Annotated in this window: 48 protein-coding genes and 1 other RNA gene (1 of these 49 cut by a window edge); 22 read left to right on the top strand and 27 right to left on the bottom strand. The window is 68.1% G+C overall.

The features are described from left to right. Positions 1-143 precede the first annotated feature (143 nt). The 4 genes from EGT29_RS19145 to ffs all read right to left on the bottom strand — a co-directional run bounded on the left by EGT29_RS19145 (position 144) and on the right by ffs (position 2,971). Positions 144-410 (bottom strand): type B 50S ribosomal protein L31, encoded by a 267-nt coding sequence (locus EGT29_RS19145; RefSeq protein WP_124690467.1) that lies wholly within the window; start codon positions 408-410, stop codon positions 144-146. 363 nt (positions 411-773) lie between these two features. Further along, positions 774-2,030 carry a transcription termination factor Rho gene (gene rho / locus EGT29_RS19140; protein ID WP_124690466.1) on the bottom strand — a complete coding sequence of 419 codons (1,257 nt, stop codon included), beginning with the start codon at positions 2,028-2,030 and terminating at the stop codon, positions 774-776. A gap of 195 nt (positions 2,031-2,225) precedes the next feature. Further along, positions 2,226-2,552: a thioredoxin TrxA gene (trxA, locus tag EGT29_RS19135; protein ID WP_124690465.1), complete on the bottom strand. Its 327-nt coding sequence runs from the start codon at positions 2,550-2,552 to the stop codon at positions 2,226-2,228. A 321-nt stretch (positions 2,553-2,873) separates the two neighbouring features. Beyond that, positions 2,874-2,971, bottom strand: an RNA gene (gene ffs, locus EGT29_RS19130) — signal recognition particle sRNA small type. A gap of 274 nt (positions 2,972-3,245) precedes the next feature. On the opposite strand from ffs, the gene EGT29_RS19125 reads away from it, so the two are divergent. From EGT29_RS19125 to recR, 3 genes are read left to right on the top strand one after another with little or no spacing between them, the layout of a single operon-like run. Continuing rightward, complete coding sequence (locus EGT29_RS19125) at positions 3,246-5,309, top strand: DNA polymerase III subunit gamma/tau (RefSeq protein WP_124690464.1); 2,064 nt, start codon at positions 3,246-3,248, stop codon at positions 5,307-5,309. Next, positions 5,306-5,632 (top strand): YbaB/EbfC family nucleoid-associated protein, encoded by a 327-nt coding sequence (locus EGT29_RS19120; protein ID WP_124690463.1) that lies wholly within the window; start codon positions 5,306-5,308, stop codon positions 5,630-5,632. Before EGT29_RS19125 ends, EGT29_RS19120 begins: the two co-directional genes overlap by 4 nt. 11 nt (positions 5,633-5,643) lie before the next feature. Further along, positions 5,644-6,255: a recombination mediator RecR gene (recR, locus tag EGT29_RS19115; protein WP_124690462.1), complete on the top strand. Its 612-nt coding sequence runs from the start codon at positions 5,644-5,646 to the stop codon at positions 6,253-6,255. Between the two features lie 15 nt (positions 6,256-6,270). On the opposite strand, the gene EGT29_RS19110 is transcribed toward recR, so the two are convergent. The 3 genes from EGT29_RS19110 to EGT29_RS19100 are packed head-to-tail and all read right to left on the bottom strand — an operon-like array spanning position 6,271 to position 8,687. Further along, positions 6,271-6,483, bottom strand: a complete 213-nt coding sequence (locus tag EGT29_RS19110; RefSeq protein ID WP_124690461.1) for a SlyX family protein — start codon at positions 6,481-6,483, stop codon at positions 6,271-6,273. A gap of 12 nt (positions 6,484-6,495) precedes the next feature. Further along, positions 6,496-7,887 carry an undecaprenyl-phosphate glucose phosphotransferase gene (locus EGT29_RS19105; RefSeq protein WP_124690460.1) on the bottom strand — a complete coding sequence of 464 codons (1,392 nt, stop codon included), beginning with the start codon at positions 7,885-7,887 and terminating at the stop codon, positions 6,496-6,498. A gap of 11 nt (positions 7,888-7,898) precedes the next feature. Continuing rightward, complete coding sequence (locus EGT29_RS19100) at positions 7,899-8,687, bottom strand: WecB/TagA/CpsF family glycosyltransferase (protein WP_124690459.1); 789 nt, start codon at positions 8,685-8,687, stop codon at positions 7,899-7,901. 247 nt (positions 8,688-8,934) lie between these two features. Here EGT29_RS19100 and EGT29_RS19095 point away from each other — a divergent pair, with 247 nt between their 5' ends. Genes EGT29_RS19095 through EGT29_RS19075 form a run of 5 tightly spaced genes read left to right on the top strand, consistent with a single transcriptional unit; the run spans position 8,935 to position 14,958 of the window. Continuing rightward, the gene (locus EGT29_RS19095; protein WP_161567877.1) at positions 8,935-9,786 is read left to right on the top strand and encodes an SLBB domain-containing protein; all 852 of its coding nucleotides are present in this window, start codon (positions 8,935-8,937) and stop codon (positions 9,784-9,786) included. A gap of 11 nt (positions 9,787-9,797) precedes the next feature. Next, the gene (locus EGT29_RS19090; protein ID WP_124690457.1) at positions 9,798-11,264 is read left to right on the top strand and encodes a hypothetical protein; all 1,467 of its coding nucleotides are present in this window, start codon (positions 9,798-9,800) and stop codon (positions 11,262-11,264) included. 25 nt (positions 11,265-11,289) lie between these two features. Beyond that, on the top strand, positions 11,290-12,975 hold the full coding sequence (locus EGT29_RS19085) for an FAD-dependent oxidoreductase (RefSeq protein ID WP_124690456.1): 1,686 nt from the start codon (positions 11,290-11,292) through the stop codon (positions 12,973-12,975). Continuing rightward, positions 12,972-13,943 carry an NAD(P)-dependent oxidoreductase gene (locus tag EGT29_RS19080; RefSeq protein ID WP_124690455.1) on the top strand — a complete coding sequence of 324 codons (972 nt, stop codon included), beginning with the start codon at positions 12,972-12,974 and terminating at the stop codon, positions 13,941-13,943. The genes EGT29_RS19085 and EGT29_RS19080 overlap by 4 nt, the downstream gene beginning before the upstream one ends. A 1-nt stretch (position 13,944) precedes the next feature. Then, positions 13,945-14,958, top strand: a complete 1,014-nt coding sequence (locus EGT29_RS19075; protein ID WP_124690454.1) for a capsular biosynthesis protein — start codon at positions 13,945-13,947, stop codon at positions 14,956-14,958. On the opposite strand, the gene EGT29_RS19070 is transcribed toward EGT29_RS19075, so the two are convergent. The 12 genes from EGT29_RS19070 to tal all read right to left on the bottom strand — a co-directional run bounded on the left by EGT29_RS19070 (position 14,945) and on the right by tal (position 29,247). Next, on the bottom strand, positions 14,945-15,985 hold the full coding sequence (locus EGT29_RS19070) for an acyltransferase (RefSeq protein WP_124690453.1): 1,041 nt from the start codon (positions 15,983-15,985) through the stop codon (positions 14,945-14,947). The genes EGT29_RS19075 and EGT29_RS19070 overlap by 14 nt on opposite strands. Positions 15,986-15,987: 2 nt before the next feature. Continuing rightward, a complete protein-coding gene (locus tag EGT29_RS19065) occupies positions 15,988-17,061 on the bottom strand; it encodes an acyltransferase family protein (protein ID WP_124690452.1) in 1,074 nt (357 codons plus the stop codon). Beyond that, positions 17,054-17,821 (bottom strand): polysaccharide deacetylase family protein, encoded by a 768-nt coding sequence (locus EGT29_RS19060; RefSeq protein ID WP_370282474.1) that lies wholly within the window; start codon positions 17,819-17,821, stop codon positions 17,054-17,056. Before EGT29_RS19060 ends, EGT29_RS19065 begins: the two co-directional genes overlap by 8 nt. Next, the gene (locus EGT29_RS19055) at positions 17,818-19,104 is read right to left on the bottom strand and encodes a lipopolysaccharide biosynthesis protein (RefSeq protein WP_124690451.1); all 1,287 of its coding nucleotides are present in this window, start codon (positions 19,102-19,104) and stop codon (positions 17,818-17,820) included. The genes EGT29_RS19060 and EGT29_RS19055 overlap by 4 nt, the downstream gene beginning before the upstream one ends. Further along, entirely contained in the window at positions 19,101-20,282 is a 1,182-nt protein-coding gene (locus EGT29_RS19050) for a glycosyltransferase family 2 protein (RefSeq protein WP_238160103.1), read from the bottom strand. Before EGT29_RS19050 ends, EGT29_RS19055 begins: the two co-directional genes overlap by 4 nt. Positions 20,283-20,292: 10 nt before the next feature. Further along, positions 20,293-21,216 (bottom strand): glycosyltransferase family 2 protein, encoded by a 924-nt coding sequence (locus EGT29_RS19045; RefSeq protein ID WP_124690449.1) that lies wholly within the window; start codon positions 21,214-21,216, stop codon positions 20,293-20,295. Beyond that, a complete protein-coding gene (locus tag EGT29_RS19040; protein ID WP_161567876.1) occupies positions 21,209-22,252 on the bottom strand; it encodes an acyltransferase family protein in 1,044 nt (347 codons plus the stop codon). The genes EGT29_RS19045 and EGT29_RS19040 overlap by 8 nt, the downstream gene beginning before the upstream one ends. Further along, entirely contained in the window at positions 22,249-24,591 is a 2,343-nt protein-coding gene (locus EGT29_RS19035; RefSeq protein WP_238160101.1) for a cellulase family glycosylhydrolase, read from the bottom strand. The genes EGT29_RS19040 and EGT29_RS19035 overlap by 4 nt, the downstream gene beginning before the upstream one ends. Then, positions 24,588-25,883 (bottom strand): O-antigen ligase, encoded by a 1,296-nt coding sequence (locus EGT29_RS19030; protein ID WP_124690447.1) that lies wholly within the window; start codon positions 25,881-25,883, stop codon positions 24,588-24,590. The genes EGT29_RS19035 and EGT29_RS19030 overlap by 4 nt, the downstream gene beginning before the upstream one ends. Before the next feature lies 1 nt (position 25,884). Beyond that, positions 25,885-26,787 (bottom strand): polysaccharide biosynthesis tyrosine autokinase, encoded by a 903-nt coding sequence (locus EGT29_RS19025; RefSeq protein ID WP_124690446.1) that lies wholly within the window; start codon positions 26,785-26,787, stop codon positions 25,885-25,887. Beyond that, positions 26,784-28,172 (bottom strand): GumC family protein, encoded by a 1,389-nt coding sequence (locus tag EGT29_RS19020; protein WP_161567875.1) that lies wholly within the window; start codon positions 28,170-28,172, stop codon positions 26,784-26,786. The genes EGT29_RS19025 and EGT29_RS19020 overlap by 4 nt, the downstream gene beginning before the upstream one ends. A 130-nt stretch (positions 28,173-28,302) precedes the next feature. Beyond that, the gene (gene tal / locus EGT29_RS19015; RefSeq protein ID WP_124690444.1) at positions 28,303-29,247 is read right to left on the bottom strand and encodes a transaldolase; all 945 of its coding nucleotides are present in this window, start codon (positions 29,245-29,247) and stop codon (positions 28,303-28,305) included. Between the two features lie 347 nt (positions 29,248-29,594). On the opposite strand from tal, the gene carA reads away from it, so the two are divergent. Together carA and carB are read left to right on the top strand one after the other, a co-directional pair. Continuing rightward, positions 29,595-30,740: a glutamine-hydrolyzing carbamoyl-phosphate synthase small subunit gene (gene carA, locus EGT29_RS19010; protein WP_124690443.1), complete on the top strand. Its 1,146-nt coding sequence runs from the start codon at positions 29,595-29,597 to the stop codon at positions 30,738-30,740. Between the two features lie 148 nt (positions 30,741-30,888). Next, a complete protein-coding gene (carB, locus tag EGT29_RS19005) occupies positions 30,889-34,125 on the top strand; it encodes a carbamoyl-phosphate synthase large subunit (protein WP_124690442.1) in 3,237 nt (1,078 codons plus the stop codon). Positions 34,126-34,150: 25 nt separating this feature from the next. On the opposite strand, the gene EGT29_RS19000 is transcribed toward carB, so the two are convergent. Further along, positions 34,151-35,404: a mechanosensitive ion channel gene (locus EGT29_RS19000; protein WP_202865550.1), complete on the bottom strand. Its 1,254-nt coding sequence runs from the start codon at positions 35,402-35,404 to the stop codon at positions 34,151-34,153. A 301-nt stretch (positions 35,405-35,705) separates the two neighbouring features. Between EGT29_RS19000 and greA the strand changes: the two genes are divergently transcribed. Continuing rightward, positions 35,706-36,182 carry a transcription elongation factor GreA gene (greA, locus tag EGT29_RS18995; RefSeq protein ID WP_124690441.1) on the top strand — a complete coding sequence of 159 codons (477 nt, stop codon included), beginning with the start codon at positions 35,706-35,708 and terminating at the stop codon, positions 36,180-36,182. A gap of 177 nt (positions 36,183-36,359) precedes the next feature. Further along, on the top strand, positions 36,360-36,785 hold the full coding sequence (locus tag EGT29_RS18990) for a DUF4149 domain-containing protein (protein ID WP_124690440.1): 426 nt from the start codon (positions 36,360-36,362) through the stop codon (positions 36,783-36,785). Here EGT29_RS18990 and EGT29_RS18985 read toward each other — a convergent pair. Next, positions 36,734-37,483 carry a YhbY family RNA-binding protein gene (locus tag EGT29_RS18985; protein WP_124690439.1) on the bottom strand — a complete coding sequence of 250 codons (750 nt, stop codon included), beginning with the start codon at positions 37,481-37,483 and terminating at the stop codon, positions 36,734-36,736. The two genes, EGT29_RS18990 and EGT29_RS18985, sit on opposite strands and share 52 nt — an antisense overlap. Positions 37,484-37,616: 133 nt before the next feature. On the opposite strand from EGT29_RS18985, the gene EGT29_RS18980 reads away from it, so the two are divergent. The 6 genes from EGT29_RS18980 (at position 37,617) to EGT29_RS18955 (ending at position 44,379) form a co-directional block, all read left to right on the top strand. Next, complete coding sequence (locus EGT29_RS18980) at positions 37,617-38,267, top strand: RlmE family RNA methyltransferase (RefSeq protein WP_124690438.1); 651 nt, start codon at positions 37,617-37,619, stop codon at positions 38,265-38,267. Between the two features lie 79 nt (positions 38,268-38,346). Further along, a complete protein-coding gene (ftsH, locus tag EGT29_RS18975; RefSeq protein WP_124690437.1) occupies positions 38,347-40,233 on the top strand; it encodes an ATP-dependent zinc metalloprotease FtsH in 1,887 nt (628 codons plus the stop codon). Between the two features lie 145 nt (positions 40,234-40,378). Further along, a complete protein-coding gene (gene folP / locus EGT29_RS18970; RefSeq protein WP_124690436.1) occupies positions 40,379-41,239 on the top strand; it encodes a dihydropteroate synthase in 861 nt (286 codons plus the stop codon). 52 nt (positions 41,240-41,291) lie between these two features. Continuing rightward, positions 41,292-42,632, top strand: a complete 1,341-nt coding sequence (glmM, locus tag EGT29_RS18965) for a phosphoglucosamine mutase (RefSeq protein WP_124690435.1) — start codon at positions 41,292-41,294, stop codon at positions 42,630-42,632. A gap of 88 nt (positions 42,633-42,720) precedes the next feature. Continuing rightward, on the top strand, positions 42,721-43,173 hold the full coding sequence (locus EGT29_RS18960) for a histidine phosphatase family protein (protein WP_124692434.1): 453 nt from the start codon (positions 42,721-42,723) through the stop codon (positions 43,171-43,173). Between the two features lie 402 nt (positions 43,174-43,575). Next, a complete protein-coding gene (locus EGT29_RS18955; protein WP_124690434.1) occupies positions 43,576-44,379 on the top strand; it encodes a GNAT family N-acetyltransferase in 804 nt (267 codons plus the stop codon). Between the two features lie 140 nt (positions 44,380-44,519). On the opposite strand, the gene ppx is transcribed toward EGT29_RS18955, so the two are convergent. Next, entirely contained in the window at positions 44,520-46,010 is a 1,491-nt protein-coding gene (ppx, locus tag EGT29_RS18950) for an exopolyphosphatase (protein ID WP_124690433.1), read from the bottom strand. 135 nt (positions 46,011-46,145) lie between these two features. Here ppx and ppk1 point away from each other — a divergent pair, with 135 nt between their 5' ends. Then, positions 46,146-48,239, top strand: coding sequence for a polyphosphate kinase 1 (gene ppk1 / locus EGT29_RS18945; RefSeq protein ID WP_124690432.1), 2,094 nt, complete (start codon positions 46,146-46,148; stop codon positions 48,237-48,239). Here ppk1 and EGT29_RS18940 read toward each other — a convergent pair. The 5 genes from EGT29_RS18940 to EGT29_RS18920 all read right to left on the bottom strand — a co-directional run bounded on the left by EGT29_RS18940 (position 48,236) and on the right by EGT29_RS18920 (position 54,709). Then, complete coding sequence (locus tag EGT29_RS18940; RefSeq protein ID WP_370283053.1) at positions 48,236-49,417, bottom strand: RhtX/FptX family siderophore transporter; 1,182 nt, start codon at positions 49,415-49,417, stop codon at positions 48,236-48,238. The two genes, ppk1 and EGT29_RS18940, sit on opposite strands and share 4 nt — an antisense overlap. A gap of 61 nt (positions 49,418-49,478) precedes the next feature. After that, complete coding sequence (locus tag EGT29_RS18935; RefSeq protein WP_124690430.1) at positions 49,479-49,919, bottom strand: cupin domain-containing protein; 441 nt, start codon at positions 49,917-49,919, stop codon at positions 49,479-49,481. After that, positions 49,916-51,595 (bottom strand): PepSY domain-containing protein, encoded by a 1,680-nt coding sequence (locus tag EGT29_RS18930; protein WP_124690429.1) that lies wholly within the window; start codon positions 51,593-51,595, stop codon positions 49,916-49,918. Before EGT29_RS18930 ends, EGT29_RS18935 begins: the two co-directional genes overlap by 4 nt. A gap of 1 nt (position 51,596) precedes the next feature. Continuing rightward, complete coding sequence (locus tag EGT29_RS18925) at positions 51,597-53,732, bottom strand: TonB-dependent siderophore receptor (protein WP_238160099.1); 2,136 nt, start codon at positions 53,730-53,732, stop codon at positions 51,597-51,599. A gap of 116 nt (positions 53,733-53,848) precedes the next feature. Further along, positions 53,849-54,709 carry an AraC family transcriptional regulator gene (locus EGT29_RS18920; protein WP_161567874.1) on the bottom strand — a complete coding sequence of 287 codons (861 nt, stop codon included), beginning with the start codon at positions 54,707-54,709 and terminating at the stop codon, positions 53,849-53,851. Positions 54,710-54,862: 153 nt separating this feature from the next. On the opposite strand from EGT29_RS18920, the gene pstS reads away from it, so the two are divergent. From pstS to pstA, 3 genes are all read left to right on the top strand, one after another. Further along, complete coding sequence (gene pstS / locus EGT29_RS18915; protein ID WP_124690427.1) at positions 54,863-55,903, top strand: phosphate ABC transporter substrate-binding protein PstS; 1,041 nt, start codon at positions 54,863-54,865, stop codon at positions 55,901-55,903. A 110-nt stretch (positions 55,904-56,013) separates the two neighbouring features. Next, positions 56,014-57,039 (top strand): phosphate ABC transporter permease subunit PstC, encoded by a 1,026-nt coding sequence (gene pstC, locus EGT29_RS18910; RefSeq protein ID WP_124690426.1) that lies wholly within the window; start codon positions 56,014-56,016, stop codon positions 57,037-57,039. A 9-nt stretch (positions 57,040-57,048) separates the two neighbouring features. Beyond that, on the top strand, positions 57,049-57,671 hold the 5' portion of the coding sequence (pstA, locus tag EGT29_RS18905; RefSeq protein WP_238160097.1) for a phosphate ABC transporter permease PstA. 235 nt of this gene lie beyond the right edge of the window; 623 of the gene's 858 nt are visible here — the first part of the coding sequence; it begins with the start codon at positions 57,049-57,051; the stop codon falls past the right edge of the window.

Raw genomic sequence — 57,671 nt, 5'->3', positions numbered from 1 at the left:
AAAAAGGCGGAATGCGAGGCCGGATTGCAAGCAATTGCAGCGAAGGGGCGGATTTCCGCGAGCCCCGGCCAGGCGGGCGGGAAGGTCGACCACAGAAAAAAGGCAGCCCGCAGGCTGCCTTTTTCGTGGCGCGGACGGTGCGGTCAGGCGGACGTCTTGCCGGCGCCGGTGGTGCGGGCGAAACGGGCGCGGAACTTCTCGACGCGGCCGGTTTCGACGATGCGGGTTTGCGCGCCGGTGTAGAAGGGGTGCGATTCGGAGGTCACGTCGCACTTGAACAGGGGGTAGGTCTTGCCATCGAGTTCGATGGTTTCACGCGAGTTCAGGGTCGAGCGGGTAACGAACTTGTTGCCGGTCTGCAGATCCTGGAACACGACGTCGCGGTATTCGGGGTGGATGCCTTCTTTCATGGTCTTCCTTGGGGGTATGCGGGTCGCCAGCCGGGACGAAGGTTCGCGCCTTGGGGGCGCTTTTCCTTAGGGCGGCTTCCGTGGTGACTTGCTAGGCGGAGCGCCGGTCCGACAACGTGCCCAATTTCTAGAGCTAAGCCTTGAATTATCGCGGGATTCTCGGGTTTGTGCAATCGGCACGATGTTTTTGGCGTATTTCGCGCTTCAAAGACATCGCTTGGCAGAGCGACCGAGACAAGATAACGGCACGAAAGAACACCATTTCCCGCCAGCCCGGTAGTTGCCAGGATGCGGTGGATCCGGCTCCGCCGGTCCACCCGCATCGCCCCCCGGGGGGGCGCGCGTAAGCGCGTAGGGGGGGGGCTATTTCTTCATCATGTCGAAGAATTCGCCGTTGTTCTTCGTCGAACGCATCTTGTCCAGGATAAATTCCATGGACTGGATCTCGTCCATGTCGAAGATGAACTTGCGCAGCACCCACACCTTCTGCAGCACGTCCGGCTTGATCAGCAGCTCTTCGCGGCGCGTGCCGGACTTGTTCAGGTTGATGGCGGGGTAGACGCGCTTCTCGGCCAGGCGGCGCTCCAGGTGGACTTCGCTGTTGCCGGTGCCCTTGAATTCTTCGTAGATCACGTCATCCATGCGGCTGCCCGTTTCGATCAGGGCGGTGCCGATGATGGTGAGCGAGCCGCCTTCCTCGATGTTGCGGGCCGCGCCGAAGAAGCGCTTGGGCCGCTGCAGGGCGTTGGCGTCGACGCCGCCGGTCAGGACCTTGCCGGAGGCGGGCACCACGGTGTTGTAGGCGCGGGCCAGGCGGGTGATGGAGTCGAGCAGGATGACGACGTCGTGCTTGAGTTCGACCAGGCGCTTGGCCTTCTCGATGACCATCTCGGCCACTTGCACGTGGCGGGTGGCCGGTTCGTCGAAGGTTGAGGCGACCACTTCGCCGCGCACCGAGCGCTGCATTTCGGTCACTTCTTCCGGACGTTCGTCGATCATCAGGACGATCATCGTGACGTCGGGGTGGTTGGCGGTGATGGCATGCGCGATGTGCTGCATCATCACCGTTTTGCCGGATTTCGGGCTTGCCACCAGCAGGCCGCGCTGGCCCTTGCCGATGGGGGCGAAGATGTCCATGATCCGGCCGGTCAGGTTTTCTTCGCTCTTGATGTCGCGTTCGAGGCGCAGCGGCTTGTTCGGGTGCAGCGGCGTCAGGTTCTCGAACATGATGCGATGCTTCATGCTCTCGGGCGCCTGGCCGTTGACCTTGTCCACCTTCACCAGGGCGAAGTAGCGCTCGCCGTCCTTGGGGGTGCGGACCTCGCCCTCGATGGAGTCACCGGTATGCAGGTTGAAGCGCCGGATCTGGGAAGGCGAAATGTAGATGTCGTCGGTGCTGGCGAGGTAGGACGTTTCGGGCGAACGCAGGAAGCCGAAACCGTCGGGCAGCACTTCCAGCACGCCATCGCCGAAGATCGGCTCGCCCTGCTTGGCGCGCCGCTTCATGATGGCAAACATCAGCTCCTGCTTACGCAGGCGGCTGGCATTCTCGATCTCGAGCGTGGCGGCCATTTCCAGCAGTTGCGAAACGTGCAGCGCCTTCAGTTCATTGAGATGCATCTCGGATAAAGCTCCGGGGGGAGTTCTTGGTGGTGACACGTCCTCGTGGGAGGATTTTGCGCGGAGAGTCTGGTGCTCTTGAGGCGGAGGGCTGGATCCCGAGGCCGGGGCGCGCCGCCGGTGCGCAAGGAGAGGGCGTGGTAAAGGTTGATCGGAAAGGACCGGCTCTGGGCCGGTCCGTGTCTTGCTACCTGTTTACAGCGAACTGTCCAGGAAGGCGGTGAGCTGCGACTTGGACAGCGCGCCGACCTTGGTGGCCACGACCTGGCCGTTCTTGAACAGCATCAGGGTCGGAATGCCGCGGATGCCGTACTTGGCGGCCGTGGCGTTGTTGTCGTCGACGTTCAGCTTGGCAACCGTCAGCTTGCCCTTGTACTGGGTGGCAGCCTCTTCCAGGATGGGGGCGATCATCTTGCAGGGACCGCACCATTCTGCCCAGTAATCGACCAGGACAGGCTCATTGGCTTGAAGTACGTCGGCATCGAAGCTGGAGTCGCTCACGTGCTTGATCGCGTCGCTCATGGTTTTCCTTCTGGAGGTGTGCGCAAAGCGCAGGAAGAGTGGTGCAGTGCGCGGTAAACGGATATGTGATTCGTTAGATATATGTGGGCGCGTGTGCTTGGATTCCAGACCCCTGAGGGGAATTTTTTTATATGCGCGGATCCTGACGGGAGTACCCCTGGGCGATGCGTGGGAAGCGCGAAACGCGAGGGGAGCGGGGCAGGTAGGCGCCGGAATCGGTCGGCGTAGAGCCCGAGATGAACCAATGGTAACCGCAATAAAGCGGTTTTTCCAAGTGCCGGCCCGGCTAGTGTGGTTTTTATAGCCCCGGCAAGGGAATTGGGTGGCGAGCCTGACTTCGGCACTGACGGTTTACAGCTATGGCTGCTTCGTTCCCGACCTGACCAGGTTCACCGCTCCGCCATGCGAAGGGGCCCGCCAATGCCAGTATAGCACCCCCCCTACGCGCTTACGCGCGCCCCCCCAGGGGGGCGATGCGGGTGGACCGGCAAAGCCGGATCCACCGCATCCTGGGTCTAGTGCGGTTTTCTTGGTTTATGGCACCCGTGCTTCGCTGGCTGCCAGCGGTAGCAACAGTGGCACAAACCAAGAAAACCGCACTAGACCCAGGGCACCGCGGATCCGGCTTTGCCGGTCCGCCAGTGCCGCCCCCTGGGGGGCGCCCGAAGGGCGTAGGGGGGTACAATATCCCCTATGACATATCTGGTGCTGGCTCGTAAATGGCGGCCGCGTTCATTCGATACGCTGGTCGGACAAGAACACGTGGTGCGTGCGTTGACGCACGCGCTTTCCACGCAGCGCCTGCATCATGCCTGGTTGTTCACCGGCACGCGCGGAGTGGGCAAGACCACGCTGTCGCGCATCCTGGCGAAATCGCTCAATTGCGAGACCGGCATCACGGCCACGCCGTGCGGCCAGTGCCGGGCGTGCACCGAGATCGACGCCGGCCGCTTCGTCGACTACCTCGAACTCGACGCCGCGTCGAACCGGGGCGTGGACGAGATGACGCAACTGCTCGAGCAGGCGGTCTATTCGCCCACTTCCGGCCGCTTCAAGGTCTACATGATCGACGAAGTGCACATGCTGACCGGGCATGCGTTCAACGCCATGCTCAAGACGCTGGAAGAGCCGCCGCCCCACGTCAAGTTCATCCTGGCCACCACCGATCCGCAGAAGATACCGGTCACGGTGCTGAGCCGCTGCCTGCAGTTCAACCTCAAGCAGATGCCGCCGGAGTCCATCGTCGGCCACCTCGAGCATGTGCTGGCGGATGAACAACTGCCGTTCGAGATCCCGGCCCTGCGCCTGATCGGCCAGGCGGCGCGCGGCTCCATGCGGGACGCGCTGTCGCTGACCGACCAGGCCATCGCCTACAGCGCCGGCAACCTGTCGGAAGAGGCCGTGCGCGGCATGCTGGGCACGATCGACCAACGCCACCTGGTGCGGCTGCTGGACGCGATCCGGGCGGCCGACGGCGCCGGCGTGGTGGGCGTGGCCGACGAGCTGGCGGCGCGCAGCCTGTCGTATGCCGGGGCGCTGGCCGACCTGGCGGTGATGCTGTCGCGCATGGGCATGGCCCAGCGCGTGCCGGGCGCGGTGTCCGAAGAGGATCCGCTGGCGGCGGACATCCAGCGGCTGGCCACGGAATTCTCCGCCGACGAGATCCAGCTGTTCTATTCGATTGCCGTGCACAGCCGCGCCGAACTGGCGCTGGCGCCCGACGAATACGCCGGTTTCGTGATGGCCTGCCTGCGCATGCTGGCGTTCACCGCCGAACCGCAGGGGGTATCCCAGGAAGCCCCCGCGCCGGCCCCGCGATCCGCGGCCTTGAAGGCGGCGCCGGCGGTGGCCGCGTCGATGCCGGCTCCGGCTCCTGCCCCGGTGCCGCCGGCCGCGCGTGCGCCTGCGCCCGCGCCTGCCGCGCCGGCCCGTGCGTCGGCGGCGGCCGAAGCGCTGGCCGCCGCCCGCAACATGTCGATGGCCGGCAACAAGCGTGCGCCCGCATCGGCGCCCGCCCGGCCCGCCGGCAACACGGCGCGGACCGCGCCGGCACCGGCGCCGGCCTCGCCCCCGGACGGGGCGGGTGCCGACGAAGACGGGCCGCCTGCCTGGCACTCGGAGATCGAAGCCGGGCTGCAGGACGGGCCGTCACCGTCGTTCGAGCCCGACGACGCGGGTCCCCCGGACACGATGCCGGTGGCCGCTCGTCCCGCGCCGGCCGTCCGGCCGCCGGCCCAGGCCGCCAAGCCGCCCGTGGTACGGGAAGCGCCCGCCGTGCCGGCCCCACCCGTGGTCCAGGCGGCGCCCCCCCGTGGCGGCGAAGGCGCTGCCGGAGCGGGCGGCAGTCCCATCGCATTGAACGAGCCCTGGCCCGTGCTGGCGGCGCGGCTGCCCATCAAGGGCATCGCCGCCCAGCTCGCGCAGCAAAGCGAGTGGGTGGGCGTCGAAGGCGGCACCGTGGTGCTGAAGGTCGCGACCCGCGGGCTGGCCGAAGGCGCGGGGGTCGAGCGCCTACGCGTCGTGCTCGAGCAGCATTTCGGCGTGCCCGTGCGGCTGCGCTTCGAGATCGGCCAGACCGGCGACGCCACTGCCTTCGCGGTGGCCGAGTCCGAGCGCCAGGCGCGCCAGGCCGAGGCCGAGCGCGCGATCATGGCCGACCCCTTCGTACGTGAATTGCTCGACAATTTCGGCGGCCAGATCGTGCCCGATTCGATCCGCCCGGTATCTTCCGAATCCCAACAAGGAACCCAGCCATGATGAAAGGACAGCTTGCCGGCCTGATGCGCCAGGCGCAGCAGATGCAGGAAAACATGAAGAAGGCGCAGGAAGCGCTGGCCGACATGCTCGTCGAAGGCGTCTCCGGCGGCGGACTGGTCAAGGTGACCATGTCCTGCCGCAACGACGTCAAGCGCGTCGCCATCGATCCCAGCCTGCTGGCCGACGACAAGGACATGCTGGAGGATCTCGTGGCGGCCGCGCTCAACGACGCGCTGCGCAAGGCCGAAGCCACGAGCCAGGAGAAGATGTCCGCGCTGACCGCCGGCCTGCCCCTGCCTCCGGGCATGAAGCTGCCTTTCTGAGCGGGACGGTCATGGCAGGCGATCGATTCGTCGGACCGGCGCCGCTGTCGGTACTGGTCGATGCCCTCAAGCGCTTGCCGGGGGTAGGCGCCAAGTCGGCGCAGCGCATGGCCTATCACCTGCTGCAGCACGACCCGCACGGCGCCCGCATGCTGGGCCAGGCCCTGGGCGACGCCGTCGACCGGCTGCGCCATTGCGTGCGCTGCAATACCTTCACCGAGTCCGAGATCTGCGAAACCTGCGCCAGCCCGCGCCGCGACGCCAGCCTGCTGTGCGTGGTCGAGACGCCGGCCGACCAGAACATGATCGAGGCCAGCCACAGCTACAACGGGCTGTATTTCGTCCTGATGGGCCGGCTGTCCCCGCTCGAGGGCGTGGGGCCGCACGAGATCGGTTTCGACCGCCTGCTCGAGCGTGCCACCGACGGCCAGGTCAGGGAAGTCATCCTGGCCACCAATTTCACGACCGAAGGCGAGACCACCGCCCACTATCTGGCCGAGCTGCTGCGCGCGCAGGGCCTGGGCGTGACCCGGCTGGCGCGCGGGGTGCCCGCCGGCAGCGAGCTGGAATACGTCGATGCCGGCACCATCGCCTGGGCGCTGATGGACCGCCGCGCGCCGTAGGCGCGCTTTTCCGTTTCAGTAGTGCGGAGGGATCTCGTCGCGCAGTGATGCCGGCGCGGCCGGTCCCTGCGTGCTCTGTTCCCGGACCCGGGCCAGCTCGCGCGCCAGCGCATCGATCTGTTGCTGCTGCCGGTAGACCAGTTCGTTCAATTGCTCGACCAGGTCTTCCATGAAGGCGAGCTTGATCTCGACTTCCATCAGTCGCTGGGGGGCGGGCGTGTCGGGCATGTAAGGCTGTCGTCAATAGGCCTTGCTGTCGTGGACAACCAGACGCAAGGTCATGAAAAGAATGCGGATGTCCAGCCAGGGCGACCAGTGCTGGATGTAGTAGCGATCGTACTCCACCCGCTTCATCATCTTGTCCAGCGTGTCGGTTTCGCCGCGCAGCCCGTTGACCTGAGCCCAGCCGGTAATGCCCGGCTTGACCGTGTGGCGCAGCATGTAGCCGCGTATCTGCTGCCGGTAGAACTCGTTGTGTTCCGCGGCATGGGGGCGCGGGCCGACCAGGCTCATGCTGCCGTTGAAGACGTTGAACAGCTGGGGCAGTTCGTCCAGCGAGGTGCGGCGCAGGATCCGGCCCACGGGCGTGATGCGTGGGTCGCCCCGGGTAGCCTGGTGGATCTTGCCGGGGTCCGGCTGGTGCGTGTACATGGACCGGAACTTCATGACCTGTATCGGCTCGCCGTCCAGGCCATAGCGGGTCTGGCGGAACAGGACAGCGCCGGGCGAGCTCAGCCGCACCAGCGCCGCGATCACCAGCATGGGGATGCCCGCCGCGAGCAGCATCAGGCCGGCGAACAGCAGGTCCATGCAGCGCTTGATGCCTCGCGCGATGCCCAGGATCTGGGTGTCGTGCAGGCGCAGCAGGGGCACGCCCGCCATGTTGCTGACGCTGACCTCGAAATCGCCCAGCGCGGGCGATTCCGGGATCAGGTAGATGGCCGACGTCGAATCGCCCAACTGATTCAGGATGGGCTGGGCGTAGGGGGTCTTCATCAGCGTCATGCTGATGAAGGCGACGTTGGATTTCTGTTCCTTCAGGTGTTCGACGGCCTGGGGCAGGTCGCCCAGGTAGGGCAGCGAGTCCAGCGGCTCCTGCCGCGGGGTGTCGTCGAAGTAGCCGTCCACCAGGATGCCCATGGCCGGCGAGCGGCGCAGCCGGATGGCCAGGGTCTGGGCCTGGAAGCCGGGCATGATGAAGATGGCCCGGCGGACGTACTGGCTGGCGCCGTACAGGTGTTGCGCGCTGAGCCGCATCAGCGCCAGGCCCGGCAGCAGCGCCACGGGTGTCAGGAAGGCCCAGGCCTGCAGGATTTCCCGGCCCAGATTGCGGTGCTCGATGGGCAGCAGAATGAAGGCGAGCAGCGTCACCATGACCACCTGCGACCAGGTCAGGATGGCGCGCCACAGCATGAAGGCCATGGTCCGCGTGCTGAGCAGCTGTTCGAAACGGTAGTAGGCGATGCCGGTGGCCAGCGCGATGACGAGCAGCAGCGCCCCGTCCTCGTTCGAGGGCTGGCGCCCGAAATAGACGCTGGTGGCGGCATGGCAGAGCAGCGCGATCACGGCTGCTCCGATGGCGGCCATGCTGTAGAACATGCGCTGGTGGGAGGGGAGGCGGCTGGTGGCCATGGGGTTTCCTGTCAGCGTCCGCGCACGCTGGAGCGATATTCCCGCCAGCAGATGGCGAAGAACCGGGGGTCTTCCTTCAGATAGCGCCGCCACAGCCTGCCGGGATTGCTGAGCAGGCGCCAGAGCCACTCCATGCCCACGCGCTGGACCAGCCGCGGCGCGCGCCGTTGCAGGCCGATGGCGAATTCCATGGCCGCTCCTACGCACAGCACCAGCCCGTGGGGCAGCGTGGCGGCATAGCGGCCGGCCCAGGTTTCCTGCTTGGGCATGCCCAGGCAGACGAAGACGAGGTCGGGCGCCAGGGCGCGGATGCGGTCCGCGGCTTCGCGCCCTTCGTCGCCCAGCGGGTCGAACCGCATCGACGGCGTCATCACGGTGACGTCGATGCCGGGATAGGTGGCGGCGAAGCGGCTTTCCAGCATGGGGCCGTCGCCGGGCATGCCGCCCAGGATCGCGATCTTCCAGCCGTGCGCGACCGCCTGCTGGCAGAGCGCCACGAACAGGTCCGAGCCCGTCACGCGCTCGGGCAGCGGACGGCCCAGCAGGCGGCTGGCCCAGACGATAGGCATGCCGTCGGCGAACAGGTATTCGGCCTGGCGGTAGATGGGCTGGAGATCGGGCTGCTTGTCCAGGCGCACCACGTGGTCGACGTTGGGGGTCGACACGATGCCCGCCGGCCCGCGCCGGCTGGCGACGGCGTCGGTCAGGATCGCGACGGCCTCGGGAAAGGTCGCCGCGATGATGTCCAGGTCGAAAAGCCGCATCCGGACGATATCGGGCTGGGCAGAGTGTGTAGGCATGTCGAAATGGAGGACGGGCGTGGTAAGCGCGGGGCAGGAGGAACGCCGGAAGAATGCTACAAAAAATTGCGCCTGTTATTTCCCGGCTTGGAGTTGTTTGCTGTTCCTTTGCCAGGCTGTTCTGCGAGAATGTCGCACCTGCGGTCCGTCCCTGATCCCCCTCTATAATCGGCGTGATGATTTTAGCGGGCGTTTCCGCGACTTCAATGGAGTAGTTTTGAGGCAATTACGCATATGTCTGCCCAGGATGCTGGCGGCGCTGGTGGCCTGGCTGGCGCTTGGTACCGCCTACGCCGCCGATGAGATGCCTCATCCCGGACGCCTGGCGCCGGCAACCGTCGTGCCCTCCGAAGTCGAAGGGGGCGCCGTCGCCACGGTGGGGCCGGGCGACACGCTGTATCTCACAGTCTACGGCCAGCCCGAACTGGCCGCCCAGGTCACCCTGGACGTCCGGGGGCACATCGTGGTGCCCTTCCTGGGCGACATGGCCGTCGGGGGCGAGGCCCCCTCGGCCATCGCCAAGCGAATCGCCGACGGACTGCGCCAGCGCGGTTACCTGAACGATCCCCAGGTGGCGATCGAGGTGCTGCGGGTCCGCAGCCGCATGGCGTCCATCCTCGGCAGCGTCGCCAAGCCCGGCCGTTATCCCATCGAGGGCAGTCTGACGCTGCTGGAATTGCTGGCCCAGGCCGGCGGCCTGAAGGACAACGCCGACGACGTCGCCGTCGTCCTGCGCAAGGACGGCCAGGCCGAAAGCGGCCAGCGCCGCATGGAGTTGCTGATCGGCAACAAGAGCCTGCCAGAGCGTCCCGTCGAAGACCTGCAACTGCAGGCCGGCGACGTCGTCTATGTGCCGCAGGCCAAGGTTTTCTACATCTACGGCGAAGTCACGCGGGCGGGCGCCTATCCCATGGAGCGGGGCCTGAACGTGATGCGCGCGCTGTCGCTGGCCGGGGGGCTCACGCAGCGGGCTTCCGAGCGCCGCATCAGCATCAGCCGGCCGGATCCCGGCACGGGCGAGCAACGCAAGCAGCGCGTCAACCTGGACGATCCGGTTGCCGCCGGCGACGTCATCTACGTCGACGAACGCTTTTTCTAGCCGGGGCGGGCGTGCGCGCGCACCAGCATTCCTCTGTCTGGCCGCCGGCGATACCGCTGGCAGCCGCCGTGTTGATGTGCGCCGCCTCGTCCGTGGCCTCCGCCCAGTCCGATGCCGGCGCGGACGCGATGATCGAGGCGGTCATCGCCAAGACCGTCGGCGTCGTGGCGCCGAAGCCGCCCGAACCCGCCGGGCCGGCACCTTCCCCTGAGCCGGACGCCGGGCGGGCGCCATTGACCCGCCGCGGCCTGGGCGCGGGCTCGCCGGTCTTTCCCGAGGGCATCGAATATTCGGTCCAGATCTCCCGCGTGATCCAGCAGGTCAGCAACCCCTACCGCCTGCCGGATACGGTGGGGGACCGGCGCCGCAGCGATCTTGCCGTGGGCGACGAGGTGCGTGCGGCCGCGATCATTCCCCTGGCGTCCGAGCGCACGCGGCTGCTGACCTCGGCGGCCTTCGGCAATGTCGATTACCGGCACCAGGGGCAGCTCGACCACCATCCCCACGCGCTCAAGACAACCTTGCAGTGGCACGCCGGCGATCTGCTCCAGGGCAGCGCCTCGATATCCGACCGGGTCCGGCTCAACCGCTACATGGCCTCCAGCTGGCCCGAGCGCGACCTGCTCAAGCAGCGGGTGTTCAACGCCGACATCGGACTGCGCGTGACCGAGTCGCTGACGCTGCCGATCCTGGGTGTTTCGCGCACGTCCTCCCGCAACGAGTTCGCGCTGAACCAGCAGCTGTACAACCGGGACGACAGCCAGATACAGCTTGCCGGCCGCCTCATGGGCCGGGACAACTCCTATGTGATGGCCGGCGTGTCGCGGGTGCGCAGCAGCTATCCGGACCGCACGCCGCTGCAGGTACAGCAACTGGACCGGGCTTACACCGACACGGAGTTCTTCCTGAACAGCATCTGGCACTACAGCGCCAGGACGGCCCTCGAAGGCTACGCGGGATGGCGCCAGCGCCGGTACGCGACACTGACCGACCGCAACGTGGATTTCGTCACCGCCGAGCTGCGCGCGTACTGGGATTATTCGGTGAAGACCGCGTTCCACGTCCACCTGTGGCACCGGCCGTTCGGCAACGAGGAAGACCCTTCCACGCTGTACTCGACGTTGACCGGCGGCCGGGTGAGCATGCGCTGGCAGGCGGGGGAGAAGACCTGGCTGTCGTTGAACGTCGTGCGGGAACGGCAGAAGAACTATCGCATCGGCGCGGGCGGCACGTCCGAGACGATGAGCTGGCGCGTGGGCCCGCGCCTGGAATGGCAGATGAATCCCCGCGTGCTGCTGACCCTGGACGGCTGGCGCGAGCGCGTCAGCGGGGCCGGGTATCCGGGCTACGGCGGCACGGTGGTCCGCGCCGGGGTCACCCTGATGTATGACAATGGCTCGCCGCGTCCGTCGCGCCTGTACATGCGCGAGGAGTGCGACGCGCCGCGCTACCTGGATACCCGGATGTGCGACCAATGACGATTTTCTTTTCCTGAGGCCCACCATGTTGCTCGACGCCAACACGCTGCCGCAGGACGCCCGGCTGCACGCCGACATCTGTATCGTGGGAGCCGGCGCGGCCGGCATCGCCATGGCGCTCTCGCTGGCCGATTCCGGCCTGGACGTGATCGTGCTGGAGGCGGGCGGCCAGGAGCCCGAGCCGCGCACGCAGGCCTTGTACGAAGGCACGGTCGAGGACGCCGCGCTGCACAGTCCGCTCGATCGCTACCGCCAGCGCGAACTGGGCGGTTCGACCACGATCTGGGGCGGACGCTGCATGCCCCTGGATCCCATCGATTTCGAGGCCCGCCCGTATATCGCCGGCAGCGGCTGGCCCATCGGCGCCGAGGACCTGGCTCCCTACTATCCGGCGGCCAATGCCTGGTGCGAGGCCGGCGACTATGCCTACACGATGGCCGAAGCATTCGCGGGGCCGCGCCGGCCCATGCTGGACGGTTTCGACGAAAGCCACTTCTCCACCCATACGCTGGAGCGCTTCAGCTGTCCCACGAATTTCGGCGGACGCTACCTCCAGCGTTTGCGGACGGCGCCGGACCTGCGAGTCGTCCTGCACGCGAACGTGACCCGGCTGGAGCTGGACGAGGCCGGCGAGGCGATCCGTCGCGTGGAATTCAAGACGCTCGATGGCAAGACCTTCGCCGTGTCGGCGGACAGCGTGGTGCTGGCCGCGGGCGGCCTGGAGGTGGTCCGGCTGCTGCTGAACAGTCCCGGCCGCACGGGACGGGGCCTGGGCAACGCGCACGACGTCGTGGGCCGCTACTACATGTGCCACCTGGCCGGGACCATAGGCAACCTCGTGCTGGCGCCGCCCCATCGCGCCTGGCACGGCTACGACGTCGCCGACGACGGCACGTATTGCCGGCGGCGGCTGGCGCTGCGGCCCGGCGTCCAGCGCGAGCAGGGCATCGGCAATTTCGTGGCCCGGCTGCATCACCCCAGGATCACCGATCCCGCGCACGGAACCGCCATCCTGTCGCTGCTGTTCCTGGCCCGGGCGTTCGTGCCCTACGAGTACGCCAAGCGCCTGCACGGCGACGAGCGGGTCACCGTGGGGGCCTGGCTGCGGCACGGCGTGAACGTGCTGCGGGGCGCGCCGTCGGTGGTGGGCTTCCTGTGGCACTGGCTGCGCGACAGGACCTTGGCCGCACGCAAATTTCCTTCCATCATCGTCTACCCCCGGACCGAGCGCTACAGCCTGGATTTCCATGCCGAGCAGGAACCCAATCGGGAAAGCCGGGTAAGCCTGGGGGCGTCCGTCGATGAACTCGGCATGCGGCGGCTGCACGTCGACTGGCGCTACACGCGCCAGGACGTGGCGACGGTGCAGAAATCCCTGGCCTTGCTGGCGGCCGACGTCCGGGATTCGGGCATCGGCGAATTCGATTACGATCCTGGCGTGGTCGAGCGGGAGATGACGCGCTACGGCGCCTACGGCGGCCACCACATCGGCACGGCGCGCATGGGCGACGATCCGCGCACCAGCGTGGTCGACAGGAACTGCCGCGTCCACGAGGTGCGGAACCTGTACGTGGCCGGGGCGGCGGTGTTCCCGACGTCCAGCCAGGCCAATCCCACCTTGACCCTCGTCGCGCTGGCGCTGCGCCTGGCGCGGCACCTGCAGGTCCGGCATGCCGGCGGTGAGCCGGCCGACCCTGGGAGTCCCGCATGAAGACCCGTGTCCTGATCCTGGGTGCCACCGGCTACGTCGGCCGCCGGCTTGCCGCCGCGCTGCATGCCTCCGATTGGGCCGAGCCCGTGGCCGCGACGCGGCGCAAGCCGGTCGCCGGTGGTGATATCGAGACCGTCTTCTGCGAGGCCACCGATACATCGTCCCTGACCCAGGCCGCGGCCGGCGTGGACGCCTTGGTCAATTGCGTGGCGGGCAGCGCCGAGGCCATGGTGGCCACGGCACGCGCGATGGCCGAGGTCCAGGCCTCGCGCTCGCGGCCGCTGCGCATCGTGCATTTCAGTTCCATGGCTGTCTATGGCGACGCTGTCGGCAGGGTGGACGAGGACCACCCCTTCGCCAGCCTGCCGGCCCAGTCCTATGGCGGTGCCAAGATCCAGGCGGAGGCGCTGCTGGCGGATGTGCCCCAGGTCGGCATCCTGCGGCCCGGCTGCATCTACGGCGCGGGCAGTCCGCAGTGGACCGAGCGCATCGTGCGCCTGCTGCGGGCCCGTCGCCTGGGCGATCTCGGGCCGGCGGGCGACGGATGCAGCAACCTCGTCCATGTCGACGACGTCGTGGCCGCGGCCGCCGCGGTGCTGCAACGGGGCGCGGACGGCGCGTTCAACCTCGCGATGGCCGGCGCCCCCAGCTGGAATGTCTATTTCATGCGCCTGGCGCGCGCCATGGGCGCGGTGCCGGTGCGGCGCGTGACCGCCCGGCGGCTCAAGCTGGAAGGCAAGGTGCTGGCGCCGCCCCTGAAAATTCTGGAGATCGCCGGCGGCAAGGCCGGTCTGCGCGGCCTGCCGCCCGTGATCTCGCCCGCGCTGCTGCGGCTGTGGCAACAGGACATCCGCCTGGACGTGCGGCGCGCGGAGCAGGTGCTCGGCATGCAATGGACAACCCTCGAGACCGGCCTGGCGGAATCCCTGGCCAGCCGGCCCGGGCAATCGGAAGAAACGAGGAACTGACGTGGCCTATCCCTACCGCGTGGCGGTGCAGATCAGCATGTACCCGATGGACGTGCGCCACGCCAGGCACCTGCTGGCCCACCAACTGAGGGTGTGGGGGCCGATGGTCGACCGCTTCGTCGTCACCATCGACGTGCACCGCAGCCGCGCGGGACGGTATCGCGGCGCCGGTTTCGACGAGAACCTGGCGGCCCTGCGCGCCATCGTCGACGAACTGCGGACCCAGGATCCTCGGGTATCCTGGCACGAGGTCGACTATCGCCCGGAAGCCCGCCGGGAAGTGGCCAACACCTATTTCGGCCGGGACGACATTCCGGTCAAGGCCTGGGACGGAGGACCGTTCTACGCCTATTTCCACGGCCTGCTGGAGGCGCGGGCGCGGTACGTGGTCCATTTCGACGGCGACATGCTGTTCGGTGGCGCGAGCCGGCAGTGGGTCGAAGAAGCGGTGCGCCTGCTCGACGGCGATGCCGACGTGCTGCTCGCGGGCCCGCTGCCGGGGCCGCCCAGGGAGGACGGGCGGATCTTCGGCCACGGGGAAGGTGCCGAACGCCTGGACCGGCCGGAGCTGGGGCTTGCCTACCGGTTCCAGCACGCCAGCACCCGCGTGTTCGTGATGGACCAGCAGAAGCTGCGCGAGAAGGTCGGGGTCCTGCCGCTGACGCCGCCGGTGCTGGCCAGCCGGATCAAGTCGCATCTGCTGGGCAATCCGCCCATCGCGCGCGAGGCCGAGGTCATCCTGGGCGAAGTGCTGCGCGAGCACGGCCTGTACCGGGTGGATTTCCTGGGGACGGCGCCGGGCATGTGGTCGCTGCATCCTCCCTACCGCAGCGACGAGTTCTATCGGCGGTTGCCGGAGCTGATCGCCGCGGTGGAGTCGGGCGACGTGCCCGAGGCTCAGCGCGGCGACTACGACATGAACGACAGCATGATCGACTGGAGCGCGCAGCGCCAGGCCAACCTCCGTTCCCGCCGCCTGTGGCGGCTGCTGAAAGACCGCCTCAACCTGTCGTAGCGCGGGTGGCCGGCAGCCGCCGGCGCGCGAACCGCTGCCCCAGCGGCCGTTCGACCAGCCGGTGGCAGGCGAGCCCGGCCAGGGTGGAGACGGCGATCGCGACCAGGCAGAAGGCCGCCATGCCCCCCGTCGTGCCGCCCAGGCCGGCCTTGCGCCAAGCCTGCGACAGGGCCGACAGCACCAGCGGGTGGATCAGGTACAGCGAATACGAGGCGTCGCCCACCCGATGCAGCAGCGGCCATGCCGGGGTGCCGCGAGCACGTTCGATCGTCAGGGCCCCGGCCACGATCAGGATCGAGGGCAGGCCCGCCTGCAACAGGCGCGACGTGCCGGCGGGCCAGGCGCCCGATCCGGCCAGCAGCGCGAGACCGGCCAGTACCAGCAGCCAACCCGCCGCGTTGCGCGACGGCCACCGGCCGCGGGCATAGACCTGGCCCAGCATCATGCCGGCCAGGAATTCCAGCATGATGTCCGACGTATAGAAGCCCGCCGCGGGCGAGGCGGGCCGCAGCCACCAGCCCACCGCCGCGAGCGCCGCCAGCACGAGGCCCGTGGCGGCCAGCCGGCGCCGTTCGGGCAGCAGCAGGGCGAGGCCGAACAGCAGATAGAAGAACATCTCGTAGTTCAGCGTCCAGCCCGGGACGAGCACGGGCTCCACATGGCCCGCCGGCGATGGCCAGGCGATGAAGGCATACGAGGCCAGCACGTGTGGCAGGTCGAAGCGTGCGGACTGCAGCAGATGCGGCGCCGCCAGCATGATCGCTACGACGACGGAGGTGATCAGCCAGTACAGCGGCACGATGCGGACGATGCGCCGGCGGTAGAAGTCCAGGGGCGTGACCGGGCGGCCCGTGGTCGTGGTCCACATGATGAAGCCGCTGATCACGAAAAAGATGTCCACGCCGTTGGACAGCCAGTCGGGCCAGGCGCCCTCGTAGCCCATGCGGGCCAGCTGCGGATGCAGGTGGAAGACGACGACCATCAGCGCCGCGATCGCCCGCAAGTGCTGGATGGAGCGGATTTCCATGTTCAGTTCCTTCTTGCGTCCGGCCCGGCGGCGCGCGGCGCGGGCAGCAGCAGGGCGCGCAGCGGCGCGACGCGGCCGGCCGCGGCGAAAAACAGGGTGGGTAGCGCCAGTCCGGCCAGCCAGGCCAGCAGGGCCGCGCCGGCGGTGCCCAGAGCGGGATGAAGTGCCTGCCAGGCCGCGGTCTGCACGGGCTGGTGGAAGATCAGGATGAACAGCGAGGCCTTGCCCAGGTAGCCGAGCATCGGGCCCAGCCCGCGCGCCGGGGCCAGGGCGCGGGCCACGGCCAGCGCGCCGGCGATGCCGATCAGTGCTGCCACCGTGGACAGCAGCGGATCGTCGTAGCGTCGCAGGTTCAGGTCGAGCGAGGCGGGCACCAGGGCATGCCAGGCCAGGAACGCGATGGGGGCTGCCCAGCACGCGATGCGCGTCGCCCGGCCGGTATCGGCCAGCACGTGGCGGCGCAAGGCGTAGCCCAGCAGCATGAAGAAGCAGCCTATGGGCAGCAGGTCGACGCTGAAGGGCAGGCCGCGCACGACGATCTGCTGGCCGAACAGCGAGACGGGCAGGTCCCAGGCCAGCGGGACGGCCAGCGCGCCGCCCCAGGCCAGCGCCAGCAGCAGCGCCGTGTGTACCGCCGCGCGCTCGGCCACCGCGCGCCGCTGGATCAGCCAGTAGGTCGCCAGCATGACCAGCCACGCATAGGGCAGGAACCACATCGGAATCCAGGTCAGCGTCTCGCCGTTGCCGTAGAGCATGGCGGCGGCACGGTCGATGAAGCGCTGGCCGCGCAGCGCCACCGCCGCCACGGCCAGCACCAGCAGCACCGTGAAATACGGCTTGAGCAGGGCCTGGGCCCGGCCCGCCGCGAACGCCGGCCACGAGCGCTCGGGGTGCAGCAGGACGCCGGACAGGAACAGGAAGATGGGCAAGTGGAAGGAGGTGATGACGTCGAGCAGCCGGGGCCGCGAATCGAACAGCCACCAGCCGTGGCCCAGGACCACCAGCGCGATGCCTATCCCCTTGGCGACGTCGATGTGCGCGTGGCGCGGCAGCTGGGGCACGGTCGGGTCAGCCATGCCGATGGGGCCTTGCCCGCTTGAACCGTTGCCAGCCCGCGCGCCAGTCCTCGTAGGGCGTCAGCAGTTGCGCCAGGAAAGCTGCCAAACCGGCCGTGCCGTCCACCGTGATCCGGGGCAACTGCCAGGCGTCGTCCCCCGCCCTGGCGCGCCCGCGCTGGATGGTGGTCGCGGTGCGATAGCCAGCCTCGCGCGCCAGTTCGGCGTGCCGTTCGTCGTAGCGTCCATAGGGGAAGCAGAAGGCATCCACGGGCTGGCCCGTCAGGGCCTGCAGCCGCTGGCGGGAGCCGGCGATCTGCGCCCGCGCCTGTTCGGGCTCCTGCCGGGTCAGGTCCACGTGGTCGGTCGTATGCGAACCGATCTCCTGGCCCGCCTCGGCCCATTGCCGCAGCTCGTCGGCCGACATCAGGGGCACCTGCCGGATGCCGTGCGCGGCGTCCCAGTCGTTCGTTCCGCCCACGCGGTTGGCCACCACGTAGTTGGTCGCGCTGAACCCTACGTCGCGCAGCACGGGCAGCGCGTGGCGCAGCACGTTCAGATAGCCGTCGTCGAAGGTGATCCCGAACACTTGGCCCCGCCGTTCGCCCGACAGATAGGGTTGCAGGTCCCGCATCGACAGGCCGCGATAGCCCAGCCTGTGCATCCAGCGCATCTGCGCGGCGAACGCGGCCGGCGTGACCGTCAGATGCCGGAACGGCGTGCCCGCGGGCGGCATCGCGTCGATCTGGTGGTACATCAGGATGGGGATGGCCCGGGTCACGGCAAGGCCTCCCGCGTGCCGGCCGCCGTCTCGGCGCGGCGCATCTCGGCGCGCGTGCAGACCAGGACGGCGGTGATGTAGAACAGTTCGCCGCATAGAACGCCGAACGGCGCGCCGGTCGCGCCCCAGCGCAGCATCGCCGCATAGCAGATGGCCAGCGACAGCAGCGCCGATCCCAGCGTGATGGCGGTCAGCAGGCGCAGCCGCTGCCGCAGCAACAGCAGAAGCATCAGCGGGTCCCGCAGCGACATGACCAGGAAGACGGCGGCCCACAGCTGGAACAGGACGTCACGCTGCGCGAAATCCTTGCGCATCAGGTCGATGAAGATCCAGTCGCGCAGCAGCCAGGCGATGCCCAGGTAGGCCAGCGTCATCGTCCCCAGGATGGCGGAGAACAGCGCGAGGCGCCGTGCGGTTGCGCGCGGCCCGAGCTCGTGCAGCCAGCCCGAGGCGATGGGCGTCAATTGCTTCTGCACGCCGGCCGTCACCAGGTTCACGGGCATCATGACGAGCCGGGACGCGGCCAGGGCGGCCACGGCAGTCAGGTCCAGCGTGGCCGCGGCCAGGAAGCTGTAGCCCTGGTTGAACAGCCAGTAGATGACGCCGCCCGAGGCCGCCCAGAAGCCGACGTGGGCGATCTCGCGCATGCGGCCCGGCGGGGCGCCGGCATCCATGTCGTCGCGCAGTGCGCGGCGCAGCAGCCTGCCGCAGGCCAGCGCGGACAGCGCGGCACCGCCCAGCGCGATCGTGGCGGCGATGGGCTGGTTCATGGCCAGCAGGCCCCCGGCGATCAGGCCCGCCACGTAGACCGTGTCGGCGGCCAGGACCGCGTGCGGCCGCTGGTAGACGAGCAGGATGCCGCGGAAATATTCCCGGTAGGTCGCGGCGGCCAGCAGGGCGACCGCCGCGATGCAGACGGGCAGGGCGTCGGGCTGCAGCGCGTCCATCGCCCAGGCCAGCCCGATGGCGGTCAGCGCCACGGCGCTGCCGGCCAGGGTCCAGCGCCGCTGGTCCCGCCACAGGCCGCCGATCCACGACCGGCGTGCGTCGGCGTCCAGGCCGGGCAGGCGTATCACCAGCGGCGTCGAGATGAAGGTGCCTTGCAGCGTGGTGGCGAGCATCATGCCGTTGAAGGCCAGCACGTAGTACCCGTACTGGGTCTCGCTGGCATAACGGATCAGGATGAGCCCGACCAGGAAGTTGGCGCCGGACAGCAGCGCCTGGTCGACGATCGAGCTGCCGAACAGCCGTACCAGCCGGGAAGAGAATGGCGAGCCTGTCATTGCCCGTCGCGCCGGGTCTTGACCCAGCCCTGTTCCCCGCGCCGCCGCAGGAGAGCATGGAGTTTCCACAGCACGAAGAACGGCGCGCGCGCCAGGTCGAGCAGCGCTCGCGGGCCCAGCGGCCCCAGTTGCCAGCCACGCAGGATGTGCGCGCCCAGGATGATGCCCATCAGGACCGCCCAGCCCACCCAGGCCCAGGCAGCGGGCGTGACCAGCGCGGCCAGCAGCGCGAGCACCAGCAGGGCGCCGATTTCCAGCGCGACGTAGCCGATGGGCAGGGTCAGCAGGTCCAGCGCGAGATCCATGCAGATGCGGTCCGGCCGAGTCAGTCCGGCGCGCAGCAGCCTGCCGGTGTAGATCCGGATGACAGCGAAGCGGCCGCCTTCCCAGCGCTGGCGCTGCGAGACGGAGGCCGATCCCGAGGCTACCAGCTCGGCGTCGGCGTGGGCCTCGTCCACGTACCAGACGCGGATGCCCTCCAGGCCCAGGACGATCCCCTGTTCCAGGTCCTCGGTCAGCGAGACCGAGCGGAACGGGTGGTCGCGCAGCAGCGCATGGGTGAAACCCATGCCGTTGCCGCGCAGGCCGCAGGAAACGCGCAGCCGTTCCCGGGCACGCCCACGGACCGCATGGAAGGCGCCGTAGGCGATGGTGATGATGCGCGTGCGCCAGGAGTCGTCGGGATTCAGCACGCCGTAGTTGGCTTGCAGGGCCTGTGCGCCTTGCTCGATGCGCGCGGCGAAGGCCGACAGGAAATTGGGCGAGACCACCGTATCGGCATCGACCACGGCGATGGCGTCCGCCCATCGTCCCGCGGCGCTGTGGGCGATGCCATGGGCCAGCGCATAGCCCTTGCCGCGCAGCGTCTCGTCGCGGCGCTCGATGACCGTGGCACCCGCGGCCGCGGCCAGTTGCGCGGTGTCGTCGGCGCAGTTGTCGGCGATCACGACGACGCGCATGCAGTCGGTGGGCCAGTCGATCTGCCGCAGGCTGGCGACCGTGCGTTCGATCACGGCGGCCTCGTTGTGGGCGGGGACCAGGATGTCGAAGCGCAGCGAGCGCGACGCCGGCTGCGGCGTGGGCGCGCGCCATGACAACAGCGTCATCAGGCCCAGGTAGAGGCAGGAAATGGTGGCGGGAACGGCCGCCAGGCAAAGCAGGAAATAGATCAGTCCCACGAATGGATCCTCAGGCATATTCGCGATAATGCCAGCCCGCGAGCACGGACAGTTTGCCGGCATTCGCACAGGCGCGCGCGAGCCAGTGCGCGCTGCGGTGCAGGCCGGTGGGCAGCGTGACCAGGGCCAGCAGCAGCGCGGCCAGCGCCTGCGCCAGGGCGCGGGCAAAGAACAGCAGCTTGTGCGTGAGTCCCGAGCCGCCAAGCTTGCCTTCCAGGAAGTGGCGGGCATAGTCCTGGCCCCCGCGCAAGGCGCGCGCCAGGATCCATTTCAGGCGCAGGCGGGACGGCACCACGTCCTCGGTGGCCACCGCCTCGTCGCTCCAGACGATCCGGGCGCCCTGGCCGACCAGCCGCATCAGCAGGTCGCCGTCCTCGCCGCCGGTCAGCCCGAACGAGGGATCGAACGGCCCCGCCGCCTCCTGGCCGGCCAGCCACCGCGCCGCGATCAGGGCGTTGCCGATGCGCATGACGTTCAGCGGCACGAGCGAGCCCGTCGCCATCCGGGGGCCGTCGTAGAACCCGCCACGCCGGATCCAGGCCGGCGCGTCCGCGGGCACGACCGGCACCACGGGGGCCAGCACGCCATCGGCGGCATGGTCCAGGGCGGCGGCGTACAGCGCCTGCAGCCACGTCGAGCCCACGCGCTCGTCGTCGTCGACGAAGGCCAGCCAGTCCGCGCGCGCATGGGCCACGCAGCGGTTGCGCGTCAGCGAGATGTTCTTTTCCGGCTGGATGTCGTAGACCAGGGGCGCCGGAAACGTCGCCCGGCGAGCCTCGACCACGGCGCGCGCGCTGCCGGCCGGATCGTTGTCCACCACGACCACCTGGCCCGGCCCGAGCGTCTGTCCGGCAAGATCGCCCAGCAGCGCGTCCAGGCGCTCGGCGCGCCGGTAGGTGGCGATGCAGACCGCGATGCGGGGCGGCTCATTCATGCTGGACTCCGGTGCGGCGGGCGGAGCCGCCGCGGACATAGGCCTTGCCCAGGAACAGCAGCCGCGTGATGCCCCAGCGGTCGAACACGATCTCCAGCAGGATGGGCAGCAGGATGCCGGAGGCCAGGCCGCAGACGAACAGCACCACCGGTTCGTGCACGTTCAAGTGGGTGAGCAGGATGCGGCTGCCGGCGGTGCCGAACACATGGAACAGGTAGATGGAATAGGAGTAGCCGCCTATGCGCACCAGCGGCTTCCATTGCCAGGCGATCGAATACAGGAACGCAATGCTGACGGCGGAGTACAACTGCCCCGACAGGGCGTCGGCCGACAGGTGCGGAACGTTCCAGCCGGCCAGGCTGGCCTGGTGCCAGACGAGGCAGACGAGCAGGGCCGCGGCCGCGCAGGGCAGCCAGTAGCGCGGCAGCGAGGCGGGCGCGTCCAGGCCAGGCGTGCGGCGCAGCGCGACGCCCAGCAGGAAGTAGGGCAGCAGGTAGAACGCACCGTTGATCGAGAACGGATTGGCGGCGAACCGGATGTGCGGCAGGACCAGGAAGGCCAGCAGCGTGACCGTCCAGAGCCAGCGGCGATTGCGGCCGGCTCCGGAGACGTCCAGGACGTAGATGACGATGAAGATCAGGAACAGCGCCTGCAGGAACCAGAAGTGGTCGTAGGCGTAGAACATGAACCGGAACCACGAGCCATCGTGTTCGACGTTGACTTCGCCGACATGGCGCTGCACGTACTGGTAGATCTGTCCCACCATCAGCAGCGGCAGCAGCAGCCGTCGCACCTTGCCGCGGAAGAAGGGCACGAAATCGCCGGCCTGGGCGGGCCGGCGCATGGCATAGACATAGCCGGACAGAAAGGTGAACAGCGGCATGCGCAGGTACACCAGGCTGTCCGAGAACCACCGCAGCCATGCATCGTCGGGCAGGCGCAGGCCGCGCACGTCGTCGCCGATCACGTGGTAGGCCACCAGCAGGATGCAGGCCAGGCCGCGCAAGGTCTCGATGCGCAGATCGCGTGAGTTCACGGACGGGTCTCCTGTCCGGCGGTGCCTCGGACGATCTCGAACCACGGGCTGGATTGTTCGGGCGCCGCGTACAGGCGCACGCGCACGGCCTGGTCGCCGGCAGCCACCGTGGGCAGGGGCGCCATGCGCCGCCCCGCGCCGTCCAGAGGGTAGACGGCGACCGGGCGGTCCGGCGTGGCGATCTCGAGCTCCAGCGGATGGCGGGCAAGCCAGGTGGGGCCGAGGGTGGCGCGCGGCGCCGACGGACCGGCCGCGCCCGCATCGGGCTCGAGCGTGATCCACCCCGGCTTGCCGGGGTAGGGAATCACGCGCTTGGGACGCGGCGGCTGGGAGCCCGGCTGCCTGCCGGCGGTGGCGCTGCCCACGGTCAGCAGCATGTGGCCGGAATCGGCCAGGGCCTGTCCATCCAGGGGGGTCAGCAGCAGCGACAGCGGGGCCGCGGGACCGGTGGGCCGAACCGAGATGCCCGGCGCGGACAGGCGGCCGGCCAGCGGGCCGAACACTCCCCATGCTTGGGGGGTATCGACGATGACGAGTCCTTGCGCCGGGTCATGGTGCACCTGTCCGTCGGGCGTGGCCTGACCGGAAGGCGGAGGGGGCGTCCAGGACGCATCGTCGGCGCCCGGCGCCTGGGCCAGCCGGAACGACCATGCGTGCGCGGGAACGACGGACAGCCGGCGCTCGACGCTGCGTTCGAGCGCGTCAGCCGCGGTCGACTGCGCGATGTCGAGCGCGGCGGATTCGGGCAGGGGAAGATCGAGGCTGCGCGCCAGGGGACGGACGTACGCCGAGCGGAACAGCAGGGCGCTTTGTCCGGCCAGGGCCAGCTTGCCCCAGTCTCCCGCCAGCGAGAAGCGTGTCGGCCCCTCCGGCGGCGGCCATTGGTCCGCGTAGTCGAAGAAGAACAGCCCGTCCCAGTCCTGCAGCGAAGCGAGGGTCGCCATGATGGGGAGTATCGCGGAGCCGCCGGGGTTGGGATAGGGTTGATTGTATTCGCTGACGACGAAGGGCTTGAGGGCGTCGCGCCGCAGCGACAGGGCCAGCAGGCGGGACAGTTCGGACGAGCCCGACGCGCTCGCGGCCGCCATGCGCCAGTCGTCCGCGCGGTCTTGCGCGCCGCCGGCGACGGGGTGGGCGACGTACACGTGCTCGTCCACGTAGTCCATGTCCCGCTGCGAGAAGAGATTCATGATGCCGCCGAACGCCATCTGCGTGCCGGTGACGGGCACGCGCGGATCGGTTTCCTCGTGCACCACGCGACGCAGCCGGGCGAAATAGGCCGCGTCGGTGTCGGCCAGGAACTGGACGAAGTCGCGCTTCTTGCGGGGAGGCGCCGCGCGTCCCGGCGCGCGGTCGACGCCCAGGCGCTGAAGCATCCGGTCCACGCGCTGGGCAGCAAGGTCCAGCGGCCCGTCCGGGCCGTCTTCGTCCTCCGGCGCCGGCAGGGCGCCGGCCCAGACGGCGCCCGGGCAATGGATCCAGGCGCGGCACGCGGCCTCGACCGACCCGTGGCGTTCCACCAGCCATGCCTGCCAGCGGCGTTCCAGTTCGGGAGCATAGTGGCGCTGCCTTGCCTCGGCCCAGGCACCGCGCCGGGTCCACGACCACAGCAGCGAGGCCTCGTTGTTGATCTCCACCATGGCCAGGCCGGGATGGTTTTTCAAGCCCAGGCGCCGGATCAACTGACGCGCATAGGTCTCCTGACGGTCGACCAGGGCGGAGGCGTACACGTGCAGCGGCGAGGCGATCGAGGTCGAGTCCCGGCCGGCGTCCAGGCGCGGCAGGCCGTCCACCACGGGCCGGAACCGGTAGCCCACGTGCAGGTTCAGATTCACGTACAGCCCTTCGCGCGTCAGGGCTTCGATCAAGGCCCGCAGCCGGGCCACCGCGTCGGCGTGGAAGCTCGGGTGGGGGCCGGCGGTCAGGATGCCGATGGGCGCGCCGTCGGGGCCGGACGGCAGCGAGTCCAGGTGGTGCAGGCGGACCGCGTTGAAGCCCAGCTTGCGCAGCCGCCGCGCCAGTGCGGGGGCCTCGCCGGCGGGCGGGAAGTTGGCGCCGAAGCTCAGGTTGATGCCGAACAGGCGGACCCGGCGGTCGTCTTGCGTGCCCGGGATGCCGTCGGTGCCGACGGCATAGAAGTGGCCCTGCCGGGCGACGATGCGGTCGGCGCCGGACAGCGGTCGATCGAGGGCGGATTGATCGGGCGCGCCGCCCAGGCGATCCTCGTCGATTGCATAGGGATACGGCGCCGGAGCGGCCTCCCGGGCGGTGGCGGGCGCCGGCGCGAGCGCGCACAGGCCGGCGGCGATCACCCAGGCCCCCAGGCGCGGCGCGGTCATGGCGAGTCCCGCCGGGCAAGCTGGAGCCGCGCCGACACGGTAATGGACGAGAAGACCAACACCATGTTCTGAAGCGAGACGTCCCGCAGGAACTGACTTTCCGAGAAATTGCTGATGACCATCAGCACCAGGATGGACAGATGCAGGGCCGCTTCGTCGCGGTCGACGCGCATCAGCAGGAACAGCGACACCAGGTGCCACAGCAGCAATCCGATGAAAAGCACGAGGCCGACGATGCCGAGCTCGTTCAGCAGGTCGATGTAGCCGTTGTGCCCGTGCGAAGGCATCCAGCCGAACTCGTCCGCGATGAACTGGGCCGGCCCGCCTTCCCCGATCCAGAAGGCGCCGTAGCCGATGCCGAAGGTCAGGTGCTGCCGGGCGGCGACCAGCACCAGTCGCCAGATTTCGGTGCGGCCGGTCAGGTCGGGGCTCTTGTTGAGCAGCGTGGCGATCGGCGCGATCACGTCCTGCCACGTGGGCAGGCGCCCGGTCGCGATATAGAAGACGTAGGTGAGTACCAGCAGCAGCGACAGCCCCACCAGGGAGGCGATCAGTCCCGCATGACTGTTCCGCACCCACCGCTGGCGTAGCGCGAGATAGATGGTGATGCCGACCACCGTCACCACCATGGACGTCGTGCTCTTGGACATGAACAGCACGAAGAGGCTGAACAGCGTGGCCGCCACCGTGCGGCCCAGGGGCAGCCGCCGCTCCATGCATTCGCGCAGCCACAGCATCACGCACAGCCCGGCCACCGCGCCCAGCAGGTTCTTCTGCCACATGATGCCGCGCCAGGCGCCATCCAGGAACAAGTCGACGCCGATGTGGGGCAGCGCCACGGCGACAAAGGCGGACACCACGACCAGCGCCGACAGGGTGCCCAGCAGAGCATGGGAGAACTGGCGCGGCGTGGCGATGGGCGGGGAGATGACGATGCCGGTCAGCAGCAGGCCGCCCAGAAGGATGACCCGCTTGATCGTGACGTTGGGCGCCGGCGACCAGGCGATCGAGGCCGCGCAATAGATCAGCAGCAGGATCAGGAACGGATTCATGCGCCGGAAGATGCCCAGCGCCTCGGCGGGATGCCGGTAGGCCAGCCAGCCGGCGGTCAGGAAGATGGTGCCGAACTGGATCTGCCGCAGCAGCGAGCCTTCCGCGATCTGGTGCCCCGCCTCGGGGCCGAGTTCGCCCATCTGGAAGGTCGTCGGCACCAGCGAGCAGATGAAGCAGAGCGCGACCAGCGCGCCGATCAGGAAGTGATCGAGGCGCCGCGCCGAGGCCGGGCCGTCCAACTCATGCACTCCGCGAAAGAAGCCCCGGCTTTCGTCCCGAAGCCCCCCGGGCGCCCGCGAATTCGTTGTAGACCGCGCCGAGGATCTCGACGCCGGCGCTGCGCAACTGGCCCGTGGCGGCGCGCATGGCCTTGAGCGAACTGCGGTGCTGGCGCGCCACGAGCACGCACGAGCCCACCTGGCCCGCGATGATCTGCGCATCGGCGGACAAGGTGGCCGAGGGCGTATCGACGACGAAGGCGTCGATACGCTGGTCGAGTTCGTGCATCAGCTGCCGCAGGGCCGAGGTGCCGAGTATCTCGGTGGGATTGGGTGGACGCGGCCCCCGGTCGATGACCTGCAGCAGCGGGAAGTCGGGCAGGGGCGGGCTGGCCTCGGCATCGGCGCGGCCGGCCAGCATGGTCGACAGCCCCGTGCCCTGTTGCACGCCCAGCAGGCTGGGGCGGTCCGGTCCGCGCATGTCTGCGTCGATGTAGAGCGTGCGCAGGCCGGCCTGGGAAAAGGCGATGGCCAGGCTCGCGGCCAGGTAGCTCTTGCCTTCGCCGTCATCCGGGCTGACCACGGCGAAGGCGATCCGGCGCTGGTCGCCGAAATGCAGCGCCAACTGGGTGCGGATCCGCCGGATGGCCTCGGCCTCGGGGCCGAAGGGCGCGTGGGCGATGGACAGCATCGGCGAGACGCCGGACTGCGGCGAAGCCGAGATCGCGTAGCGGAATTGCTGGGCCAGCACGGTCCGTATCTGTTCCTCGGTAAGCAGGCCAAGCCGGACCGCCGCTTCGCCGAAGCGCAGCCCCTGTTCGGCCTGGACCGCGGCGATGCGCGTCACCTGTTCCGGGGTCAGCAGGCCAGCCTGCTGGAGCAGCTCTCCCAGGCGGCCGTGGTCGTTGGAAATGGGGGGCGTCATGCTTGGGCTCCGATGGTGCCGAGCACGGGCAGCCCGAGATCGTGAGTGACGTCGTCCTCGCAGCGGACGCGGCGGAACGCCAGTTCCAGCGCCAGCGCCAGCATCAGCCCCAGGAGCAGGCCGACGGGCACGCCCAGGGCCATGGACCGCAGCAGGCCGGGGTTGGACGGGGCGCTGGGCGCTTCGGCCTGGCGCAGCACGGTCGCGCCGGGCAGGGTGATGCTGCTGGCCATCAGCAGCGAGTCGTACTTCTGCACGGCGGCGTTGTAGACCTGCTGGGCGCCCGCCAACTGCTGGCGGTAGGACGCCATCCGGTCGCGGTATTGCATCAGGTCGAAGACTTTCTTGCGCTGTTCCTCGATGGCGCCTTGCAGCGAGGCTTCCTGCAGGGCCACGCGGGACGAATCGCTGGCCTGGCGGTCCACCGCCGCGCGCGATTCGCGGGCCAGCTGGCCGCTCAGGTTCTGCTGCTCCTGGCGCAGGCTCTTGACCGTCGGATGGTTGACGCCCAGGGTGGCCTGCACTTCCAGCAGGCGCTGGTTCACGGCGTTCAGGCGGTCCTTCAGGGCGTTGATGACCGGCAGGCTGCCTATCTCGGGGATCTCGTCGGGACGCATGCCGTTCCTGATCATGGCCTGCGTGGTCTGGCGCTGTGCCGCGGCCTGCTGGCGCTGGGCCTGGTATTCGGCCAGTTCGCCCTGCATCTGCCGCAGCCGCTGTTCCTCCAGGCTTTCCGAGTTGGGCAGGTCGATGACGCCGGTCTCGCGCTGGTAGGCGCTGAGCTTTTCCTGGATCGTGTCCACCTGGCCGCGCAACTGCTCCAGCTGCGCGGTGTATTGCTCGGTGCGCGAACGGGCGGCCTGGTTGGCGATTCCCTGGCTCAGCGCGATATAGGCGTCGACCACCGCCTGGGCGTGGATGCGGGCCGATTCCGCGTTCCGGTCGGTGTACGAGACTTCCAGCACCCGGCTGCCGCGCTTGTTGGCAACCTCGGTGTTCTTGATGATCCGGGTGATCAGGCCGTCGCGCGCCCTGGCCTCGCCCACCTTGCCCGCCGCTTCGCGGAAATCGGCGCTCTCGTCCAGGTGCAACTGGTCCACCACCTTCTCGGCGATGGCCCGGCTCTTGAGCATGTCGATCTGGGTCTGGAGGTAGCTGTCGTCGAGCAGCGCGGAGAAGTTGCGGCCGGCGATGGGGTCGTTCTCGCGGTAGTCGACGTAGATGCTGGCCGTGGCCGACCACTTGGAGGCTTGCAGCAGCGAGATCGCCGCCGTCGCGACCAGGCAGGCGGCGGTGACGGCCGCGACCAGGGGCGCGCGGGCCCGCAGCATCGCGGCGATCTGCCGGACGGACAGGAGAGGAGAGGGGGCGGATGGCGAGGTCAAGTGTTTCCCTGGATAGCTGGCGGCCGGAGTGCCTGGCTGGCTCCGGCAAGACGGCTGGCCGCCGAATTGTGCCATCGAAGTCCGGTGGGCGGCATCCGGCGTTTATCCTTGTTTGACGGCATGCGCCGGCTCAGGCCGTTTCCAGCAGCCCATCGAGCTTGCGCGCATCGGCCACGAACGCGCGTATGCCCTCGGCCAGCTTGTCCGTGGCCATCGCGTTCTCGTTCAGCGCGAAGCGGAAATCGGCCTCGCCCAGCGGCGCCCCGGGCGGCACGGTGCTGTCCGGGGGCGTCAATTGCCGGGGCACTCCGCCCTCGGCCGCCTGCAACTGGCCCAGCAGCTCGGGGCTGATGGTCAGCAGGTCGCAGCCGGCCAGCGCCAGGATCTGCCCGGCGTTGCGGAAGCTGGCGCCCATGATCTCGGTCGGGACGCCGGCGCGCTTGTAGTGCTCGTAGATGTGCCGGACCGACTGCACGCCCGGATCGGCGCTGCCGGCATTGGCCGCCTCGTCCCAGGCCGCGTTCTGGTTTTTCTTGTACCAGTCGTAGATGCGGCCGACGAAGGGGGAGATCAACTGGACGTGTGCCTCGGCGCAGGCGATGGCCTGCTCCAGCGAGAACAGCAAGGTCATGTTGCAGCGCACCCCCTCGCTTTGCAGCACGCGCGCGGCCTGGATGCCCTCCCAGGTGGAGGCGATCTTGATCAGTACTCGTTCGCGGGGGATGCCGGCGGCCGCGTACAGCGCCATGATGGCGCGGGCGCGCTCGACCGTGGCGCGGGTGTCGAAGGACAGGCGGGCATCGACTTCGGTGGAGACCCGGCCCGGCACGATGTCCAGGATGGCCCGGCCGAAGGCCACCAGCAGGCGGTCCATCCGCTCGGCCGTGGAAGCGCCCGCATGGTCCCGCACCACCCGGTCCAGCAGGGGCCGGTATTCGCTCTTCTGCACCGCCTTCAGGATCAGGGACGGGTTGGTCGTGGCGTCGGTGGGACGGAACGCCCGCATGGCTTCGAAGTCGCCCGTGTCGGCGACGACGGCGGAATGCTGGCGCAGGGCTTCGAGCTGATTGGACACGGTTCCTCCGTATAACAGGTTCTATAAGCTATAATTGTAAGGTTTGACGTTCAAATTTCACGTCCTCCCCTTAGCGCGTACCCCGATCCCCGCTGCTGATTCGTACAACCGCGTGCTGCAAGATCATCTTTTGCAGCCGTAGCCGTCGAAGGCCTGGTGCCGCCACACGATTCGCCGTCCCGTGCCCGTTTTTCGGTGTCCGCAGGGCGGCGGCGGTGGCGAGTTGGCACCGCGCCAGGCCCGCGCAGGAAGCTGCGCAAGAATGGCTGACCGGGTTGTGCCGCCCGACACCTTGCGGCGCCTGTTGGCGTACCCTCGGGAGGAGGACTCCATTCGGAGATTCTCTCTTGTTGCCGTCTCTCTTTCCCGAGACTACCCCCGCAATACTGGCGCTTGCCGACGGCACGATCTTTCGTGGCACGTCCATCGGGGCGCCTGGCCATGCAGTGGGCGAGGTCGTGTTCAATACCGCCATCACAGGGTACCAGGAGATCGTTACCGATCCCAGCTACAGCCGCCAGATCGTAACGCTCACCTATCCCCACATCGGCAATACCGGCATCAACGACGAGGACTGCGAGGCCGCCAAGGTCCACGTGGCGGGCCTGGTCGTGCGCGATTATTCGCTGGTCGTGTCGAACTTCCGCTCGCAGCGTTCGCTGTCCGACTATCTCGTTCAGCAGAACGTCGTGGGCATCGCCGGCATCGACACCCGCAAGCTTACCCGTATCCTGCGCGACAAGGGCGCCCAGAACGGCTGCGTGTACGCCGGCGGCGACGAACAGGAAGCGCTGCGCCTGGCGCGTGAGTTCCCCGGCATGTCGGGCCTGGACCTGGCCAAGGTCGTGTCGGTGGACAAGGCCGCCGAGTGGACCGAAGGCATCTGGCGCCTGGGCGCCGGCCACGCGCCCAAGGGCGATGGCCGCTTCCACGTCGTCGCCTATGACTTCGGCGTGAAGTGGAACATCCTGCGCCTGCTGGTGGACCGCGGCTGCCGCGTCACCCTGGTGCCGGCGCAGACCACGGCCGCCGAGGTGCTGGCCCTGAACCCCGACGGCGTGTTCCTGTCGAACGGCCCGGGCGATCCCGAGCCCTGCGACTACGCCATCGAGGCCACCCGCGCCTTCTTCGAGCGCCGCATCCCGGTGTTCGGCATCTGCCTGGGGCACCAGCTCATGGGCCTGGCGCTGAACGCCAAGACGCTGAAGATGAAGCTGGGCCACCACGGCGCCAACCATCCGGTCAAGGACGTCGCCACCGGCCGGGTCTTCATCACCAGCCAGAACCACGGCTTCGCCGTCGATCCCGAGACCCTGCCTGCCAATACGCGCGTCACGCACGTGTCGCTGTTCGATGGTTCGCTGCAGGGCTTCGAGCTGACCGACCGGCCGGCGTTCTGCTTCCAGGGCCACCCCGAGGCCAGCCCGGGGCCCCACGATATCGTTGTGCTGTTCGATCGGTTCGTGCAGCTGATGCAAAACAGCAAAGGATGAACCCACCCCTACGCGCTTCGCGCGCCCCTCGAGGGGCGACGCGGGCGGACCGGCGAAGCCGGATCCGCGGCGTCCCGGATCCGCGACGGCAATTTCAGGCCTCACGCTCTAGCGAAGCACGTTGAACAACAAGGTTGACCGTAACATCATGCCCAAGCGTACAGACATCCATACCATCCTCATCATCGGCGCCGGTCCGATCGTCATCGGCCAGGCGTGCGAGTTCGACTACTCGGGCGCGCAGGCCTGCAAGGCGCTGAAGGCCGAGGGCTACAAGGTGATCCTGGTCAACAGCAACCCGGCCACGATCATGACGGATCCGGAAACGGCCGACGTCACCTACATCGAACCCATCACCTGGCAGGTGGTCGAAAAGATCATCGAGAAAGAGCGCCCCGACGCGCTGCTGCCCACCATGGGCGGGCAGACCGCGCTGAACTGCGCGCTGGACCTCGACAAGCACGGCGTGCTGGCCAAGTACGGCGTGGAGCTGATCGGCGCCAACGCCCACGCGATCGAGAAGGCCGAAGACCGCCAGAAGTTCAAGAACGCGATGACCAGCATCGGCCTGGAGTCGGCCAAGTCGGGCGTCGCGCACACCATGGACGAAGCCTGGGACATGCAGCGCCGCATCGCCGAGCAGACCGGCACCAGCGGCTTCCCGGTCGTGATCCGGCCCAGCTTCACGCTGGGCGGCACGGGCGGCGGCATTGCCTACAACGCCGAGGAATTCGAGACCATCTGCCGCCGCGGCCTGGAGGCCTCGCCCACCAGCGAGCTCCTGATCGAGGAATCGCTGGTCGGCTGGAAGGAATTCGAGATGGAGGTCGTGCGCGACAAGGCCGACAACTGCATCATCGTCTGCTCCATCGAAAACCTGGACCCCATGGGTATCCACACGGGCGACTCGATCACGGTCGCGCCGGCGCAGACGCTGACCGACAAGGAATACCAGCTGATGCGCAACGCCTCGATCGCGGTGCTGCGCGAGATCGGCGTGGACACCGGCGGTTCGAACGTGCAGTTTGCGGTCAACCCGGCCAACGGCCGCATGATCGTGATCGAGATGAACCCGCGCGTGTCGCGGTCGTCGGCGCTGGCCTCGAAGGCCACGGGTTTTCCCATCGCCAAGGTGGCGGCCCGGCTGGCGGTCGGCTATACGCTGGACGAGCTGCGCAACGACATCACCGGCGGCGCGACGCCCGCTTCGTTCGAGCCCACCATCGACTACGTGGTCACCAAGGTGCCGCGTTTCGCGTTCGAGAAATTCCCGCAGACCGATGCCCACCTGACCACGCAGATGAAGTCCGTGGGCGAGGTGATGGCCATCGGCCGTACCTTCCAGGAGTCGTTCCAGAAAGCGCTGCGCGGCCTGGAAGTGGGCGTGGACGGCCTGAACCAGAAGACCACCGACCGCGAGCGCATCGAGGTCGAACTGGGCGAGCCCGGTCCCGAGCGCATCTGGTACGTGGGCGACGCCTTCGCCCAGGGCTTCTCGCTCGAGGAAGTGCAGCAGCTCACCCACATCGATCCGTGGTTCCTGGCGCAGATCAAGGAAATCGTCGACATCGAGCTGGCGCTCGAGAAGAAGACGCTGGCCGATCTCGATCGCGGCACCTTCTGGAAGCTCAAGCGCAAGGGCTTCTCCGACCGCCGCCTGGCCTACCTGCTGGACACCACCGAGACCGAGGTGCGCAAGCTGCGCCACCAGTACGACGTGCGTCCGGTCTACAAGCGCGTCGACACCTGCGCGGCCGAGTTCGCCACGCATACGGCCTACATGTACTCGACCTACGAGGAAGAGTGCGAGGCCAACCCCACCGACAAGAAGAAGATCATCGTCCTGGGCGGCGGACCGAACCGCATCGGCCAGGGCATCGAGTTCGACTACTGCTGCGTGCACGCCGCCATGGCGCTGCGCGAGGACGGGTTCGAGACCATCATGGTCAACTGCAACCCGGAAACCGTGTCGACCGACTACGACACGTCCGACCGGCTGTATTTCGAGCCGCTCACGCTGGAAGACGTGCTCGAGATCGTCGACAAGGAAAAGCCGGTCGGCATGATCGTCCAGTACGGCGGCCAGACCCCGCTGAAGCTGGCCAAGGCGCTGGAAGCCAACGGCGTGCCCATCATCGGCACCAGCCCGGAATCCATCGACATCGCCGAGGACCGCGAGCGCTTCCAGAAGCTGCTGCACAAGCTCGGCCTGCGCCAGCCGCCCAACCGCACGGCGCGCACCGAGGCCGAGGCCCTGGCGCATGCCCAGGACATCGGCTATCCGCTGGTGGTGCGCCCCAGCTACGTGCTGGGCGGCCGCGCGATGGAAATCGTGCACGAGCAGAAGGACCTCGAGCGCTACATGCGCGAGGCGGTCAAGGTCAGCAATGACTCGCCCGTGCTGCTGGACCGTTTCCTGAACGACGCCATCGAAGTCGACGTGGACTGCCTGTCCGACGGCAAGCGCGTCTTCATCGGCGGCGTGATGGAACATATCGAGCAGGCCGGCGTGCATTCGGGCGACTCCGCCTGCTGCCTGCCGCCGTACTCGCTGTCGGCCGAGCTGATCGAGGAAATCAAGCGCCAGACCGGCCTGATGGCTCGCGCGCTGAACGTGGTCGGCCTGATGAACGTGCAGTTCGCGATCCAGCAGGGCACCGTCTACGTGCTGGAAGTGAATCCGCGCGCCTCGCGTACCGCGCCCTACGTCTCGAAGGCGACCTCGCTGCCGCTGGCCAAGATCGGCGCCCGCGCGATGGCCGGCCGCTCGCTCGACGACCAGGGCCTGGGCGAGGAAATCGTGCCCAAGTACTTCTCGGTCAAGGAGGCGGTGTTCCCCTTCGTCAAGTTCCCGGGCGTGGACACCATCCTCGGGCCCGAGATGAAGTCCACCGGCGAAGTGATGGGCGTGGGCGAGAGCTTCGGCGAGGCCTTCGTGAAGTCGCAGCTCGCGGCCAGCGTGCGCCTGCCGGAAAGCGGCACCGCCTTCATCAGCGTCAAGAACGAAGACAAGGGCAAGGTCATCGCGGTTGCGCGCGGCCTGCACGGCCTGGGCTTCTCGCTGGTCGCCACGCGCGGCACGGCGGCCGCCATCGAGGCCGCCGGCATCCCGGTGAAGGTCGTCAACAAGGTCACCGAGGGCCGGCCCAACATCGTCGACATGGTCAAGAACGGCGAAGTCGCGCTGGTGATCAACACCGTGGAAGAGCGCCGCAACGCGATCGCCGATTCGCGGGCCATCCGGACCTCGGCGCTGGCCTCGCGCGTGACCTACTACACGACGGTGGCGGGTGCCTGGGCGGCGGTCGAGGGTATGCAGTACATGCGCCAGGGAGCCGGCCTGCAGGTGTATTCGCTGCAAGAGCTGCACCGCTCGGTGGCCTGACCCCACCGGCGGTGCCTGCCCCGGATCAGAGCCTGGTCTCGGGCGGGCGGGGCTGCTCATCCCCATCCTCGGGGGTGAGCAGCCGGTTCCCCGATGTCCATTTCTGCAGCAGTTGATGAGCGGTCTGGCGGCCCCCCAGCCCGAACGCCAGCGCGCACGCCACCGCCGCGGCGCCCAGGATCAACCCGAAAGCCAGGTTCACGATCTCGTTGGCCAGCCCCATGAAGCGCAGGCCTATGGCCACCGCCAACGCGATGACGGCGTATTTCAGGATCGAGGGCAGCCCGCTCTCGCCGACGGAATCGCCCACGATGCGTGCGACGATGCGTCCCATGATGACGCCTACCAGGATGATGACGCTGCCGAAGACGACCTGGCCGCCCAGTTCGGTGACCTGAGTCAGCATCACCGCCACGGCGTCGAAGGCCAGCAGGCTGGCCGCCTCGACCGCCGCGAACAGCATGATGGCGACCAGGGCGATCAGGGCCGCGACCGACGACGGTTTCGTCGCCGGGCTGAAGGCGCCAAGGCTGCCCAGGGCGCGGTCGAAGCCCAGCGAAGCCAGGGTGCTGGCGACCAGCTGGCGCACCCATTGGGCGATGACGAAGGCAATGGCCAGGAGCAACGCGGCGGCCACCACGCGCGGAATCGCCGCCAGCACGGTCTGGAGCACCGCGACGGCAGGGTCGGCGATCGAGGAAATGCCCAGCGTCTGCAGGGCCGCGATCGACACGGGGATGATGATCAGCGTGAAGACGACGGCGCCGCACACGCGCACCAGCGAGTCCGCGCACTGGCCGTCGCCGGCTGGCTTGTCGGCCGACTGGCACAGGCCCAGCCTGGATCCGATGCGCTCGAAGTTGATCGCTCCCAGGGCCGCCTCGACGATGTTGCGGACGATCTTGGCGAAGATCAGCCCGACGCAGAAGATCAGGGCCGCGCCCACCAGTTGGGGGGCGTAGGCGAAGACCTGGTTGGTCAGGACATGGATGGGGGACATCGCCTGGTCCAACCCCAGCGGCTGCATGGCGACGATCAGCCCGACCAGCCAGACGATCCAGTAGGCCAGCGTGCCCAGGGAGGTGGCCAGGGTCTCTCCTGAACGATTGGTGGACCGGGTGAGGACGGGTAGGGCGCCTACGCCCCGCACGACGGCCCATTTCACGCCGCGCGCGATGAAATGGGTGGCGACCAGGATGACGATCGCGATCAGAATGCGTGGCCCCCAGATCGTAAACTGATCGCTCACATAGCTCATGCGTGGTGTGTTCTCGAACATGGCAATCCCCCGAGTTGGATGTGACGTGTAGGCAGAAACCGAGAGTCAGGATAGAGCAGGTGGGCGGGGATGTTTTCTTTATTAGGGGTTAACCCTTGGTTTTCAAACGGTAAAGTTTGCCCGAGGGCGCTTGCTTGTTCCCCTGAGTTTTTGGACAATCTACATTGATCGCCCCGGTTCCTGATCGAGCCGGGGTTTTATTTTTCACTTTCGCCATTCCTGGCCGCGCTCACGGTGCGGCGGGCGCCAGCTTGCGCTTTCGTGGGGGTGGGGAAATCCAACAGACGTAAAGGAAGTACACATGGCTGCCATTCCGCTGACCTTGCGCGGGGCCGAGCGCCTGAAGCAGGAGCTGCATCGACTGAAGACGGTGGAACGTCCCGCCGTGATCACCGCGATTGCCGACGCCCGCGCCCAGGGGGACCTGTCCGAGAACGCCGAATACGATGCCGCCAAGGAAAAGCAGGGCTTCATCGAAGGGCGCATCCAGGAACTCGAGGCCAAGCTGTCGAACGCGCAGATCATCGACCCGGTCGAGCTCGACGCGGACGGCCGCATCGTGTTCGGCGCCACGGTCGACCTCGAGGATCTGGAGTCCAGCGAGCGCGTCACCTACCAGGTGGTGGGCGACGACGAGGCCGACATCCGGTCCAACCTGATCTCGGTGTCCAGCCCCATCGCCCGGGCGCTGATCGGCAAGTCGGTCGGCGACGTGGCCGAGGTGCAGGCGCCGTCGGGCATCCGGGAATACGAGGTTCTGGACGTCCGGTATATCTAGTCCCCCCTACGCGCTTGCGCGCGCCCAGAATGGCGGGCCCCCAGCCGCTACGCGGCAGCCCCCCAAGGGGGCCGGGACCCGCCTTGGGGCGGCCCGGCGAAGCCGGATCCACCGCATCCTGGGCTTGAGGGGGGCGTGTCCTGATTCAATGTGTTGGTCTGCCCTGGAGGCTGATTGATGGCTACGGTGGTGCGGCTGTTGGCGGCGCTGTGGTGTGGGGCGCTCTGGACGATCGGGCTACTGGTGGTGCCGCTGTTGTTTTCGCAGCTCGAGCCCATGCGCGCGGCGGCGACGGCGGGGTCGTTGTTCCGGCTGCTGGCCTATGGCGGGCTGTTGATGGCCTTGCTGATGCTGCTGCTGGACCGGCTGGGGCGCGGGTTGCCGCTGGGAGCGGCGGGGCGCCGCACCGTGCTGGTCATGGCCGTGGGAGTGGGATTGGGGTATTTCGGCACCCGGCCCGTGATGGACTACGGGCGGGCCTTGATCGCCGCCGGCCAGGCCGTACCCGCCTGGGCGGATTTCGGGACCTGGCACGGGGTGTCGAGCGTGCTTTACTTCTTGGTGGCGGTTCTGGGCTTGCGGCTGGTGGCGGTCGTGCGTTGACCGCCTTCGGCCGGGCGCGCGCGGGCGCCGGCGCGCAGCGACAGCGCGCTGCCCGCCCGCTTGGCTGCCGGCTTGCCCGACGCGGTCTTGCGGGCCGCGCCCAGCGTGGAGCTCAGGCCCGAGGGCCGGCGTGCCGGCGTGGTGCGCGCGGCGCCCCGGCGCGAACCGGTTTCCTCGTGGGTGGAAGGCCGCTGGCGCTTGTCCGTGCCCAGGTAGCGTTCCCGGGCGGTCATGGGGCCGTCGTCGCGCTCGGCGCGGTCCTGACGTTCCGCGCGGGTGCGGGCCGGCGCCACGGGTTTGCCGGCCACCGCCAGTTTCTTGGGCAGGTGGGCTTCGTTGGCCTTGCGCGCGCCGGTACCCAGCGTGGATACGTCCGACTTGGGCTTGCGGGCGCCCAGCAGGTCGGCCGCGTCGGGATCGCGCTCGGTCGGGCGGTACAGGATGAAGACCTTGCCCAGGTGATGGACGGGCGCGCAGGAAAGTTCGCCGCAGATCTGGTAGAGCAGTTCGTCCCGCGTGGCGCGGTCTTCGCCGCCGGCGCGGACCTTGATCAGGCCGTGCGCCGAGAGGTTGCGGTCGATTTCCTGCAGGACGGCTTCGCTCAGGCCCTTGTCGCCGATGAGGACGACCGGTTTGAGCGGGTGGGCAGCGGCGCGAAGGGCGCTGCGCAGTGTCGAGTTGATGTCTAGGACTGGCATGACGAGATTGTACGGGAGCCGGGCCAACGGCGCGATGGCTAGAGGGAACAGGCCCTGGTCCGCAGTATGCTCCGGATAGCGCGGCAATGCCGCATTGATTTGAATCGATACCGACCCGGAAGACCGGGCAGATATGGCCAAGAACAAGTTTTCGAAGAACTGGTTGCACCAGCACATCAACGATCCCTATGTGAAGCTCGCGCAGCAGAAGGGATACCGTGCCCGGGCCGCCTTCAAGCTGACCGAGATCCTGGATACCGAGAAGCTCATGCGCCCGGGCGACGTGGTCATCGACCTCGGTTCGGCGCCCGGCAGCTGGTCCCAGGTCGCCCGCGAGCGCCTGGCCGGCCCGCAGGGTACGATACGGGGACGGATCATCGCGCTGGACCTGCTTCCCATGGAGCCGGTGGCCGGGGTGGAGTTCATCCAGGGCGATTTCCGCGAGGAAGAGGTGCTGCGCCAGCTCGAGGCCCTGCTGGGCAGCCAGCCGGTGGACCTTGTGATTTCCGACATGGCCCCCAATCTATCGGGGGTCGGTGCCGCGGACTCGGCGCGTATCCAGCATGTGTGCGATCTGGCACGGGAATTCTCGCAAGAGCACCTCAAGCCCGACGGGGCGCTGATCGTGAAGGCTTTTCACGGCAGCGGCTTTTCCCAGATCGTGCAGAGTTTCAAGCAGACTTTCCGCAGGGTGGTGGAACGCAAGCCCAAGGCGTCGCGGGACAAATCCTCCGAGACCTTTCTCGTGGGGGTAGGGCTGAAGAATCCCGGCGGCCGACAATAGTAGAATCGGACTTAGTGTCCGATCGGGCCGGGCATTTCCCGGCAGGTCGACCGATCGGCAATCAAGTAGGAGATCGACCTTGAACAATATGTTCTCCAAAGTCGCGGTCTGGATGGTGATCGCATTCGTCCTGTTTACGGTCTTCAAGCAGTTCGAGGGCCGTACCCGTCCGCAGGACACCGTGTCCTACTCCCAGTTCATGGAGGAGGCCAAGGCCGGGCGCATCCAGAAAGTGGATATCCAGGGCGACGTGCTGAGCGTCACGCCCAGCGACGGCCGTCCCTACAGCATCACGTCCCCCGGCGACCTCTGGCTGGTCAGCGATCTGATGAAGTACGGCGTCCAGGTGTCGGGCAAGGCCAAGGAAGAGCCCTCGCTCTTCATGAGCATTTTCGTTTCGTGGTTCCCGATGCTGCTGCTGATCGGCGTCTGGATATTCTTCATGCGCCAGATGCAGGGCGGCGGGCGCGGCGGCGCGTTCAACTTCGGCAAGTCGCGCGCGCGCATGCTGGACGAGAACTCCAACACCGTCACCTTCGCCGACGTCGCGGGCTGCGACGAGGCCAAGGAAGACGTCCAGGAACTGGTCGACTTCCTGCGCGACCCCTCGAAATTCCAGAAGCTGGGCGGCCGCATTCCGCGCGGCGTGCTGATGGTGGGCTCGCCGGGTACCGGCAAGACCCTGCTGGCGCGCGCCATCGCCGGCGAGGCCAAGGTGCCTTTCTTCAGCATCTCGGGTTCGGACTTCGTCGAGATGTTCGTGGGCGTGGGCGCGGCCCGCGTGCGCGACATGTTCGAGAACGCCAAGAAGCATGCCCCCTGCATCATCTTCATCGATGAAATCGACGCGGTCGGCCGCCAGCGCGGCGCCGGCCTGGGCGGCGGCAACGACGAGCGCGAACAGACCCTGAACCAGATGCTGGTGGAAATGGACGGCTTCGAAACCGGCCAGGGCATCATCGTGATCGCCGCCACCAACCGGCCCGACGTGCTCGACCCCGCGCTGCTGCGCCCGGGCCGCTTCGACCGCCAGGTCGTGGTGCCGCTGCCCGACATCCGCGGCCGCGAGCAGATCCTGAAGGTCCACATGCGCAAGGTGCCGGTGTCGTCCGACGTCGACGCGACCATCCTGGCCCGTGGCACGCCCGGTTTCTCGGGGGCCGACCTGGCGAACCTCGTGAACGAGGCCGCGCTGTTCGCCGCCCGCCGCAGCGGCCGCACGGTGGACATGCTGGACTTCGAGAAGGCCAAGGACAAGATCATCATGGGGGCCGAGCGCCGCTCCATCGTCATGCCCGAGGAAGAGCGCCGCAACACTGCCTATCACGAGTCCGGCCACGCCATCGTCGCCAAGATGCTGCCCAAGACCGATCCGGTGCACAAGGTCACGATCATCCCGCGTGGCCGCGCGCTGGGCGTGACCATGCAGTTGCCCGAGGGCGACCGCTACAGCATGGACAAGGACCGCATGCTGAACACCATCGCGGTGCTGTTCGGCGGCCGTATCGCTGAAGAAGTGTTCATGAATCAGATGACCACCGGCGCCTCGAACGACTTCGAGCGGGCGACCCAGATCGCGCGCGACATGGTCACCCGCTACGGCATGACCGACTCGCTGGGCCCCATGGTCTATGCCGAGAACGAAGGCGAGGTGTTCCTGGGCCGCAGCATCACCAAGACGACCCAGGTGTCCGAGGCGACCATGCAGAAGGTCGACGGCGAGATCCGCCGCATCATCGACGAGCAGTACGCGGTGGCGCGCAAGATCCTGGAGGACAACCGCGACAAGGTCGAGGTCATGACCAAGGCGCTGCTCGAATGGGAAACCATCGACGCCGACCAGATCAACGACATCGTCGACGGACGTCCGCCGCGGCCGCCCAAGGCCTCGGATTCGGCCGGCGCGCCGCCCAACACGCCGCCCAGCACCGGCGGTGTCGCGCAGAACGCAACGGCTCCGGCGTAGGGCCCCCCCCTACGCCCTTCGGGCGCCCCCCAGGGGGCGATGCGGGTGGACCGGCGGAGCCGGATCCACCGCATCCTGGGGTACCAACTGGCTGGTGGAGGGCGGCGTTTTTGCCGCCCTTTGTTGTTTTTGAGTGAAGGTGGGTATGCGGGATTCCGTGTCGGCTCATTCTGGTTCTGTGCTTCAGTGCGGTCGCTTTTCTCTTGAATTTTCCCGGCCGCTGGTCATGGGGATCATCAACGTCACGCCGGATTCGTTTTCCGATGGGGGGAAGAATCTGGCGTTGGACGCGGGGATCGCGCATGCGCGGCAGTTGGTCGCGGAAGGGGCCGACATGCTGGATATCGGGGGCGAGTCGACGCGGCCGGGGGCGGCGCCGGTGGCGCTGGAGGCCGAACTGGCGCGATTGTTGCCGTTGATCGAGGCGCTGCGGGAGTGCGGGGTGCCGTTGTCGGTGGATACCTTCAAGCCGGCGGTGATGCGGGCGGTACTGGATGCCGGCGCCGACATGATCAACGACATCTACGGTTTCCGGCAGCCGGGCGCCATCGAGGCGGTGGCGCGGGGCGCGAGCGGCTTGTGCCTGATGCACATGCAGGGCGAGCCGCGCACCATGCAGCAGGCGCCGGCCTACGGCGACGTGGTCGGCGACGTGACGGCTTTCCTGCGCCAGCAGGCGCTGCGCCTGCTGGCCGCGGGCGTGGCGCGCCAGCGGATCTGCCTGGATCCGGGGTTCGGTTTTGGCAAGACCACCGCCCACAACTACCAGCTCATGCGTAGTTTGCCCACTATCGGCTCGCTGGGATATCCGCTACTAATCGGGGTGTCCCGCAAGACCATGATCGGGGCGGTGACCGGCAAGCCCGTGGGGGAACGGGTGGCCGGCAGCGTCGCGGCGGCACTGGCCGCGGTGGACCGCGGGGCGGCCATCGTCCGTGTCCATGACGTCGCGGCCACGGTGGACGCCCTGAAGGTCTGGCAAGCGGTGCGGGCCTGGGACGAATGATGGCCGCGCGCTTCCCGCGCGGACAAGAACAACAAGCAGGGGGCCATCCAAGATGGTTGGACGACGCAAGTATTTCGGTACCGACGGCATTCGGGGCAAGGTCGGTTCAAAGGTCATCAATGCGGAATTCGCGCTGCGCCTGGGCTATGCCGCAGGACGCGTCCTGACGGCGGAGCATCGCGACGGAGGGCGGCCGGTCGTCCTGATCGGGAAGGACACGCGCATCTCCGGCTACATGCTGGAATCGGCGCTCGAGGCGGGGCTGTCCGCGGCGGGCATCGACGTCCTCCTGGCCGGGCCCATGCCCACGCCGGCCATCGCTTACCTGACCCGGGCGCTGCGCCTGTCGGCCGGCATCGTGATCAGCGCCTCGCACAATCCCTATTTCGACAATGGCATCAAGTTCTTCTCGGCCACCGGCATGAAGCTGGCCGACGAAGTGGAGCTGCGCATCGAGGCCGAGCTGGGCGAACCGGTCGGGTGCGTGTCCTCCGGCAAGCTGGGGCGCGCCAAGCGCCTGACGGATGCCGCGGGGCGCTACATCGAGTTCTGCAAGAGCGGTTTTCCCAACGATCTCGACCTGACGGACATGCAACTGGTGATCGACGCCGCCCATGGCGCGGCCTACCACGTGGCGCCCGCCGTGTTCGAGGAACTGGGCGCCACCGTGACCTGCATAGGCTGCGCGCCCAACGGGATGAACATCAACGACGGCGTCGGCGCCACGCACCTGGATGCGCTGGCCGAGGCGGTGCAGGCGCAGAAGGCCGGCCTGGGTATCGCGCTGGACGGCGACGCCGATCGCGTGCTGATGGTTGATGGCGACGGCAGACGCTACAACGGCGACGAACTGCTGTATGCCATCGTGACGGACCGCCTGCTGGCCGGGCCGGTGGCGGGCGTGGTCGGCACGCAGATGACCAACCTTGCCTTCGAACACCGGATGCGCGACCTGAACGTGCCGTTCGCGCGGGCCGCCGTGGGCGACCGCTACGTGCTGGCGATGCTGCGCAAGAAGGGTTGGCTGTATGGCGGCGAAAGCTCCGGGCATGTGCTTTGCCTGGATCGCCATACGACGGGGGACGGCACCATGGCCGCGCTCCAGGTGCTGGCGGCGATGCGCCGACAGGGCAAGTCGCTGGCCCAGTTGCTGGAACCGCTGCGGCTGTATCCTCAGAAACTGGTCAACGTGCCGCTCGCGCCGGGCGTGGATTGGCACGAGCATGCCGGTCTGGCCCAGGCCAGGGAAGAGGTCGAGCGGCGGCTGGACGGGCAGGGGCGGGTGCTGATCCGCGCCTCGGGCACCGAGCCCAAGCTGCGCCTGATGGTCGAGGCGGCCGACGAAGCGCTGGTCGACGACTGCCTGGCCCTCCTGTCCGCCAGCCTGGCCTAGCTTCGGCGGCGCCGCGCCCCTGTCAAGCCTCAGTCATGCCCCGCGGGCACAATCGGGAACTTCGATTATGACCATGCAAGCATCGTCCATGAACCTGATCCTCTGGCGGCACGCCGAGGCCGAAGACGGCCCGAACGACCTGCAGCGCGCCTTGACGCGGCGCGGGCACAAGCAGGCCGAGGCCGTCGCCGCGTGGCTTCGGGCCCATGCCCCTTCCGACCTGATGGTCATGGCCAGCCCCGCGGTGCGCACGCGCCAGACCGCCGATGCCCTGGGCTGCGACTACACCGTCGTGCCGGACCTGGCGCCCGAGGCCTCGCCGGCCCACGTCCTGGCCGCCACCGGCTGGCCCCTGTCGCCGCGATCGGTGCTGGTCGTGGGCCACCAGCCGACGCTGGGCCGCGTGGCCAGTACCCTGCTGGCCGGCGAAGACCTGCCCTGGAGCCTGAAGAAGGGCGGCCTGTGGTGGCTGGCCCGCCGCCAGCGCGACGAGGACTTCCAGGTCGTCATCCGCGCCGTCATCAATCCCGAGTTCGTCTAGGGGGGGGAATCCCACCCCCTACCCGCTTGCGCGGGCCCCCTCAAGGGGGCGAAACCGGCGGACTGGCAAAGCCAGATCCGCGGTTTCCTGGGTCTAGGGAAACCATCTTGGACTGAAGCACGGTTGCTACCGCTGGCTGCCAGCGATAGCACCGGTGCCACCCCCCAAGAAACAGGTACTAGACCCAGGATGCGGTGGATCCGGCTCTGCCGGTCCACCCGCATCGCCCCCTGGGGGGCGCGCGAAGCGCGTAGGGGGGACTCCATTCGTAAGCAGGCGTTTCCGGTGGGCCACGGGTATGCGGGCCACGGGTATCGTTTGATTCATGGTACCGTCATGATTCTGTCAATGACGTGAAACGCTAAGCACCGACACTCGACTTACCTGTCAAGGAGTGTGCATATGCTCGAATTCACCCGCATCGAAGCGCGTCGCGGCCTGGCCGACGAACTTCATGGCGGTGTCCAGACCCCCGGCCTGGTCGTGGGGTTGGCGCGTTCCTGGGAAGAAGTCCGGCAAGCCCAGCGCCTGCGTTACGAGGTGTTCACCGAAGACATGGGGGCCGTGTTCCCGACCGCCATCGACGGCATCGACGAGGACCGGTTCGATGCCTGGTGCGAACACCTCATCGTGCGCGAACTGGATACCGGCCGGGTCGTGGGCACCTACCGCATCCTCGGGCCCGACCAGGCCCGCCACGCCGGCGGCTACTACTCCGAATCCGAGTTCGACCTGTCTGGCCTGGGGGCCATCCGCAGCGAACTGGTCGAATTCGGACGCTCCTGCACCCACCGCGACTACCGCAGCGGAGCCGTCATCATGCTGCTGTGGTCGGGGCTGGCGGAGTTCCTGCGCCGTACCGGCAAACGCTATGTGTTCGGCTGCGCCAGCGTCAGCCTGCGCGACGACGGCGCGACCGCGGCGGGGGTGTACCGCTCGGTGGCGGCCGACATCGAACAGGCCCGCGACCTGCGCGTGCAGCCGCTGCACCGGCTGCCCGTCGAGCGCCTGGACTGCAATCTGCCGACCCGCGTACCGCCGCTGATCAAGGGCTACCTGAAAGTGGGCGCCCGCGTATGCGGCGAGCCGGCCTGGGATGCCGACTTCAACACCGCCGATTTCCCCATGCTGCTGTCCATCGACGCGCTGGACGATCGCTATCGTCGGCACTTCGGGCTGGAATCCCAGGTCTCGAGGCGTTCGTGAGGTCCGCGGTGTCGCGTGGCCGCCGCGTGGCGGCGGCGCTCCCGCGCCCGGCGGCAACGCGACGCAGGCGCTTGCGGTTGACGCGGCGGCTGCGCCGCACCGGAGTGAAGGTATTGCGCCGGCTGACCCGGCGCCTGCGTTCAGAGCTCAAGCAGCTCGAACGTGAATCCCACCTTGCGCCATTCTGATTCCTCGGCGCGCAGGGTGAAGTCGGTCAGCGGGTGGGCACTCATCCACGCCGCGTCAGTCTTGACGATGATGGACGATCCCTTGACCGACACCTTGACGGGCGGCGCGGTGATGTCCTCGCGCCGCCGGTAGAGGATGGCCGCCAGTCGCAGGCACAGGATGGCGATCCATTGTTCGTGGTGGTTGACCAGGTGCTGGAGCTTGGCCAGCTTGCCCTGATGGCCTAGCGCCAGGAGCGCGAGCAGGGCCTGGTCCTGGCGCGAGAAGCCCGGCATGTCGGCGTGTTCCAGGATGTAGGCCGAGTGCCGGTGATAGGTGTTGTGGGCGATGGACAGGCCGATCTCGTGCAGCTCGGCGGCCCAGCCCAGCACCCGGGTCAATTCCTGGTGTTCGTCGGCGGGCATGGGCACCAGCTGCTTGAACAGCTCCAGCGCCGTCTGCCGCACGCGCGTCGCCTGGGCGCGGTCCACCTTGTAGCGGCTCATGAACTGGCGCACCGTGTCGTCGCGTTTGTCCAGCGAGGCGTCGCGGCCGGCCAGGTCGTACAGCACGCCCACGCGCAGCGCGCCGTCGGCCGTGCGCATCACGTCCAGGCCCAGTTCGTCGAAAATCGCGCTCATGATGGCCAGGCCGCCCGGCAGCACCGAGATGCGGTCGGGCTTGATGCCCGCCAGTTGCGCGCGTTCGACCGTGCCCGCCTTGATCAGTTTGTCCTTGAGCTTGTCCATGCCGTGCCGGGTGATGCCCGACTCCGAGAAGCCGGACTCGGTCAGGATCGCGCCCAGCGCCTTGCTCGTCCCCGACGAGCCGTAGGCTTCCTGCCATCCGGCCTTGCGATACTGCTTGGCGATAACCTCGATCTCGCGGCGGGCGGCCATTTCGGCCTGCTTCATGGCATGGGCGTCGATGATGCCGTCGGGGAAGTAGGCACGGCTGAAGCTTACGCAACCCATGTACAGCGATTCCATCAGCTCGGGCTCGAAGCGCCGGCCGACGATGAACTCGGTCGAGCCGCCGCCGATATCGACCACCAGCCGCTTGGCCGGCGAGGGGGGCAGCGAGTGCGAAACGCCGGAGAAGATCAGGCGCGCTTCCTCGCGGCCGGCGATGACCTCGATGGGAAAGCCCAGGGCTTCTTCCGCCAGGGGCAGGAATTCGCTGACGTTGCGCGCCACGCGGAATGTATTGGTGGCCACCGCCCGCACGCGTTCCGGATGGAAGCTGCGCAGGCGCTCGCCGAAGCGGCTCAGTACCTGCAGGGCGAAATCGGTGGTCGAGCTGTCCAGCGTCTTGTCCGCCTGCAGGCCGGCGGCCAGCCGCACGGTTTCCTTGAGCCGGTCGACCGGGTAGATCTGGATGGTTCCGCCTTCGTCGACCACGCGGCCGATGACCAGACGAAAACTGTTGGAGCCAAGATCGACGGCGGCGAGCAATTGATTCATGGAATGGAAAGTTGAGATGCGAACTGCAAGAATAAGGCGCTTCAATGACAGAATGGTTGCACTGTCATAAGGTAGTCATCATTTTGACGCAAAAATAGCCCTCTCAGCTTCGTCCCCCATTTTTGCGGATATCCCATGGTTGCCAGATTGCCTGCCAAAGACCTGTTCCTGAATCGCGAGCTTGCCTTGCTCAAGTTCAACGAACGGGTCCTGGCCCTGGCCGAGGACGACCGGGCGCCCCTGCTCGAACGGTTGCGCTTCCTGTGCATCGTGGCTTCCAACCTGGACGAGTTCTTCGAGATCCGTGTGGCCAGCCTGCACGAGCAGGTGCGGCAGAATCCCGGCGCGCGCGGGCTGGACGGCCGGACCCCGGCCGAGGTCGTGCAGCGCGTGTCCGAGGCCGCGCACGCCCTGGTCGAGCGCCAGTACGCTTTGCTCAATCGCGAGGTGCTGCCGCGCCTGCAGGCCGAGGGTATCGTGCTGCACATGGCGCAGAGCTGGACGCCGGCGCAGCGCGCGTGGGCGCACGAGGTGTTCCGGCTGGACGTCATGCCGCTTCTGACGCCCATCGGGCTCGATCCGGCGCATCCGTTCCCGCGCGTGTTCAACAAGAGCCTGAACTTCGCCGTCCAGTTGTCGGGCCGCGATGCCTTCGGCCGCAATGCCGCCATCGCCATCGTGCAGGCGCCGCGCGCGCTGCCGCGCCTGACCCAGATGCCGCCCGAGCTGTCCGGCCACCCGCATGGCTACGTCATGCTGACCTCGTTCATGCAGGCGTTCGTGGGCGACCTGTTCCCCGGCATGACGGTGGACGGCTGCTACCAGTGGCGCCTGACGCGCAACAGCGACCTGTTCGTCGACGACGAGGAAATCACCAACCTGCGCCAGGCCCTGCAAGGGGAACTGACCCAGCGGCACTTCGGCGACGGCGTCCGGCTGGAACTGGCCGACTCCAGCCCGCCGGAACTCGAGAGCTTCCTGCTCAAGGAGTTCTCGCTCACGCCGGCCGACGCCTATCGGGTGGACGGCCCGGTCAACCTGGCACGGCTGATGCAGCTGGTGAACGGCATCAACCGGCCGGAACTGAAGTTCCCGCCGTTCCGCGCGGCCCTGCCGGCGCCGTTCGACCGCAGCAATCTGACGCCCGACGAGCTCTTCAAGGCCATCGCCGCGCAGGACCGGCTGCTGCATCATCCCTACCAGTCGTTCCAGCCCGTCATCGATTTCCTGACCGCGGCGGCGGCCGATCCCAGCGTGGTCGCCATCAAGCAGACCATCTACCGCACCGGCGAGGATTCCGAACTGATGCGCCTCCTGCTGGCGGCGGCGCGCTCGGGCAAGGAAGTGACCGTGGTGGTGGAACTGATGGCCCGCTTCGACGAGCAGACCAATATCAACTGGGCGGCGCGGCTGGAAGAGGTGGGCGCGCACGTGGTCTACGGCGTGGTGGGCCACAAGACCCACGCCAAGATGGCCCTGGTGCTGCGCCACGAGCGCGGCCGCATCCGTCGCTATGGACACCTGGGGACCGGCAACTACCATCCCAGCACGGCGCGCCTGTACACCGATTTCGGCCTGTTCACCGCCGACGCGCGCATGTGCGAGGACATGGAGCAGATATTCTCGCAACTGACCGGACTGGGCGCGCGCCGCCACCTGAAATGCCTGCTGCAGGCGCCGTTCTCGCTGCACGAGACCATGGTGGCGCTGGTCCGCCGCGAGGCGCGCCACGCGCGCGCGGGCAAGCCGGCGCGGATCATGGCCAAGATGAACTCGCTGCTGGAACCCTCGGTGATCGAGGAACTGTACAAGGCCAGCCGCGCGGGCGTGCGCATCGACCTGGTGGTGCGGGGCGTGTGCACCTTGCGCGCCGGGGTGCCGGGGCTGTCGGACAACATCACCGTGCGGTCCATCGTCGGCCGCTTCCTCGAACACTCGCGGGTGTTCTACTTCCTGAACGGCGGCCAGGAGATGGTCTACCTGGCCTCGGCCGACTGGATGGACCGGAATTTCTTCCGCCGCGTCGAAGTCGCCTTCCCCATCTTCGATCCGGCCTTGAAGAAGCGGGTGATCGACGAATCCTTCACCTTCGCGCTGCGCGACAACCAACTGGCCTGGCAGCAGCAGCCCTCGGGAGACTACGTCCGGGTGCGGTCGCGCCGCCGGCCGTTCAACCTCCATGCGCATCTGATGAAGGCGCTGGGCGGCTTCGACGAAACCGCCGGTTAGTTCCGGCGCGTCCGCAGCAGCGCTGGCGTGAGCACCAGCGTGGCCAGCGCCAGTCCGACACCCACCATGAAGCTGCCGCCATAGCCCGCCAGCGCGGCAAGGGCCATCAGCGACGAGGACGCGGCCATCTCGCCCAGGTCGCGCATGCTCTGCACTGCTGTCATGTCGGTGCCGGCCTGGTCACGCGCATGGGCGAAGCGCATGGCGGCGGTCATCATCGCGACGGATGCGCTGCCGGCCCCGAAGCTGGTCAGCAGCGTCGCCAGCCAGACCGCGTACGCGGGCAGGGCGGGCGAGGTCCACGCCAGCACGGTCCAGACGGCTGCCGCCACGCCCGCCGAGGCGATGCCGGCGAAGAACACCGGCCAGGTGCCCAGCCGCGACACCAGCCAGGCCCCGCCGCCGCATCCAAGAACAATGGTGACGGCGCCGCCGACCATGCCGACCTGGCCGATCTTCCCGAGCGCCCAGCCGGCATCGACCAGCAGCAGTTTGGACAGTCCGTGGCACGCGACCACGGTCACGGCGGACAGGAAGGCCGCGGCGATCAGCGCCCAGGCGTGCCGCCCCGAGCGCAGGAAGCGCCACAGGCTGGCTTGCCGTGGGCGCAGCCATTGTTCGGGCGGCGGCGCGGGTTCGCGCCAGGCCGCGACCATCGCCAGGCTGAACGCGATGGGCAGGGCCAGGAGCAGCAGCGCGCCGGTCAGGCCGACGCGCGCATAGGCCATCAGGAACACCGGGCCACCGTAGAAGAAGCCGATCATGGTGCCGGCGACCTGGACCGCGTTGGCGGTGCCGAGCGCGCGGGTTGCGAACCGTTCGGCGACCAGGCCGTCCGTGGCGATGTCCTGTGTGGCGCTGGCCAGCGACGCCGCCACCGAGAGCGTCAGCAGATAGGGCAGGGTGGCCTGCGTGACCCCGATCGCCATGACGCCAAGCAGCAGGGCCAGGACCAGCCCCTGCATGGGCAGGATCCAGCTGCGCCGGCGTCCCAGGCGAGGCGACCAATGATTGTCCACGACCGGGGCCCAGCCGCATTTCAGCACCCAGGGCAGGCTCACCAGGGGAAGATAGGCCAGGGCGCCGAGGCTGGCGCCCTGGCCGCGCAGGATGGCCGGCAGCGCTTCCATCGCGAGGCCGAAGGGGATGCCCTGGGAAGCGTACAGGCAGGCGATCATGGGCCATTGCAGCAGCGTGGCGCCGCGCCGTGCCGTCGAGGTGGGGGAAAGGGAGGGCATGTCAGTCTTCCTGGTCGTGAGGGCGGTGCAGGCGGTGTTCGCTGTCGGTGGCGGGGGTGACGAACATCAGGCGGCCCGGCTGGTGTACCTCCAGCCGGTGCCACCACCCCTGGGGAACGACGAGCGATTCCCCGGCGGCGACCTTCAGTTCGCGTTCGTCGCCCGCGTCCGCGGCCAGGACGACGCGCAACGATCCTTCCAGCAGCGTCAGGATCTCGTCGCCGCGCGGATGTCGTTCCCAGTGGTTGCCGTGGACCGATGCGGTGTCGGTGATGGGCTTGATGCCCATGATCCAGCCGGCCCGAGGCAGGCCATCCCGCTGGAACGGCATCAGGTGGACGGTTGCGTCGGCCTGGAGGACTGCCAGCGAGGAGGACAGCGCGAAGAGCCGGGGCAGGCGCGAGGCGTCGCCGGCGGGGGTGGGAAGTTTGTGTCGGGTCATGATGGATGACGAAAGGAAAAACGGGCGAGCCGCCACGACAGGGCGCCCGCCAGGATCAGCAGGAGGTCGAAGGCCAGTGCCGGCAGTTCAGCGGCCAGCGGGCGGCCGACCTGGCGCGCCAGGCTGGCGAGGGCCGCCAGCCAGAGCAGCAGGCCTGCAAGCCGCAGCGCGGCCGTGGCGCGCCGGCTGCCGTGTCCCGGCCAGGCGAAGCCGGCGGCCGCCGCCAGCCAGGAGCCCCAGAAGGCCCACACTTGCAGCGCGGGCCGGGCCGGCAGGGTGTCCGGCGTCAGGCTGGTGACCGCCAGGAGGACGCAGCATGAAAGCGTCAGCCCCAGGCAGACGCCTTGTGTTGCCCGCCGCGGCCAGGCCAGCGGACGCTGCGGCGTGGCTCGCCGCCGCAGCCAGAGCCAGGTGCCGGAGGCGGCCAGCAGCGCGGCGGCCAGACCGCCGGCCGCGTGCAGCCAGCGGCTGGCCGAGCCGCTGTATTGCGCGAAGTGCAGGGGCTGGATGGCGATGAACGCCTGGGTCCAGGGGCCGCGTTGCGCCGCGCTGTCGTGGCGCAGCAGCGCGCCGTCGCGCAGGCGGTAGTGGAAGCGCTCGAATACGCCGGTGCTCAACTGGCCGGCGCCATGGCCGCGCAGGGTGGCGTAGGCCTGCGCATCGCCCCAATGCCGGATGGCGATGCTCTCCACCTGGAACCTGGGGTGGGCCTGCCGGTGGCGGTCGACCAGGGCGTTCAGGCCGTGCATGGCGGCGGGCTGCCCCAGGGCCGGGAAGGCCGCGTTGTCCATCAGCGCCTGCAGGGCCTGGCGCGGGTCGTTGGGGAAGGCGTGCGGCGCCAGGTTGACGGTCGCCAATGCACCCACGCCCGAGAAGATGCCCGTTACCGCGATCAGCAGCAGGAGCGGCGAAAGCCAGAGTCCCAGCAGCTTGTGGGCGTCGAGCGCCAGCGTCCGCGTGTCCGCGCCGATGCGCAGCCGCAGCAGTCCCGAGGCCTGGCGGGGATGGTTGGCCACGCCGCCCACGACCATGAAGGCCAGCGCGAAGCCGAACAGGCTCACGACCACCCGCCCGGGAAAGCCCGCGTGTAAGGTGTTGTGCAGCGTGACCAGCAGGTCCGTCGCGCCGCCGTGGGGAGCGGGCATGGGGCTGGCGTCGTCGGCGCGCAGAAGCAACGGGGATGGGCCGGCAGCCGGCCCGCCGCCGGCGGGAGCCACGATGGCATGGCGCCGCAGGCCGTCCGGCAACTGGATCGTCAAGGAAGCGGCATTGCCGAATCGTGCCCGGCCCGCATGCAGCAGGGCGTCCAGGTCGAGGCGCGGGACGAGGGCCTTTCGCTCGGATGGCATTTCCCAGTAGCGGACTTCCTGCTTGAGCACGGCGAATACACCGGTCAGGCAGACAACGAACAGCACGAGGCCGACGATCATGCCGGCCCAGGCGTGCGTGACGGCCACGGCGCGGCGCATGGGCAGGGCTGCGCGCGTGCCCGGAAGCAGGCTGCCGCCCAGCAGCAGCAACTGCGCCAGCACGCCGATGAGCATGCCGGCATACAGCCTGTCCAGCGCGTCGTCCAGCGGTGCCCAGCGCGCGATGGCGATCGCCAGTCCGATGGCGGCCGCCGGGGCGGCCAGGACGGCCAGGACGGTGCGCAGGGGCCAGTGCGGAGCCGGCACCCTAGTACTCCACGCGCAGCGTCAGCGCCACGCTGCGGGGGTCGCCGTAGCGGTTGTTCCAACTGGTGCCGGACAGACTCTGGTAGTAGCGCCTGTCGAACAGGTTGTTGACGTGCAGCGCCGCGCTCATGTGTTTGTTGATGCGGTAGCCGATCCGCAGGCTGGCCAGGGCATAGCCGCCCTGGCGCAGGGTTACGCCGCCGGACTGCACGGTGTAGGCGCTTTGCGCCTGGATGCCCACGCCCGCGCTGAGCCGGCCGTCGTTCCCGGGCAGCACGGTGTTCGCCCAGAGCCTGAAGATGTGCTTGGGCGTGAAGCGGGCGAAGGGCTGCCCCTGCGACTGGGCGTCCTTCAGGTACTCCGTGGCGTTGTAGGTATAGCCCAGCGACAGGTCCAGCCCCGGCATGACCTGGCCGTTCACTTCCGCCTCGATCCCGCGGCTCTCGACCTCGCCGCCGGCGACGTAGTAGCAGGCCGACCCCGCGCAAGGATGTGCGGGGTCGGCCTGTGCGCGGTTGCGCTGCCGGATGTTGAAGAGGGCCAGGCTGGCATCCAGCCGCCCGTCCAGCAGGCCGCCCTTGATGCCGATCTCCCGGTTGCTTCCCTGGACCGGGTCGAGCATGCCGCCTTCCCACGTGGTCTGGGTCTGGGGCTGGAAGACCTGCGCGTAGCTGGCGTAGAGCGCCCACCGCTGCGCGATGTCCAGCACCAGGCCGCCATAGGGCGTGAACTCGCTGCTGAGCCGGGAACTGGCGGAAGAGGTGTCCTGCTTCCAGCGGCTCACCCGCCCTCCCAAGATGAGTTTCAGGGGGTCGGCCAGCGAGAACCGGCCCATCGCATAGATGCCCGACTGGACCATGCGCGTCGGACCGCGCGACGTGTAGGGACCGACCGCTGGTTCGGGCACGCTGCGCGGATCCCATTTCCATACATCCACCGGCATGCCGATCGGTGTCAGGAAACTGGCGGAGAACTGCTCGGTGCTGGTGCGCAGGTGGTTGACCCCGATCAGTGCCTCGTGCCTGCGGCCGAACAGCGTGAACGGGCCATTCAGATAGCCGTCGGCGCTGGTCTGTCGGTTCTCGAATTCATAGGCGCCGCCCGTCAGGCGCGGACCGGTGCCCGTCGCGGGATCGACCGCGCCATTGGCGCCGGCATATTTCAGGTCGACCTCGCCCGTCAGGTGGTTGACGTTGAGCTTGGCCGTCCAGCCGTTGTCGAACGCATGTTCCAGGCCGGCGAACAGCCGCGTGTTGTCCCAGTTGAAGCGGTCCCAGGCGACATCCAGATAGGTCGAGCGCGGCAGGCCGATGTCGCCGCCGTCGCGGTAGAAGGGCACCCCGGCCATGTTGGTGATGGAGCGGATGCGCTGGTGATGGACGCCCAAGGAAAGCACGGTGTCGGGGCCGAGGTCGAGTTCGGCCGTGCCGTACAGGTTGGTGGATTTCTGGCCCGCCACGTCGTAGAAGAAATCGCGGTCCTCGTGGCTGGCGACCATCCTTGCGCGCAGGCTGCCGCTTTCGTTCACCGGGCCGCCCACGTCCGCCTCGGCGCGGTAGCGGTTCCAACTGCCGGCGGTCAGCGCGCCGCGCGCGCCGAACTGCCGCGGCGCCCGTTTGGGGACGAGGTTGACGGTGGCGGCCGGGTTGCCCGTGCCCTGGAGCAGGCCGTTGGCGCCGCGCAGGATCTCCACCCGTTCGTACATGCCCATGTCCTCCGGCGCGCCGGCCGTCTGGCCCATGAGCACGGGTACGCCGTCCTGCTGGAAGGAGTCGATCTTGAAGCCCCGGGCGTAGTAACCCGTGGTGAGTTGCTGATAGGGCTGGACGGTGATCCCGGGTGCCTGCTGCAGCACTTCTTCCAGCGTCTGCAGGTTCTGCTGCTGCATGCGCTCGCGGTCGATGACCGTGACCGACTGCGGCGTTTCCCTGGCGGACTGCGACGTCTTGAGCAGTGACGACGGCGTGTCCGCGCCGCCCGTGACGGTGACCGCGGGCAGCGTGCTGGCCGGCGGCTCGGGGGCGGCCTGGGCATGGGCACTCGCGCCCAGCAGCAGGATGGCCGAGGCGAGGGCGGTGCGGGCCAGGCCGGGGTGGAAGGCGCCCTGGCGGGCATGAAATGGCTTGCGGGTATCCACGAAGACCCTCTCCCTTTTTTTGAATTGAGAATCAATCTCATCAATTCTAGGAAGGGAGACGGGTACGAATTGGCGATTGCCGGTATCAATCTGGCGGTCGGGCGTATCCGGCTAGGCTAGCGGCGAAGTCCGCGCGGCGCGAGGCCGAAGCGTTTCTGGAAAGCCTTGGAGAAGTGCGAGTCGCTGTAGCCGGCGGCGGACGCGGCCTGGGCCACGGTGCACCGGCCGGCGGCCAGCATGCGATAGGCGAGTTCGAGGCGCTGGTCGCGCACGAACTGATAGACGCTGCAGCCGAACAGGGCCCGGAACCCGCGCGTGAGCGTCGTCACGTTCAAGCCGACCTGGCGCCCCAGGGCCGCCAGGCCAGGCGGTTCGGAAAGCTGCTCGAGCAGTCGCGCGCGAGCCTCGTGCAGTGCGTCGAGCTGGCGCGGCGACAGCTTGAGCGCATCGGCCTGGGATGGTTCGGCGGCGGGCGCGAGTTCCAGGCCGGCCAGCACGGTAGCGGTCAATTCCAGGGCCTTGCCGGCCAGGTAGAGGTCGCGCAGGTTCCCGCGCAGGGGGCAGGCCAGCAATTGCCGGCCCAGGGCCTGCAGGATCCGGTTGGCCTGCTGGTCGAGGAAGAACGGGGCATCGGCACCGTTGCGCTGGCGGGCATGCCGGCCTATGTCGAGGTCCAGGCCTTGCTGCAGCGCTTCCTCGGGCATGCGCACGGCCACGTAGCGTAGCGGCGAGGCGGCATGGAAGGCATGGCTGACCGTGAACGGGCTGCGGCTCAGACTGAGGTGGACCGCAGGGCCCTTCAAGCCCACCTGCCGGTGTTTTTGCATCGAGTAACGCAGTTCCCCGCCCAGCAGCAGGACCAGCTTCAATCCGGCTTCATTCTGCTCGGTAATGGCCTGGTCGTGATCCGCGCGCAATATACCGCCGCTGATGGACAGCGAGGCGGTCATCGCGGGGACATGCCATTGTTCGGGCATCGGGGCGGATATCATGGATTTGAATGAGAATCGTTCCTGATTCTACATGCTCGCTCCATGACCGTCATGTGTTCTGTCATGGTCATGTCATATTTGCTACGTAATCTGACGCCGTCGTGAGCTTTACCTCCCACAAAAGCAGAGGACCTGCAAATGTTCAAACTCGTATTCAAGCAAGTTTCGGTGGGCGTCGTGCTGGGCGTTGCCGCGTTGTCCGCGCACGCCGCCGATATCACCGGTGCCGGCGCGTCGTTCCCTTACCCCATCTACGCCAAGTGGGCCTCGGATTACAAGGCCGCCACGGGCAACACCGTGAACTACCAGTCCATCGGTTCGGGCGGCGGCCAGAAGCAGATCATCGCCAAGACAGTGGATTTCGGCGCTTCGGATGATCCCATGAGCGGCGCCGACCTGGAAAAGAACGGCCTGGTGCAGTTCCCCGCCGTGATCGGCGGCATCGTTCCCGTCGTCAACCTGCAAGGCATCCAGCCCGGCCAACTGAAGTTCACCGGCGCGCTGCTGGCCGACATCTACCTGGGCAAGGTCAAGAAGTGGAACGACGAGGCCATCGCCAAGCTGAATCCCGGCGTGAACCTGCCCGCCGCCGACATTATCGTCGTCCACCGTTCGGACGGTTCGGGCACGACCTTCGGCTGGACCAACTACCTGTCCAAGGTTTCCGCCGACTGGAAGTCGTCCGTGGGTGAAGGCAAGGCCGTCAAGTGGCCCGCCGGCCAGGGTGGCAAGGGCAACGAAGGCGTCGCCAACTACGTCAAGCAGTTCGCCGGCGCCATCGGCTACGTCGAATACGCCTACGCCAAGCAGAACAAGCTGTCGCACGGCCAGGTCCAGAACAAGGACGGCAAGTTCGTTCAGCCGGAAGAGGCCGCCTTCGCCGCCGCCGCCGCGAACGCCGACTGGAAGAGCGCGCCGGGCATGGGCGTGATCCTGAACAACGAGCCGGGCGACAAGAGCTGGCCCATCACCAGCGCCACCTTCATCCTGATGCACAAGGCGCAGGACAAGCCGACGCAAGGCGCCGAAGTCCTGAAGTTCTTCGACTGGGCCTTCAAGAACGGCAAGAAATCGGCTTCCGAGCTGGACTACGTGGCGCTGCCCGACGCGGTAACGACGCAGATCCGCTCGCTGTGGAAGTCCGACATCAAGGACACCAGCGGCAAGTCGCTGTACTGATCCGCCGAGGTGCCATAGTGGCGTGAAACGGGGCCGGGCGGAGTCGTCCGCCCCGTTTTTCGCGTTTCCAGGCCCTCTGGCTCGACCTGTCTCCCTTTCCGGAAACCCCCATGAGCGCGGTCCTTGATAACATTTCGGGCGAGATTCGAGGAAATTCTTCCTCCGAGCCGACTACTACCGGGAATACGCCCCCGATGAAGAAAAACCGTAACGCGGCCATGGACGCGTTGTTCAAGAACCTGACCCGGTTCTTCGCCTTTGCCGTGCTGAGCCTGCTGGCCGCCATCCTGGTGTCGCTGGTCGTGGGCAGCCAGATCACGCTCGAGAAGTACGGCATCTCGTTCCTGTGGTCCTCGGAATGGGACCCGGTCAACAATGAATACGGCGCGCTGGTGCCCATCGTCGGCACGCTCGTCACCTCGGCCATCGCGCTGCTGATCGCGGTGCCGGTGTCGTTCGGCATCGCGCTGTTCCTGACCGAGCTGTCGCCCACCTGGCTGCGCCGGCCGCTGGGCACGGCGGTCGAAATGCTGGCGGCCATTCCCTCCATCATCTACGGCATGTGGGGCCTGTTCATTTTCGCTCCGCTGTTCAAGGAATACGTGCAGCCCTTCCTGATCGCCACGCTGGGCAACATCCCGGGCGCGGGCATCCTGTTCCAGGGGCCGGCCTTCGGCATAGGCGTATTCACCGCCGGCATCATCCTGGCCGTGATGATCATCCCCTTCATCACCGCCGTGATGCGCGACGTGTTCGAGCTCGTGCCGGCCATGCTGAAGGAATCGGCCTACGGGCTGGGCGCGACCACCTGGGAGGTCGTCTCCCGCGTGGTGCTGCCGTTCACCAAGGTCGGCGCCGTGGGCGGCATCATGCTGGGGCTGGGCCGCGCGCTGGGCGAGACCATGGCCGTCACCTTCGTCATCGGCAACGCCTACCGGCTGTCCGGCTCGCTGTTCGCGCCGGGCAACTCGATCGCCTCGTCGCTGGCCAACGAGTTCGCCGAGGCCTCCGACGACGTGCACCTGTCGGCGCTGATCGAGTTGGGCCTGATCCTTTTCCTCATCACCACCATCGTGCTCGCCTGCTCGAAGCTTCTGCTGCTGCGCCTGGCGAAGAGCGAAGGCGCCCGGTCCTAAGGAGCCGCGATGTCCGTCATCACCATGCAGAACACGGTCTACCGCCGCCGCCGGCTGACCAACAAGGTCATGCTGACCCTGTCGGCGGTCGCCCTGGTGTTCGGTCTTTTCTGGCTGTTCTGGATCATCCTGACGCTGCTGTCCAAGGGCGCCGCGGCGATCTCGCCCGCGCTGTTCACCGAGATCACGCCGCCTCCCGGACAGAGCGGGGGGCTGCTCAACGCGCTGGTGGGCAGCATCATGATGGCCGGCATGGGCACGCTGATCGGCACGCCCATCGGCATCCTGGCCGGCACCTACCTGGCCGAATACGGCCAGCGCGGCTGGCTGGCCCCGGCCACGCGCTTCATCAACGACGTGCTGCTGTCGGCGCCGTCGATCGTGATCGGCCTGTTCATCTACACCGTGTTCGTCGCGCGCATCCAGCACTTCTCGGGCTGGGCGGGCACGCTGGCCCTGGCCGTGATCGTGATCCCGGTCGTGGTCCGCACCACCGACGACATGCTCAAGCTGGTGCCCAACAGCCTGCGCGAGGCCTGCATCGCGCTGGGCTGCCCGCACTGGAAGATGATCACCATGGTGTGCTATCGCGCCGCGCGCTCGGGCATCGTCACCGGCATCCTGCTGGCCGT

This window comes from Pigmentiphaga sp. H8, assembly GCF_003854895.1.
Taxonomy (GTDB): Bacteria; Pseudomonadota; Gammaproteobacteria; order Burkholderiales; family Burkholderiaceae_B; genus Pigmentiphaga.
Note: the sequence above shows the minus strand (reverse complement) of the source record. Positions and strands in the feature narration are given on the sequence as shown.

Excerpts from the sequence above, each read along its gene's own strand:
- EGT29_RS18980 (WP_124690438.1), top strand. The coding sequence starts at position 37,617 with ATGGCCAAGAACAAGTTTTCGAAGAACTGGTTGCACCAGCACATCAAC.
- EGT29_RS19120 (WP_124690463.1), top strand. The coding sequence starts at position 5,306 with ATGATGAAAGGACAGCTTGCCGGCCTGATGCGCCAGGCGCAGCAGATG.
- EGT29_RS18990 (WP_124690440.1), top strand. The coding sequence starts at position 36,360 with ATGGCTACGGTGGTGCGGCTGTTGGCGGCGCTGTGGTGTGGGGCGCTC.
- EGT29_RS19070 (WP_124690453.1), bottom strand. The coding sequence starts at position 15,985 with ATGGAAATCCGCTCCATCCAGCACTTGCGGGCGATCGCGGCGCTGATG.
- ppx (WP_124690433.1), bottom strand. The coding sequence starts at position 46,010 with ATGAATCAATTGCTCGCCGCCGTCGATCTTGGCTCCAACAGTTTTCGT.
- EGT29_RS18960 (WP_124692434.1), top strand. The coding sequence starts at position 42,721 with ATGAACCTGATCCTCTGGCGGCACGCCGAGGCCGAAGACGGCCCGAAC.
- EGT29_RS19085 (WP_124690456.1), top strand. The coding sequence starts at position 11,290 with ATGTTGCTCGACGCCAACACGCTGCCGCAGGACGCCCGGCTGCACGCC.
- EGT29_RS19000 (WP_202865550.1), bottom strand. The coding sequence starts at position 35,404 with ATGTTCGAGAACACACCACGCATGAGCTATGTGAGCGATCAGTTTACG.
- EGT29_RS19055 (WP_124690451.1), bottom strand. The coding sequence starts at position 19,104 with ATGACAGGCTCGCCATTCTCTTCCCGGCTGGTACGGCTGTTCGGCAGC.
- greA (WP_124690441.1), top strand. The coding sequence starts at position 35,706 with ATGGCTGCCATTCCGCTGACCTTGCGCGGGGCCGAGCGCCTGAAGCAG.
- EGT29_RS19080 (WP_124690455.1), top strand. The coding sequence starts at position 12,972 with ATGAAGACCCGTGTCCTGATCCTGGGTGCCACCGGCTACGTCGGCCGC.
- EGT29_RS18940 (WP_370283053.1), bottom strand. The coding sequence starts at position 49,417 with ATGATCGCCTGCCTGTACGCTTCCCAGGGCATCCCCTTCGGCCTCGCG.
- trxA (WP_124690465.1), bottom strand. The coding sequence starts at position 2,552 with ATGAGCGACGCGATCAAGCACGTGAGCGACTCCAGCTTCGATGCCGAC.
- carB (WP_124690442.1), top strand. The coding sequence starts at position 30,889 with ATGCCCAAGCGTACAGACATCCATACCATCCTCATCATCGGCGCCGGT.
- EGT29_RS19105 (WP_124690460.1), bottom strand. The coding sequence starts at position 7,887 with ATGGCCACCAGCCGCCTCCCCTCCCACCAGCGCATGTTCTACAGCATG.
- EGT29_RS19045 (WP_124690449.1), bottom strand. The coding sequence starts at position 21,216 with ATGAATGAGCCGCCCCGCATCGCGGTCTGCATCGCCACCTACCGGCGC.
- ppk1 (WP_124690432.1), top strand. The coding sequence starts at position 46,146 with ATGGTTGCCAGATTGCCTGCCAAAGACCTGTTCCTGAATCGCGAGCTT.
- EGT29_RS19100 (WP_124690459.1), bottom strand. The coding sequence starts at position 8,687 with ATGCCTACACACTCTGCCCAGCCCGATATCGTCCGGATGCGGCTTTTC.
- EGT29_RS18985 (WP_124690439.1), bottom strand. The coding sequence starts at position 37,483 with ATGCCAGTCCTAGACATCAACTCGACACTGCGCAGCGCCCTTCGCGCC.
- EGT29_RS18935 (WP_124690430.1), bottom strand. The coding sequence starts at position 49,919 with ATGACCCGACACAAACTTCCCACCCCCGCCGGCGACGCCTCGCGCCTG.
- glmM (WP_124690435.1), top strand. The coding sequence starts at position 41,292 with ATGGTTGGACGACGCAAGTATTTCGGTACCGACGGCATTCGGGGCAAG.
- EGT29_RS19110 (WP_124690461.1), bottom strand. The coding sequence starts at position 6,483 with ATGCCCGACACGCCCGCCCCCCAGCGACTGATGGAAGTCGAGATCAAG.
- EGT29_RS19065 (WP_124690452.1), bottom strand. The coding sequence starts at position 17,061 with ATGGCTGACCCGACCGTGCCCCAGCTGCCGCGCCACGCGCACATCGAC.
- folP (WP_124690436.1), top strand. The coding sequence starts at position 40,379 with ATGCGGGATTCCGTGTCGGCTCATTCTGGTTCTGTGCTTCAGTGCGGT.
- EGT29_RS19025 (WP_124690446.1), bottom strand. The coding sequence starts at position 26,787 with ATGACGCCCCCCATTTCCAACGACCACGGCCGCCTGGGAGAGCTGCTC.
- EGT29_RS19035 (WP_238160101.1), bottom strand. The coding sequence starts at position 24,591 with ATGACCGCGCCGCGCCTGGGGGCCTGGGTGATCGCCGCCGGCCTGTGC.
- pstS (WP_124690427.1), top strand. The coding sequence starts at position 54,863 with ATGTTCAAACTCGTATTCAAGCAAGTTTCGGTGGGCGTCGTGCTGGGC.
- EGT29_RS19095 (WP_161567877.1), top strand. The coding sequence starts at position 8,935 with ATGCTGGCGGCGCTGGTGGCCTGGCTGGCGCTTGGTACCGCCTACGCC.
- EGT29_RS18955 (WP_124690434.1), top strand. The coding sequence starts at position 43,576 with ATGCTCGAATTCACCCGCATCGAAGCGCGTCGCGGCCTGGCCGACGAA.
- recR (WP_124690462.1), top strand. The coding sequence starts at position 5,644 with ATGGCAGGCGATCGATTCGTCGGACCGGCGCCGCTGTCGGTACTGGTC.
- EGT29_RS19145 (WP_124690467.1), bottom strand. The coding sequence starts at position 410 with ATGAAAGAAGGCATCCACCCCGAATACCGCGACGTCGTGTTCCAGGAT.
- rho (WP_124690466.1), bottom strand. The coding sequence starts at position 2,030 with ATGCATCTCAATGAACTGAAGGCGCTGCACGTTTCGCAACTGCTGGAA.
- EGT29_RS18920 (WP_161567874.1), bottom strand. The coding sequence starts at position 54,709 with ATGCCCGAACAATGGCATGTCCCCGCGATGACCGCCTCGCTGTCCATC.
- EGT29_RS19125 (WP_124690464.1), top strand. The coding sequence starts at position 3,246 with ATGACATATCTGGTGCTGGCTCGTAAATGGCGGCCGCGTTCATTCGAT.
- pstC (WP_124690426.1), top strand. The coding sequence starts at position 56,014 with ATGAGCGCGGTCCTTGATAACATTTCGGGCGAGATTCGAGGAAATTCT.